Source organism: Ruegeria faecimaris, assembly GCF_900182615.1.
GTDB classification, from domain to species: domain Bacteria; phylum Pseudomonadota; class Alphaproteobacteria; order Rhodobacterales; family Rhodobacteraceae; genus Ruegeria; species Ruegeria faecimaris.
This window is the reverse complement of sequence record NZ_FXTE01000014.1, coordinates 1-56,407: the sequence shown is the minus strand read 5'-3', so window position 1 is coordinate 56,407 and position 56,407 is coordinate 1. Positions and strand designations below refer to the sequence as shown.

At 57.8% G+C, this 56,407-nt stretch carries 58 protein-coding genes (1 of these 58 cut by a window edge); 32 read left to right on the top strand and 26 right to left on the bottom strand.

The genetic code is table 11. The features are described from left to right. Positions 1–352, top strand: the final stretch of a protein-coding gene (locus tag FN806_RS17235; RefSeq protein WP_246097313.1) for a LysR family transcriptional regulator. 539 nt of this gene lie to the left of the window's left edge; 352 of the gene's 891 nt are visible here — the last part of the coding sequence; the start codon falls outside the window, past its left edge; the stop codon is at positions 350–352. A gap of 2 nt (positions 353–354) precedes the next feature. Here FN806_RS17235 and irrA read toward each other — a convergent pair whose 3' ends face one another. After that, entirely contained in the window at positions 355–771 is a 417-nt protein-coding gene (gene irrA / locus FN806_RS17230; protein WP_142639421.1) for an iron response transcriptional regulator IrrA, read from the bottom strand. Between the two features lie 187 nt (positions 772–958). On the opposite strand from irrA, the gene fabA reads away from it, so the two are divergent. Genes fabA through FN806_RS17210 form a run of 4 tightly spaced genes read left to right on the top strand, consistent with a single transcriptional unit; the run spans position 959 to position 3,771 of the window. Further along, positions 959–1,468 (top strand): bifunctional 3-hydroxydecanoyl-ACP dehydratase/trans-2-decenoyl-ACP isomerase, encoded by a 510-nt coding sequence (gene fabA, locus FN806_RS17225; protein ID WP_142639419.1) that lies wholly within the window; start codon positions 959–961, stop codon positions 1,466–1,468. A 31-nt stretch (positions 1,469–1,499) separates the two neighbouring features. Then, entirely contained in the window at positions 1,500–2,729 is a 1,230-nt protein-coding gene (gene fabB, locus FN806_RS17220; RefSeq protein WP_142639417.1) for a beta-ketoacyl-ACP synthase I, read from the top strand. Positions 2,730–2,734: 5 nt separating this feature from the next. Beyond that, positions 2,735–3,526 carry an enoyl-ACP reductase FabI gene (locus FN806_RS17215; RefSeq protein ID WP_142639415.1) on the top strand — a complete coding sequence of 264 codons (792 nt, stop codon included), beginning with the start codon at positions 2,735–2,737 and terminating at the stop codon, positions 3,524–3,526. A gap of 59 nt (positions 3,527–3,585) precedes the next feature. Continuing rightward, positions 3,586–3,771, top strand: coding sequence for a hypothetical protein (locus FN806_RS17210; RefSeq protein WP_142639413.1), 186 nt, complete (start codon positions 3,586–3,588; stop codon positions 3,769–3,771). A gap of 15 nt (positions 3,772–3,786) precedes the next feature. Here FN806_RS17210 and FN806_RS17205 read toward each other — a convergent pair whose 3' ends face one another. Beyond that, positions 3,787–4,215: an FKBP-type peptidyl-prolyl cis-trans isomerase gene (locus FN806_RS17205; RefSeq protein WP_142639411.1), complete on the bottom strand. Its 429-nt coding sequence runs from the start codon at positions 4,213–4,215 to the stop codon at positions 3,787–3,789. Between the two features lie 109 nt (positions 4,216–4,324). Between FN806_RS17205 and FN806_RS17200 the strand changes: the two genes are divergently transcribed. The 9 genes from FN806_RS17200 (at position 4,325) to FN806_RS17160 (ending at position 12,503) form a co-directional block, all read left to right on the top strand. Next, positions 4,325–5,011, top strand: coding sequence for a haloacid dehalogenase type II (locus FN806_RS17200; protein ID WP_142639409.1), 687 nt, complete (start codon positions 4,325–4,327; stop codon positions 5,009–5,011). After that, the gene (locus FN806_RS17195) at positions 5,011–5,838 is read left to right on the top strand and encodes an alpha/beta fold hydrolase (RefSeq protein WP_142639407.1); all 828 of its coding nucleotides are present in this window, start codon (positions 5,011–5,013) and stop codon (positions 5,836–5,838) included. The genes FN806_RS17200 and FN806_RS17195 overlap by 1 nt, the downstream gene beginning before the upstream one ends. Next, positions 5,835–6,809 carry a threonine ammonia-lyase gene (locus FN806_RS17190; RefSeq protein WP_142639405.1) on the top strand — a complete coding sequence of 325 codons (975 nt, stop codon included), beginning with the start codon at positions 5,835–5,837 and terminating at the stop codon, positions 6,807–6,809. The genes FN806_RS17195 and FN806_RS17190 overlap by 4 nt, the downstream gene beginning before the upstream one ends. Before the next feature lie 57 nt (positions 6,810–6,866). Beyond that, positions 6,867–7,655, top strand: a complete 789-nt coding sequence (gene pcaD, locus FN806_RS17185) for a 3-oxoadipate enol-lactonase (RefSeq protein WP_142639403.1) — start codon at positions 6,867–6,869, stop codon at positions 7,653–7,655. Between the two features lie 12 nt (positions 7,656–7,667). Continuing rightward, entirely contained in the window at positions 7,668–8,393 is a 726-nt protein-coding gene (locus tag FN806_RS17180; RefSeq protein WP_142639401.1) for an alpha/beta fold hydrolase, read from the top strand. Positions 8,394–8,466: 73 nt separating this feature from the next. Continuing rightward, on the top strand, positions 8,467–9,666 hold the full coding sequence (locus FN806_RS17175) for a TCR/Tet family MFS transporter (RefSeq protein WP_142639399.1): 1,200 nt from the start codon (positions 8,467–8,469) through the stop codon (positions 9,664–9,666). A gap of 82 nt (positions 9,667–9,748) precedes the next feature. Then, positions 9,749–10,843: a zinc-binding dehydrogenase gene (locus FN806_RS17170; protein ID WP_142639499.1), complete on the top strand. Its 1,095-nt coding sequence runs from the start codon at positions 9,749–9,751 to the stop codon at positions 10,841–10,843. Between the two features lie 24 nt (positions 10,844–10,867). Beyond that, complete coding sequence (locus tag FN806_RS17165; RefSeq protein ID WP_142639397.1) at positions 10,868–12,100, top strand: mandelate racemase/muconate lactonizing enzyme family protein; 1,233 nt, start codon at positions 10,868–10,870, stop codon at positions 12,098–12,100. Positions 12,101–12,209: 109 nt separating this feature from the next. After that, positions 12,210–12,503, top strand: coding sequence for an ArsR/SmtB family transcription factor (locus FN806_RS17160; RefSeq protein WP_142639497.1), 294 nt, complete (start codon positions 12,210–12,212; stop codon positions 12,501–12,503). On the opposite strand, the gene FN806_RS17155 is transcribed toward FN806_RS17160, so the two are convergent. Beyond that, positions 12,500–15,496, bottom strand: coding sequence for an ABC transporter transmembrane domain-containing protein (locus FN806_RS17155; RefSeq protein ID WP_185956734.1), 2,997 nt, complete (start codon positions 15,494–15,496; stop codon positions 12,500–12,502). The two genes, FN806_RS17160 and FN806_RS17155, sit on opposite strands and share 4 nt — an antisense overlap. 214 nt (positions 15,497–15,710) lie before the next feature. Here FN806_RS17155 and FN806_RS17150 point away from each other — a divergent pair, with 214 nt between their 5' ends. Next, positions 15,711–16,100 carry a DUF3307 domain-containing protein gene (locus FN806_RS17150; protein ID WP_416383939.1) on the top strand — a complete coding sequence of 130 codons (390 nt, stop codon included), beginning with the start codon at positions 15,711–15,713 and terminating at the stop codon, positions 16,098–16,100. 20 nt (positions 16,101–16,120) lie between these two features. Here the strand turns inward: FN806_RS17150 and FN806_RS17145 are convergent, their stop codons facing one another. From FN806_RS17145 to FN806_RS17115, 7 genes are all read right to left on the bottom strand, one after another. After that, positions 16,121–16,843, bottom strand: coding sequence for a hypothetical protein (locus tag FN806_RS17145; protein ID WP_142639393.1), 723 nt, complete (start codon positions 16,841–16,843; stop codon positions 16,121–16,123). A 55-nt stretch (positions 16,844–16,898) separates the two neighbouring features. After that, positions 16,899–18,203: an NAD(P)/FAD-dependent oxidoreductase gene (locus FN806_RS17140; RefSeq protein ID WP_142639391.1), complete on the bottom strand. Its 1,305-nt coding sequence runs from the start codon at positions 18,201–18,203 to the stop codon at positions 16,899–16,901. Then, the gene (locus FN806_RS17135; RefSeq protein ID WP_142639389.1) at positions 18,200–18,874 is read right to left on the bottom strand and encodes a TetR/AcrR family transcriptional regulator; all 675 of its coding nucleotides are present in this window, start codon (positions 18,872–18,874) and stop codon (positions 18,200–18,202) included. Before FN806_RS17135 ends, FN806_RS17140 begins: the two co-directional genes overlap by 4 nt. Beyond that, positions 18,875–20,419 carry a trimethylamine methyltransferase family protein gene (locus FN806_RS17130; protein WP_142639387.1) on the bottom strand — a complete coding sequence of 515 codons (1,545 nt, stop codon included), beginning with the start codon at positions 20,417–20,419 and terminating at the stop codon, positions 18,875–18,877. A 2-nt stretch (positions 20,420–20,421) separates the two neighbouring features. Further along, positions 20,422–22,824, bottom strand: a complete 2,403-nt coding sequence (locus FN806_RS17125) for a GcvT family protein (RefSeq protein WP_142639385.1) — start codon at positions 22,822–22,824, stop codon at positions 20,422–20,424. Positions 22,825–22,934: 110 nt separating this feature from the next. After that, positions 22,935–23,564 (bottom strand): glutathione S-transferase, encoded by a 630-nt coding sequence (locus FN806_RS17120; protein ID WP_142639383.1) that lies wholly within the window; start codon positions 23,562–23,564, stop codon positions 22,935–22,937. Positions 23,565–23,582: 18 nt separating this feature from the next. Further along, complete coding sequence (locus FN806_RS17115) at positions 23,583–24,113, bottom strand: class I SAM-dependent methyltransferase (RefSeq protein ID WP_142639381.1); 531 nt, start codon at positions 24,111–24,113, stop codon at positions 23,583–23,585. A gap of 200 nt (positions 24,114–24,313) precedes the next feature. Here FN806_RS17115 and FN806_RS17110 point away from each other — a divergent pair, with 200 nt between their 5' ends. From FN806_RS17110 to FN806_RS17090, 5 genes are read left to right on the top strand one after another with little or no spacing between them, the layout of a single operon-like run. Next, the gene (locus tag FN806_RS17110) at positions 24,314–26,086 is read left to right on the top strand and encodes an ABC transporter ATP-binding protein (protein ID WP_142639379.1); all 1,773 of its coding nucleotides are present in this window, start codon (positions 24,314–24,316) and stop codon (positions 26,084–26,086) included. After that, complete coding sequence (locus tag FN806_RS17105) at positions 26,079–27,989, top strand: ABC transporter substrate-binding protein (RefSeq protein ID WP_142639377.1); 1,911 nt, start codon at positions 26,079–26,081, stop codon at positions 27,987–27,989. The genes FN806_RS17110 and FN806_RS17105 overlap by 8 nt, the downstream gene beginning before the upstream one ends. A gap of 14 nt (positions 27,990–28,003) precedes the next feature. Then, the gene (locus tag FN806_RS17100) at positions 28,004–29,032 is read left to right on the top strand and encodes an ABC transporter permease (protein WP_142639375.1); all 1,029 of its coding nucleotides are present in this window, start codon (positions 28,004–28,006) and stop codon (positions 29,030–29,032) included. Then, positions 29,029–30,183: an ABC transporter permease gene (locus FN806_RS17095; RefSeq protein ID WP_142639373.1), complete on the top strand. Its 1,155-nt coding sequence runs from the start codon at positions 29,029–29,031 to the stop codon at positions 30,181–30,183. Before FN806_RS17100 ends, FN806_RS17095 begins: the two co-directional genes overlap by 4 nt. Next, a complete protein-coding gene (locus FN806_RS17090) occupies positions 30,180–31,523 on the top strand; it encodes a CoA transferase (RefSeq protein ID WP_142639372.1) in 1,344 nt (447 codons plus the stop codon). Before FN806_RS17095 ends, FN806_RS17090 begins: the two co-directional genes overlap by 4 nt. Before the next feature lie 97 nt (positions 31,524–31,620). On the opposite strand, the gene FN806_RS17085 is transcribed toward FN806_RS17090, so the two are convergent. Further along, positions 31,621–33,996, bottom strand: a complete 2,376-nt coding sequence (locus FN806_RS17085) for a mechanosensitive ion channel family protein (protein WP_142639369.1) — start codon at positions 33,994–33,996, stop codon at positions 31,621–31,623. A 368-nt stretch (positions 33,997–34,364) separates the two neighbouring features. Between FN806_RS17085 and FN806_RS17080 the strand changes: the two genes are divergently transcribed. The 7 genes from FN806_RS17080 to FN806_RS17050 are packed head-to-tail and all read left to right on the top strand — an operon-like array spanning position 34,365 to position 40,861. After that, positions 34,365–35,579, top strand: coding sequence for a glycosyltransferase family protein (locus FN806_RS17080; protein ID WP_185956733.1), 1,215 nt, complete (start codon positions 34,365–34,367; stop codon positions 35,577–35,579). Continuing rightward, entirely contained in the window at positions 35,576–36,823 is a 1,248-nt protein-coding gene (locus FN806_RS17075; protein WP_142639367.1) for a glycosyltransferase, read from the top strand. The genes FN806_RS17080 and FN806_RS17075 overlap by 4 nt, the downstream gene beginning before the upstream one ends. Next, positions 36,823–37,899: a glycosyltransferase family 4 protein gene (locus tag FN806_RS17070; RefSeq protein WP_142639365.1), complete on the top strand. Its 1,077-nt coding sequence runs from the start codon at positions 36,823–36,825 to the stop codon at positions 37,897–37,899. Before FN806_RS17075 ends, FN806_RS17070 begins: the two co-directional genes overlap by 1 nt. Beyond that, positions 37,896–38,480, top strand: a complete 585-nt coding sequence (locus FN806_RS17065; RefSeq protein ID WP_142639363.1) for a histidine phosphatase family protein — start codon at positions 37,896–37,898, stop codon at positions 38,478–38,480. Before FN806_RS17070 ends, FN806_RS17065 begins: the two co-directional genes overlap by 4 nt. Next, the gene (locus FN806_RS17060) at positions 38,477–39,625 is read left to right on the top strand and encodes a glycosyltransferase family protein (protein WP_142639361.1); all 1,149 of its coding nucleotides are present in this window, start codon (positions 38,477–38,479) and stop codon (positions 39,623–39,625) included. Before FN806_RS17065 ends, FN806_RS17060 begins: the two co-directional genes overlap by 4 nt. Continuing rightward, positions 39,615–40,388: a polysaccharide deacetylase family protein gene (locus FN806_RS17055; protein ID WP_142639359.1), complete on the top strand. Its 774-nt coding sequence runs from the start codon at positions 39,615–39,617 to the stop codon at positions 40,386–40,388. Before FN806_RS17060 ends, FN806_RS17055 begins: the two co-directional genes overlap by 11 nt. Then, positions 40,385–40,861: a class I SAM-dependent methyltransferase gene (locus FN806_RS17050; RefSeq protein ID WP_142639357.1), complete on the top strand. Its 477-nt coding sequence runs from the start codon at positions 40,385–40,387 to the stop codon at positions 40,859–40,861. The genes FN806_RS17055 and FN806_RS17050 overlap by 4 nt, the downstream gene beginning before the upstream one ends. On the opposite strand, the gene FN806_RS17045 is transcribed toward FN806_RS17050, so the two are convergent. Further along, positions 40,862–42,001 carry an alpha-D-ribose 1-methylphosphonate 5-triphosphate diphosphatase gene (locus FN806_RS17045; protein WP_142639355.1) on the bottom strand — a complete coding sequence of 380 codons (1,140 nt, stop codon included), beginning with the start codon at positions 41,999–42,001 and terminating at the stop codon, positions 40,862–40,864. It abuts the gene before it with no gap. A 52-nt stretch (positions 42,002–42,053) separates the two neighbouring features. On the opposite strand from FN806_RS17045, the gene FN806_RS17040 reads away from it, so the two are divergent. Continuing rightward, positions 42,054–42,737 (top strand): DUF1045 domain-containing protein, encoded by a 684-nt coding sequence (locus FN806_RS17040; protein ID WP_142639353.1) that lies wholly within the window; start codon positions 42,054–42,056, stop codon positions 42,735–42,737. On the opposite strand, the gene FN806_RS17035 is transcribed toward FN806_RS17040, so the two are convergent. From FN806_RS17035 to phnG, 8 genes are all read right to left on the bottom strand, one after another. After that, positions 42,719–43,267: a phosphonate metabolism protein/1,5-bisphosphokinase (PRPP-forming) PhnN gene (locus FN806_RS17035; RefSeq protein WP_142639351.1), complete on the bottom strand. Its 549-nt coding sequence runs from the start codon at positions 43,265–43,267 to the stop codon at positions 42,719–42,721. The genes FN806_RS17040 and FN806_RS17035 overlap by 19 nt on opposite strands. Continuing rightward, positions 43,264–43,947 carry a phosphonate C-P lyase system protein PhnL gene (phnL, locus tag FN806_RS17030; protein WP_142639349.1) on the bottom strand — a complete coding sequence of 228 codons (684 nt, stop codon included), beginning with the start codon at positions 43,945–43,947 and terminating at the stop codon, positions 43,264–43,266. The genes FN806_RS17035 and phnL overlap by 4 nt, the downstream gene beginning before the upstream one ends. An 11-nt stretch (positions 43,948–43,958) precedes the next feature. Continuing rightward, positions 43,959–44,729: a phosphonate C-P lyase system protein PhnK gene (gene phnK, locus FN806_RS17025; RefSeq protein ID WP_142639347.1), complete on the bottom strand. Its 771-nt coding sequence runs from the start codon at positions 44,727–44,729 to the stop codon at positions 43,959–43,961. A gap of 5 nt (positions 44,730–44,734) precedes the next feature. Next, the gene (locus FN806_RS17020; RefSeq protein WP_142639345.1) at positions 44,735–45,139 is read right to left on the bottom strand and encodes a VOC family protein; all 405 of its coding nucleotides are present in this window, start codon (positions 45,137–45,139) and stop codon (positions 44,735–44,737) included. Further along, positions 45,136–45,996: an alpha-D-ribose 1-methylphosphonate 5-phosphate C-P-lyase PhnJ gene (locus FN806_RS17015; RefSeq protein ID WP_142639343.1), complete on the bottom strand. Its 861-nt coding sequence runs from the start codon at positions 45,994–45,996 to the stop codon at positions 45,136–45,138. The genes FN806_RS17020 and FN806_RS17015 overlap by 4 nt, the downstream gene beginning before the upstream one ends. A 261-nt stretch (positions 45,997–46,257) precedes the next feature. Beyond that, a complete protein-coding gene (locus tag FN806_RS17010; RefSeq protein WP_142639341.1) occupies positions 46,258–47,349 on the bottom strand; it encodes a carbon-phosphorus lyase complex subunit in 1,092 nt (363 codons plus the stop codon). 3 nt (positions 47,350–47,352) lie between these two features. Then, the gene (gene phnH / locus FN806_RS17005) at positions 47,353–47,928 is read right to left on the bottom strand and encodes a phosphonate C-P lyase system protein PhnH (RefSeq protein ID WP_142639339.1); all 576 of its coding nucleotides are present in this window, start codon (positions 47,926–47,928) and stop codon (positions 47,353–47,355) included. Then, positions 47,928–48,386: a phosphonate C-P lyase system protein PhnG gene (phnG, locus tag FN806_RS17000; protein ID WP_142639337.1), complete on the bottom strand. Its 459-nt coding sequence runs from the start codon at positions 48,384–48,386 to the stop codon at positions 47,928–47,930. Before phnG ends, phnH begins: the two co-directional genes overlap by 1 nt. A gap of 102 nt (positions 48,387–48,488) precedes the next feature. Between phnG and phnF the strand changes: the two genes are divergently transcribed. Continuing rightward, a complete protein-coding gene (gene phnF, locus FN806_RS16995; protein WP_142639335.1) occupies positions 48,489–49,199 on the top strand; it encodes a phosphonate metabolism transcriptional regulator PhnF in 711 nt (236 codons plus the stop codon). A 158-nt stretch (positions 49,200–49,357) separates the two neighbouring features. Here phnF and FN806_RS16990 read toward each other — a convergent pair whose 3' ends face one another. The 5 genes from FN806_RS16990 to phnC form a co-directional block, all read right to left on the bottom strand. Continuing rightward, entirely contained in the window at positions 49,358–49,972 is a 615-nt protein-coding gene (locus FN806_RS16990; protein ID WP_142639333.1) for an LbetaH domain-containing protein, read from the bottom strand. Positions 49,973–49,995: 23 nt separating this feature from the next. After that, entirely contained in the window at positions 49,996–51,363 is a 1,368-nt protein-coding gene (phnE, locus tag FN806_RS16985; protein WP_142639330.1) for a phosphonate ABC transporter, permease protein PhnE, read from the bottom strand. Further along, on the bottom strand, positions 51,360–52,241 hold the full coding sequence (phnE, locus tag FN806_RS16980; protein ID WP_142639329.1) for a phosphonate ABC transporter, permease protein PhnE: 882 nt from the start codon (positions 52,239–52,241) through the stop codon (positions 51,360–51,362). The genes phnE (FN806_RS16985) and phnE (FN806_RS16980) overlap by 4 nt, the downstream gene beginning before the upstream one ends. 63 nt (positions 52,242–52,304) lie before the next feature. After that, entirely contained in the window at positions 52,305–53,207 is a 903-nt protein-coding gene (gene phnD / locus FN806_RS16975; protein WP_142639327.1) for a phosphonate ABC transporter substrate-binding protein, read from the bottom strand. Between the two features lie 68 nt (positions 53,208–53,275). After that, positions 53,276–54,097 (bottom strand): phosphonate ABC transporter ATP-binding protein, encoded by an 822-nt coding sequence (phnC, locus tag FN806_RS16970; protein ID WP_142639325.1) that lies wholly within the window; start codon positions 54,095–54,097, stop codon positions 53,276–53,278. Positions 54,098–54,260: 163 nt separating this feature from the next. Here phnC and rpe point away from each other — a divergent pair, with 163 nt between their 5' ends. Next, positions 54,261–54,947, top strand: coding sequence for a ribulose-phosphate 3-epimerase (gene rpe, locus FN806_RS16965; RefSeq protein ID WP_142639323.1), 687 nt, complete (start codon positions 54,261–54,263; stop codon positions 54,945–54,947). Between the two features lie 4 nt (positions 54,948–54,951). On the opposite strand, the gene FN806_RS16960 is transcribed toward rpe, so the two are convergent. Beyond that, on the bottom strand, positions 54,952–55,383 hold the full coding sequence (locus FN806_RS16960; protein WP_142639321.1) for a MarR family winged helix-turn-helix transcriptional regulator: 432 nt from the start codon (positions 55,381–55,383) through the stop codon (positions 54,952–54,954). Between the two features lie 79 nt (positions 55,384–55,462). Between FN806_RS16960 and FN806_RS16955 the strand changes: the two genes are divergently transcribed. Continuing rightward, a complete protein-coding gene (locus FN806_RS16955; protein WP_142639319.1) occupies positions 55,463–55,831 on the top strand; it encodes an antibiotic biosynthesis monooxygenase family protein in 369 nt (122 codons plus the stop codon). 21 nt (positions 55,832–55,852) lie between these two features. Beyond that, positions 55,853–56,302, top strand: coding sequence for a hypothetical protein (locus FN806_RS16950; protein WP_142639317.1), 450 nt, complete (start codon positions 55,853–55,855; stop codon positions 56,300–56,302). Positions 56,303–56,407: the final 105 nt, after the last annotated feature.

Below are 56,407 nucleotides of genomic sequence, written 5' to 3'. Positions count from 1 at the left end.
GGCGCAGGTATCATTGCAGGATGTAATGGCCTACCCCCTGATCCTATCGAACGAGGGACTATCTGCGCAGCATTTCCTGAGTCTCTTCCGTCAACTTGGGCAGAACCCCAATGTCGCACATCGGGCCGCGTCGCCCGAGATCCAACGCAGCCTCGCGGCGCATGGAGAAGGCGTTGCCATCAGCTATGCCAACATTCCTGCCAAGACCAGCTATGACGGGATGCCGTTGGTCAGCATACCTGTGTCAGATGAAATCGCAGCAGAACCCGTTGTTGTGGCACGGCATGGAACAGGCCCTATGGATCCGCATAGCGAAAAGGCACAGCACATCCTAACTGGACTGATGACGTAAGCTTACTTTTTACGCAGACGGATCACAACGTCGACTGACGCGATCTCAACCCCTTCAGGCGCGTCGGGCAGTCGCTGGATGACCAGCTGTTCGGACGGAGCATCGCTGAGCCGGCCCTCATCTTCCCAATAGAAATGCGGATGATCATGCGTGTTGGTGTCGAAATAGCTTTTCGATCCGTCAACGGTAATTTCTTGCAGAACCCCGGCATCGCAAAAGGCGCGCAACGTGTTGTAAACCGTCGCCAGAGAAACAGCATCTCCGTTCTGTTTGGCCGACTCAAACAGGCTTTCGGCGGTGACGTGGCGATGGCGGCCATCACCGACCAGCAGCTCTGCCAAAGCTACGCGCTGACGCGTCGGACGCAATCCGGCGTGAACCAACCAACCTGTGGCTATGCTCTGGCAATCTGCTGTCATCAGTCCAATACCAATTTGTTGCTGAGGTATATATAAGTGCTGTAGTCAGGTAATTTCAAATGAATTTCATTCGCAGAGAATAATGTAAACACAACATGATGTAGGCCACTGCTCTTGCAGGACCTTGCATACGGGTGCTAGACGAGACCAAATTAGATGGAAAGACCCCTGGCAGGAGAGGCGCAGAATGGCCCAATTCCCAAGCAGCTTTGACAAGGACGATCTGCTGAAATGCGCCCGCGGCGAACTATTCGGCCCCGGGAACGCACAGTTGCCCGCCCCGCCGATGTTGATGATGGATCGGATCACCGAGATTTCGGCCGATGGTGGCGCCCATGGCAAAGGTCATATTCTTGCTGAATTCGACATTACGCCCGACCTTTGGTTCTTTGATTGCCATTTCCCCGGCAACCCGATCATGCCCGGCTGCTTGGGCCTGGACGGTTTGTGGCAGCTGACCGGATTCAACCTGGGCTGGCGCGGCTGGCAAGGGCGCGGCATGGCCGTTGGAGTGGGCGAAGTCAAGCTGACAGGTATGGTACGCCCGGACCGCAAGATGCTGACCTATAAAATCGACTTCAAGAAAGCGATCCAGACCCGCCGCCTGACTATGGGTGTCGCAGATGGTATCGTCGAAGCCGACGGTGAGATGATTTACGATGTCAAGGACATGAAAGTAGTTTTGTCCGAAGCCTGAGCCTGACCGGCCCCAAATAAGGAGCACGCACATGCGTCGAGTAGTTGTCACCGGCTTGGGAGTTGTCTCTTCCATCGGGAACAATGCCGAAGAGGTTCTAACCTCACTCAAGGCCGGCAAGTCCGGCATCGTGGCCAATGACCAGATGGTCGAACATGGCTTTCGCAGCCAGATCGCCGGGTCGCTCAAAATCGACGTTAGCGAACATGTGGACAAGCGCACCCTGCGCTTTATGGGTCCCGGAGCGGCCTATGCGCATATCGCAATGAGCCAGGCGATTGCCGATTCAGGATTGACCGAAGACCAGGTTGCCAACCCACGTACCGGCCTTGTCGCCGGATCGGGCGGACCGTCGACCAGCGCCATGCTGACGGCGCATCAGACCGTTCTGAAAAACGGGGCAACCAAGCGAATCGGTCCGTTTGCAGTTCCTAAATGCATGTGCTCAACCATTTCGGCCAACCTTGCGACCGCCTTCAAGATCAAGGGCATCAATTACTCGATCACTTCGGCCTGTTCGACCTCGCTGCATTGCATCGGCAATGCCGCAGAGCAGATCATGATGGGCAAACAAGATGTAATGTTCGCGGGCGGCGGGGAAGAGCTGGACTGGACCTTGTCCTGTCTGTTCGATGCAATGGGTGCGATGTCGTCGAAATACAACGATGCGCCCGAAAAAGCTTCTCGTGCATTCGACCAAGACCGCGACGGGTTCGTGATATCCGGCGGAGGCGGTATTGTCGTGCTGGAAGATCTGGAACACGCATTGGCACGCGGCGCCAAAATCTATGCTGAAGTGACGGGTTTTGCAGCAACCTCCGACGGTCACGACATGGTAGCCCCATCTGGCGAAGGTGGCGAACGCGCCATGCGTCTGGCGCTGGACACCCTGCCCGAAGGACGCAAGGTCGACTACATCAATGCCCATGGCACCTCGACCCCGGTCGGAGATGTCGGCGAAGTCGAAGCTGTACGCCGTATTTTTGGCGAGGGTAGCGTGCCGCCGATTTCCTCGACCAAGTCGATGACAGGCCATGCACAAGGTGCGGCTGGCGCGCTGGAGGCTATTTTCTGCCTTTTGATGCTGGAACATGATTTTATAACGCCGTCGATCAACGTCGACACGCTTGCCGAGGGCATCCAGCCCGGAGAAATTGCAACTCAGCTAGTTGAAAATGCAGGTTTGGACAGCGTCATGACCAACAGCTTCGGCTTTGGTGGGACGAACGGGTCCATGGTTCTTTCAAAGTATAACGGGTGAATGGAATGTCAGATCTAATGAAAGGCAAACGCGGCCTCGTTATGGGCGTGGCGAATGACCGTTCGATTGCATGGGGCATCGCAAAAGCCATGCACGAAGCGGGCGCCGAATTGGCATTCACCTATCAGGGCGAGGCATTCGGAAAGCGGCTGGAACCGCTGGCGCAGAGCCTTGGCAGCGATTTCATGGTCGATGCGGACGTCACCGATGACGAGTCGTTGGATCGCGCTTTTGACGAGCTTGCCCAGCGCTGGCCCACCATAGATTTTGTGGTCCACGCCGTCGCCTATTCCGACAAGTCCGAACTAACCGGACGGTTCCTGGACACCAGCCGGGCTAATTTCAAGAATTCGATGGATATTTCGGCCTATTCGCTGATCGAAGTGGCCCGCCGCGCCTATCCGATGATGAAAGAAAACGGCGGCACGATCCTGACGCTGACCTATCAGGGGTCTAACCGGGTTGTGCCCAACTACAACGTAATGGGTGTGGCCAAAGCTGCGCTGGAATCAGCGACCCGTTATCTGGCCAACGATCTTGGACCTGACGGAATCCGGGTGAACGCAATCTCTCCGGGTCCGATGAAAACTCTGGCCGGTGCGGCCATCGGTGGGGCCCGCAAGACCTTCAAGTTCTGCGACCAGAACGCACCGATGCGCAGCAATGCCACGCTTGAGGCTGTCGGCGGCACCGCGGTTTATCTGGCTTCGGATGCGGGGGCCTGCACCTCGGGCGAAGTTATTCGTGTTGATGGTGGCTTCCACGTTCTGGGAATGCCTCAACCGGACCATATGTGACCATTTCTTTCCCTGTCAGTGCCAAGATTTGACCATCTTTCGCAGGCAGGGATAGTTGCATGAACAAAGCAGAGCAAATCATCGCCAGCAGCAAGCGGGTTTCCCGCCGAAAACCGGGTTTTCTGGGGTTTAGGGGCCGCGTCGCCTTGATGACCCTAACAATGCTGCTGATGCTGTTTGTATTCTTCACTCAGCCGCATGTACGCGAGATCTTTGCATCATGGACCAGCCTGTTTTCAGGCTGATCCAGATCACGAAACTCAATTCACCGAAACCACTTCGATTTCGAAAATCAGGTCCCTTCCGGCCAGAGGATGGTTCGCGTCCAGCGTGACGGTCACCTCATCAGCCTCGACAACAGTTACCGGCAATGCGTGCCCTTCGGGCGTTTGCATCTGTAACTGGGTGCCGGGTTCAAGCGGGATGTCGTCCGGAATACCTTCGCGTGGAATGCTCTGGCGCATTTCGGGATTGATCGGCCCATAAGCATCAACGCAGGCGATCTCGACACGTTTTTTGTCCCCGGCCACCAGACCAGGCATAGCACTGTCCAATCCGGGAATGATCTGCCCGGACCCCACCTCGAATTCCAGCGGATCGCGCCCTTGTGAACTGTCAAAGACATTCCCGTCCTGCAACGTACCGGTATAGTGGATGCGAACTGTGTCGCCCTGTTTTATCGCTGTCATTTTGGCCTCCGGCCGATAAAAAATTGAGCGGTCAAACCTAGGCAATGAAGCAACATTGTAAACCCTTAGCACTTTTGCAAACCTGCACCGAATGAACGGAGGGGAATTGATGCCGATCACAACCTGCATTTTTGATGCATACGGCACGTTGTTCGATGTGGCCGCAGCCGCAAGGCAAGCTGCATCAGAACCCGGCTTTGAGGCGTTACAGCAGAAATGGCCGGATCTGGCCAATCACTGGCGCCTGAAACAGTTGCAATACACCTGGCTGCGTGCGGTGGCCGATGCACATGCAGATTTCTGGGACATCACCCAAGACGGTCTGGATTGGGCACTAGAGGCAACGGGGCTGGACCAGCACCCTGCCCTACGCCAGCGCCTGCTTGATCTCTACTGGGAATTGCAGGCCTATCCCGAGGTTCCCGAAATGCTGGCCACCCTGAAGGCCGGCGGGATGCAGACTGCGATCTTGTCGAACGGATCACCGCCGATGCTGGATGGTGCGGTTCAATCAGCAGGTATAAGCGGCGTTCTGGATGATATTCTGTCGGTCGAAAGCGTCGGCGTCTTCAAACCGCATGCCAAGGTTTATGATCTGGTCGCCCAGAGGTTCGGCTGCCAGCGCGACGAAGTCTTGTTCGTCAGCTCAAATGGCTGGGACGCGGCGGGGGCCAGTGGCTATGGTTTCGTCACCGCCTGGGTCAACCGTGCGAACGAACCAATGGATCGATTGCCATGGCAGCCAACGCATGTACTGTCCGACCTGACATCCATTCCGGAACTTGCAGGACTCTGATGCCCTTTTTTTCGACCAACGACGGCAAACGCCTCTATTTCGAAGACACCGGGAGCGGCAGGCCGGTCCTGTGTCTGGCAGGCCTTACCCGAAACAGCCGGGATTTCTCATTTCTTGCCCCGCACATGACCGATTGGCGGATGATCGCGATGGATTATCGCGGGCGCGGGCAATCCGAGCATGACTCGGATCACGGGAACTATAGCCTGTTACGCGAATCTCAAGACGTGATCGATCTGCTGGATCATCTTGACCTGGATCAAGTGACCGTGATTGGGACCTCACGTGGAGGCCTGATCGCGATGACCTTGGCCACCACCCACCCAAAGCGGCTGGCGGCTGTTGTGCTCAATGATGTTGGTCCAGTCTTTAACCCATCGGGCATCGCCAAAATAATGGAATATGTCGGCAAGCAACCGGTCTCGAAAACCTATGACGAGGCCGCGCAGGCGCTTCAGCACATGATGGGCCCGCAGTTTCCAGGGATTTCACTGAAAAGATGGCGGCAGATGGCTGAATTTCAAAATCAGGAAACGACAGAAGGTTTGACCCTGCGCTATGACCCGGCCCTGCGCACAGCGCTGCTGGAACAGGCCGCAGCCGGGGCAATCCCGGATATGTGGATTTTCTTCGAGGCCCTGCAAGACATCCCAACGGGTGTCATTCGCGGTGAAAATTCCGATCTTCTGAGCGCGCAGACATTGGCCGAGATGCAGAACCGGCACCCGGGGTTGATCTCGGCTACCGTGCCCGATCGCGGACACGTGCCGTTTCTGGACGAACCTCAATCATTGGGCGTTATTCGCAAAGTACTGGACGCGGCATGAGCACACTTGAAATGATCGAAGCCGCAGCCCTGCGTCTGCAAGGGCACGTCAGAGAAACACCAATCCTGACCTCTCCGTTTTTGGATGAAATCGCGGGTCGCCGCGTGTTGGTAAAACCGGAATGCCTGCAGCACACCGGCAGTTTCAAGTTTCGCGGGGCGTGGTCGGCCATTTCGGGCCTCAGTGAAGCAGACCGAAAGAAAGGTGTGATCGCCTATTCCTCGGGCAATCATGCTCAGGGCGTGGCTTATGCCGCCGCACGGCATGGTATTTCGGCTGTTATCATCATGCCCTCGGATGCCCCAAAGCTCAAAATCGACAACACGCGCGCTCTGGGGGCCGAGGTGGTTCTGTACGACCGCTCCAATGAAAGCCGCGAAGAAATCGGGGAGGCCGTGGCGGCCAAGCGTGGCCTGACCCTGATCCGCCCCTATGATGAACCGCTTGTGATAGCCGGGCAAGGCACAACCGGGTTGGAAATCGCGCGCCAGGCGGCTGTGCTGGGCGTCGAACAGGCTGATGTGCTGGTCTGTTGCGGCGGCGGGGGGTTGACCTCGGGTATTGCGCTTGCGCTCGAGGGGCACGCACCCGGTCTGCGCGCCCGCCCCTGCGAGCCCGAAGGGTTTGACGACGTCAAACACTCGTTGGCGCTGGGACGAATACAGAACAACGCGGCCACATCTGGCAATATCTGCGACGCCATTCTGACCCCGCAACCCGGCGATATCACCTTCCCGATCCTGCAACGGCTGTGCGGTCCCGGCCTGTCTGTGACCGAAGAAGAGGCGATGCGCGCCATGGCTTTGGCCTTTCTGCGCCTGAAGATAGTGCTTGAACCGGGTGGTGCGGTTTCCCTGGCCGCAGCGCTGTTTCGCAGGTCCGAAATTCAAGGAGACGCCGTTATCATTGTCGCATCGGGTGGCAATGCGGACCCGGACGTTTTTGCCAAAGCTATGGAGTTCCTGACCTGACAACCGCCGTCGGTTCCGGCAGCGTGTCAGTTCAGCATGCAAAGACAAAGGATTTTTATGCAGATAGCTGACCTTGGGGATGTACAGCTTCATTACCGGATCGACGGCGACCCACAAGGCGCGCCGATCGTGTTCGCGAACTCGCTGGGCACCGATCTGCGCCTGTGGGATGCGATGCTGCCATACCTGCCTGAGGGGCTGCGAGTCATTCGATACGACAAACGCGGGCATGGCCTGTCCTCGGCGCCTCAGGCGCCCTATTCGATGGGGGCGCTGATCCGCGATGCCGAAGGCCTTCTGGATCACCTAAAGGTCCGAGATTGCGTTTTTGTCGGTCTGTCCATCGGCGGGATGGTCGCGCAGGGTCTGGCCGTCAAACGCCTGGATTTGATTCGCGGGCTGGTTCTGTCAAATACAGCGGCCAAAATAGCCACCCCGGCGATTTGGGCGGACCGTATAGAAGCCGTCCGGATCGGCGGCATCGAAATGTTAGCCGACTCAACTATGGAGCGCTGGTTCTCGCGGGCTTTCCACGCGTCGCCCCAGCACCTGCTATGGCGCAACATGATGGTGCGGCAACCTGTTGAAGGTTATCTGGGATGTTGCGCCGCCATTTCCGGAACCGATTTTTACACGCCGACAAGTGGCCTGCGTTTGCCGACTTTGGGCATTGCGGGCAGCGAGGATGGCTCTACCCCGCCGGATCTAGTAAAAGAAACCATTGATCTTATTCCCGGTGCCCGTTTCGAATTGATACGCAAAGCGGGCCATCTGCCCTGCGTCGAACAACCCATTGAATACGCGGCCCTACTAAAAGACTTTTTGACTGGCATCGGTCATATCTGAAGGAGCATTGCTTTGGCGGATTTTCTGTTGGTCCATGGCTCATGCCATGGTGCCTGGTGTTGGAGAGATTTGATCCCAGCACTTGAAACACGCGGCCATTCGGTCCGCGCAATTGATATGCCCAGCCACGGATCTGACCCGACGTCGATCGACCAGGTGACCCTGGACAGTTGCCGGAACGCCGTTCTGGCTGCGAGCAGATCGGATACGATCATCGTCGGCCATTCTTGGGGGGGATACCCCATTAGTGCCGCCGCCGAATTGAGACCGGATGCGATGCGCGGACTTATTTTCCTGTCCGCCTACGTCCCCGAGAACGGATTGTCGATGGTCGAGATGCGCCGGAAATCACCGCGGCAAACAATAGTTGATGCCGTCGAAAAATCGACTGACGGGCTGTCCTATACGGTCAAACCCGATAGCGTGAAGGCCTTGTTTTACCACGACTGCCCGGAAGAGGTCCTGCTCTATGCGCTGGCTCGGCTTTGCCCGCAGGCCATTGCACCTCAGGAGACACGGCTTACCCTGACAGCACATTTTCAGGATATGCCCAAAGCATATATCCGAACACTCGACGACCATACCATCCCGCCTGAATACCAGCACATCATGAGCCTCAGCATGCCCGAGGGAATGCGCCATTCCATCCAAAGCTCTCATTCGCCATTCTTTTCGCACCCTGAAAAACTGGCCGATCTATTGGACGACATCGCGCAGGGCTTTGATACTCTTGACTGATCTGCGAAATCTTGCGGCTTTCCTCTGAACCTGACCCCCGATAGGGTGCCCGAAACTTTCTTTGTCGGTTCCCATGCGCTTACCTTTCCTGTTTGTTCTTGCCACTGTCATGATTGATGCAATGGGGATTGGCCTTGTGCTGCCCATTATGCCCGAGCTCATTATTGATGTTCAGGGTGGTACGCTGGCCAGCGCGGCGATCTGGGGCGGCGTCCTAAGCACCGCTTTTGCAGCGATGCAATTTATCTTTGGACCGATCCTGGGCAACCTGTCTGACGCTTTCGGGCGCAGGGGTGTATTGTTGGTATCGCTGTTTGTTATGTCGCTGGACTATGTGGTCATGGCGCTTGCTGGCAGTATTTGGCTATTACTTGCCGGTCGGATCGTCGGCGGGATCACAGCCGCAACTCATTCCACCGCCGCGGCGTTCATGGCGGATGTGTCGAAACCCCACGAAAAAGCTGCGAACTTCGGTCTGTTAGGGGCGGCATTCGGGGTTGGCTTTGTCCTGGGTCCGGTCATCGGCGGATTGCTGAGCGAATATGGAACCCGTGCGCCCTTCTGGGCTGCCGCAGCGCTTTCGGCCATAACATTCGGCGTCGGTTTGATGGTGATGCCTGAAACGGTGACCGATAAGAACCGGCGCCCGTTCAGCCTGCGCCGCGCTAACCCCGTGAATTCATTGCGTGCCATCGCGGCGCTGCCGGGAATCCGTCCGATGTTGTGGGTCTATTTCCTCTATTCAGTCTCAATCTACGTCTATCCGGCCATTTGGGCCTATTTCACCGCCGAGCGTTTTGGATGGTCACCCCAGATGATTGGTGTGTCGCTGGGTCTTTATGGAATTGGAATGGCCGCGGTTCAGGGCGGATTGATACGCCCCGCCACACGTTTTCTCGGCGAACGCGTAACAATCCTTCTCGGGATGGTGTTCGAGATTGTCAGCTTTCTGCTTCTGGCTTTTCTGACTAATGGAATAATCGCGCTGATGCTGATCCCGATCACGGCTATCGGCGCAGTCGCAACCCCGGCAATCCAGGCTCTGGCCTCGCGCGCAACACCAGATTCGCAACAAGGAGAGCTTCAGGGCGTGCTAACTTCACTGCACGCGCTTTCCATGGTGATTTCCCCTCTGGTCATGAGCAGCGTATTTGCCTGGTTCGCAAAGCCCGGCTCCGCCATCTATTTTCCCGGCGCGCCGTTTCTTCTGGCCATGTGCCTTATGATTGTCGGCCTTATCCTCTTTTACAGATCTCGCCCCATTTCTGCATAACAACGACATGACGATGACGGTTTCGGCCTTGCAGGTCATTCCGAACCGCGCCACCGTGATTAAAACCGAATACGAGGACATCATGCAATCCATCAAGGCGGCCGTATGTCGGGCATTCGACAAACCCCTGGTCATAGAAGACGTGCTGATCGCCCCGCCCGCCGCCGGCGAAGTCGAGGTCACCCTGGATGCGGTTGCGATCTGCCATTCCGACATTTCTTTCGCCAGCGGCGCCTGGGGTGGATTCCTGCCCGCTGTTTATGGCCATGAGGCCGCGGGTGTGATCACCGCAACGGGCGGCATGACCGAAGGGTTCGAGGTTGGCGATTCCGTCGTGGTGACGCTGATCCGTGCATGCGGTTCCTGCCCCTCCTGCGCGGGTGGCAAGCCAACCTTATGTGAAACACCCCACGACACTGTAAAAGGTCCGTTGCGCACCGCTGACGGGGGCCCGCTGGAGCAAGCAATGGCGTGCGGGGCTTTTGCCGAAAAAGTCGTGGTCAGCCACCGGCAGATCGTGAGAATTCCCGAGGCCCTGCCAAAGGATGTGGCCAGTCTGCTGTCTTGCGGGGTAATCACCGGTGTGGGCGCTGCCGTGAATGCCGCCGGTCTGCGCCCGGGTCAGGATGTCGTCGTGATCGGGGCCGGAGGCGTTGGCCTGAACGCCATACAAGGCGCACGGATTGCGGGTGCCCGGCGTATCGTTGCGGTCGACATAACCGAGGACAAACTGGCCATTGCAAAGGAATTTGGTGCAACCCACGGCGTTCTGGCCACTTTGGACGCACCATGGAAGGCAGCTTACCGCGCACTTGGCGGTCGAGGGGCCGATGCCGTGCTGATCACAGTCGGTGCAATCCCGGCCTATGACCAGGCCGTTCGCTATCTTGGCCGAGGCGGTAAGGCCATCATGATCGGGATGCCCCATTCCGGCGACATGGCAAGCTATGAACCTGTTGTCCTGGCCGCACTTGGTCAGGGGCTGATCGGGTCAAAGATGGGGGATGTGGTGATCCAACGTGATATTCCCTGGATGATCGACCTGTATGAACAGGGGCGGCTGAGGCTGGATGAACTGATCTCGGGCCGCTGGTCCTTGTCGCAAATCAACGAGGCGATTGCGGATACCAAAACCGGATCGGCCAAACGAAACGTCATCATGTTTGACAGGGCCTAAGCAGCCCCGGCTGGAGTATATCCTATGAAACTGCAGGATCTCGATATCATTGTCACGGCCCCCCCTGCTCCGGGTTGGGGTGGCCGGTACTGGATACTGGTAAAGGTTACCACCGACACAGGCGTCACCGGTTGGGGCGAATGCTATGCTTCATCCATTGGACCTGAAGCTATGTGTCACGTAATCCGGGATGTCTTTGAACGGCATATGCTCGGCGAGAACCCCGAGAACATCGAGCTTATGTTCCGCCGCGTCTATTCCAGCGGTTTTACCCAGCGCCCCGACCTGACCGTAATGGGTGCGTTTTCAGGGCTAGAAATCGCGTGTTGGGACATTCTGGGTAAAGATCGCGACCGTCCGGTTTATGCGCTTTTGGGTGGGCTGGTTAATCAACGCATCCGGGCCTACACCTACCTTTACCCCCTGCCCCGGCATGACCTGGCCGACTTTTGGACTTCGCCCGACCAGGCCGCGGAATGTGCAGCTGAAATGGTGAGCCGCGGCTTCACGGCAGTAAAATTTGATCCCGCTGGTCCCTACACGATCCGTGGCGGGCATATGCCTGCTATGTCCGACATCTCGATGTCAGTTGCCTTTTGCAAAGCGATCCGTGAAGCGGTCGGCGACAAGGCCGACCTGTTGTTTGGCACCCACGGTCAGTTCAACACCGCAGGCGCAATCCGGCTGGGTCAGGCGCTGGAACCCTATTCACCGCTTTGGTTCGAAGAACCTACCCCACCTGACATGATCGAAGACATGGCCCGCGTCGCTCGCAACGTGCGAATACCCGTGGCAACCGGGGAACGCATGACCACCAAAGCCGAATTCGGTGCAGTTTTGCGCGCAGGTGCAGCAGAAATCCTGCAACCCGCCCTTGGGCGTGCAGGTGGGATATGGGAGATGAAGAAAGTCGCAGCCATGGCCGAGATATTCAACGCCCAAATGGCTCCGCATCTCTATGCTGGTCCAGTTGAATGGGCCGCCAACATCCATCTGGCAGCCTCAATCCCAAATCTGCTGTTGCTGGAAACCATTGATACGCCGTATCACGACGCTTTGATCAAAGGTTCACTGCGCGTTGAAAATGGCTTTGTCGTGGCACCTAATGCGCCAGGGTTGGGGATCGAAGTGGACGAAGATCTGGCCCGCTCACACCCCTATACCGGCGATGGGTTGCACCTTCAGATGCAGGAAGAACCTTGCGACTATGCCAACGGCAACGCCTTTCAGGGCGGTGCCCCTGCTGCAAAGGGGTGACAAGTACTGAAATTCTGAGTCATATTGCGCCAAAGCCAAGTTTGGAACCAATACGCACGTGACAGTTCAAGACCACGAAACACTGAATTCGGACGAAACTCCGCCCGGCATGCAGGAAAGTGCAGCACGTGCCGCCGCGTACCTTAAGACGCTGGCGCATGAAGGCCGCCTGATGATTTTGTGCCATCTGGGTGATGGCGAGAAATCGGTTGGTGAGCTGGAAAAACTGCTGCAAATCCGGCAGGCCGCAGTCAGTCAGATGTTGGCACGCCTACGAGAAGAACAGCTGGTGTCGACACGGCGCGATGGCAAAACCATCTACTATTCCCTGCAGGACGGAAATACAGCGAAAGTCATCCAGCTGCTATACGACCTGTTCTGCAAACCTGAAGCCAACCCCTAGTTCGAAACATAGCCGGCGATCACCTGCATCAGCTTGAAAGCGGTTGCGGCATCGTTTTCGACCACGGCCAGGAATTCTTCCTCACCGATACGCAGACAAGACAGGTCGGTTTCCGCAATCATGCTCAGGGCGCGGGGTTCCTTTCGGATCAACCCCAACTCTCCGACCAATGCGCCGGAGCCAACCGTTGCGATCAGTTGATCGGGACCTTCTGGTTGCGGCAAATACAGGCCTGCCTCGCCTTCCAAAACGACATAGGCCCCATCGGTGGGCTGGTCGTCTTTCAGGAACACCACCTCTCCCGGTTGAGCCTGGAACCAGCGCGCACCAAATGCCAGAAGGCGCAGCTGCCTGCGGTCAAGACCGGAAAACAGCGGCGTCTGTTCCAGCGCACGAAGCTTGCGCGCCAAATCGGCTGATGCTGCGCTATCTTCTTCCACGTCGGCGGGTCCTTCGTCTGAAACCACACGACCTTGCCTTATTTCTATGAACATGTCGAATACGTCAGGGTTTTCGTACTGATCGTTCAGATAAATCACCGTCGCATTTGGCAACAGGGCGCGCAGGTTCTTATAGACCGCAATCTGAGTTTCCATGTCATAGCTTGCCAAGGCATTATCCAGGATCAGAATGTCGGGTTTCTTGATCGTAGCCCGCGTAAAGGCCAAAGGTTCGGCGAAAACCGCAGGCAGGTTCTGCCCGCCCAGCGAGACCGGTACATCGTAAATCAGCTCGACCACCAAAGGTCGGGCTCCGTTTTCAGAAAGGACATCAACGATCAGCTTACGGACCTCATCTGATCGCGCGCCGCCGATCTGGCTGACCTTACCAAATAGAGCGTTCTCCATCACGGTCAGACCGGGGGCAAACTCGGTTTCCTTCAGCGGCACGAAGACATCATTCAGATGTTGCAGCAGCTTTTCGGAGTGGCTTTGCCGCAATTCAAGTATGCGGTTTTTCAATTCATCCGTAAACGCGGGGCCAATCTGTTCTGCCGAGATGACAAACGGAACCGCCAGAAGGTTGGCCAGTTGCCCATCATCCAGACCGCTGACACCTTCGTTTCGGGTGCGCTCTACCAGTTCGACTGCAGCTTCGTAGACTTCGGCCTGCAGGCCAAGCTTGCGGAACAACGGGTGGTCCGTGCCGTCCAACCCAAATATCTGGCGCAACATATCAATGACATCGCGCGTCAGGCTGACCAGGGTTTCGTCCAAGCCCAGCTCGCGCAGCTGCCCCAAAAACACGCCCTGACGGGTCAGTATTTCCTGAGTGACCGGAACGCAGGGTGTCGCGAAAAGCAGGTTTTCCGCGACCGGCAAGGCGGCATTATATGCATTGCGGTCAAAGATCAGAGCCTGCTGTTGCAGCCCAGCCTTGACCACCGCCTCCTGAACTTTGGGCCGTAGTTCAACCAGTTTTCTGACCAACTCGGGGTGCTCGTTGGCTTCGAATGTCTGTTCAGCACCGCGCTGAAACAGGGCAGCGCCCGAACCTAGACCGTCGATCAGTTGTAACCACCAGTCGCGCAGGTCTTCCACGGTGTTCAAACCAGCCAGCGACGGGTCCAGCCAATCAACTCTAAACGGGTCGGTACTGTTGCCCGCTCGTCTTGTTTCAGCAAAGCCGGGGTCGTCTGATTCTGTCGACAGAGGACGAAGACGCATCGGCATCATCACATTGTCGCCCAAAGTTCCCTGGAACATAACCGGTCGCGATGAGGCAAAACCGATCCGCGCAGCAATGACTCCCTGATGCAGCTTTGACAAATCTTCCTGCCCGACCGTTACCCTGCCGGAACTGGGCAGGATCTCTCGGGTCAGCAATTCCGAAATCGCGCGCCGGTCTTCTTCGCTGGGCGCAGCGATTCCGATGGTTTTACCGCCTGGGAATGTCAGATCGAGGTCGTCCAGAACCAGATTCCCGTCCATGTCACGAACAGACGCATGTTTCAGAACAATATCCCCGTCCAGCCTGGGATGTTTGTCGGGCTCGCCTTCGAACAGGCTTTCGTCCTGCATTCCAGAGGGTGCAAAGCGTTCGATCACAACATCCCAGCGCAGGGACATATCCTGTGTCTGGTTGTAATATGTGAGCAACTCTTTCCAAGGCGAACTGAGGTCCTTGTAAGCCGCCAAAGCCGCAACCAACGCCCCCAACGAGACCGAGCCCTGCAAGACCAGAATGCCGCCAACCAGATAGAACAGGAATGGGGTAAGCTGCGAAATGAAGTTGTTGATGAACTTCATAAAGAACTTTTTCTGGTAGATATCGAAGCGGATTTCAAACAACCGGCCCAGCTGATCCGAGATCATGGCCCGGCGATACCGCCAGCCGCCATTTGCCCGCAGCGTTGACGCACCTGCTGCGTTTTCACCAATCTGTGCAGCCAGCACGCGCACTTCCTGGATGCGGCTTTTGTTCAACAGATTGATCTGGCGCTGCAGCTTTGGGATCAACCAGGCCTGTAACGGGATCAGGGAAACGGCAGCAAGCCCGAACCAAAAGCTCTGTAGGAACAGGAAGGACAGTATCGTGATCATCTGTCCCGCCTGCAATACCGGCTGGCTGATCGCATCGCCCATCAGCCCACCCATCGGCTCGCTTTCAGCGGTGATCATCGACACCATTTCGCCTTGGCTGACCCGTTCGAAATAGGGTTGCGGAAATCTCAAGGCGCGGCTGATCATCTGATACCGGAATCGGCGCAGCATCCGTTCGCTCAGGACGCCTTTCATGGTGTTGATGCGCATTTTCATCAAACCATGCGCCAGAACGGCGAGCAGAAACCCAATGCATAATATGATCAGAAAATTCGTTTGCGACAGGCTGTAGCCCAGCACATCAACAACAGGGGTCGCAGCCCCGATCGCGTCATTGATGATGCGCTTGGGCAGTTCCAGCGTCAGGTATAGCAGCGGAAACAAAGACGTGGTTACGGCCAGCAAAATCAGCTGGTCGCGCTTTGAATATTTCCAGATAAAACGGAAAATCGTGCGTTCTATGGAACCTGCCCCTGCTGCGGATCACTGACCCGGTCTTTACGAAATTCTCGTAAATTCAACAGTCTGAATTTACCGCAATCAAGCCTGCAGACGCAAATAGTTTCCGAATTGAACAGATATTTGCCGAATGTGAACAAGTTCATTTGCGCAACCTCACATTAGCCCCTACTGTTTGCTTCAGGACGATATCGGGAGGATTCATTTGCCTGCCACTCTAGGCACTGTGTTATTGATGCTCTGCTTATTGCAGATCAAACATATGTTTGCAGATTTTTACCTCCAGACGCCTAAGATGCTGTCCGGCCGAGGCGAATATTTTCACTGGGGACGCGCCCAACATGCCGCTGTGCATGTTATTGGGTCGGTGTTGGTTTTCTTGGTATTCGGCACCCCGCTGCCGTTTATCGTAATCATTGCCGGGCTAGAGTGGATCGTTCATTTCAATATCGACTTTGCCAAAGCCAGCTATTCCGACAAAAAACAGCTTATGCCAACCCAGGCAGCCTTTTGGCGGGCAGCCGGGCTGGATCAGTGCATGCATAATCTGACCTATGTGGCAATGGTCTGGGCCTGGGCGACATTCGCGGCCTGAACCAGAATTACCACAGCAATTCAGAGCTGAGTGGCCGATGGATAGAGCGATAGCCACCGCTGGTCTATGGCATCGATTTTCTGCGGGTCGAACTCGGTCTCAACTTCCCAGTACCGGCCAGACTCCACGAAATATCCAAGATCCGACTCCGACCGTATGATCTCAGCCATCCCCGATGTAGAAGGCATCTCGACCGAAGACAAATCTTCGCTGTCGACCGAGGGGTAAACCAGTCGGCTTGGCCCTTCGAACAATCGCACTGTGCGACAGCCCTGCGCCGCAGCAAACAATCCTAGTCGCGCCGACTTCGCCTCAAGCAGTCGCAAGGTCACATCGGATCGCAACGGATCTGCGGCTCCGTTGCCGTAGAAATGCGTCCGACCCTGTCCGGAATAGATCATATCGCAACCGCAATAAGCCAGAACCGAGGGCTGTAATGCAGACAAAGCCCAGTATCCGGCGGTAAAGGCCATCGTTCCCCCGGCATAGACAAACCCACCGAAACCATTCTGTATCGGAACGTATTCATTTGCAGTGACTATACGCTGGATGTCACTGACAGATGTGGGCATGTTCTTGGTCGGGAAATCCTCGGGGTGGATCAGAAAATCCCAGTCTGCGCGGACCCGCCAGGCATTGTTGATAGCGACGATATGCGTGAACGGCGTACGCGCCCAGTCCCGCGCACGCAGCGCGGTGGGGGCGCTGCCGAGGATCAGAACCTTGTTCTTCGATTTGGTCATTATGCGTCCGGGCTCAACTCGATCCCGTGAATGCTAGTGCATCAGGACGCGTCGGCTAGCCCAAAACGGAAAAACTGCTTTCTTTGTTGATCGGGCGCTTGCGGGAATAGAAACCGACATCGATTGTGCGTCCAATATAGGGCAGTTCAAATTGTAGCGGCGCACTGTCATGATCCGCGCCGTCTTCGCAATACCCGATCAGCGCCGTCATCATCTTGCCTGCAATCGGCGCGTTCTTGTACTGATTTCCACTGGATCCGCAGGCCATATAAAAACCGGGAAGGCTGGATTTGTCATAGATCGGAATCCAATCCGTAGACGCATCATACAGGTCCACCACACCGCGGGTCTTGGAAGGAATGCCAAGACTGGGCACTCTCTGGGCATAGCGCATCGCTTGCGTCGTCCACTGGTCGGTAAAGTCACGATTATAGGTTACGTCATCTTCGCACCATTGATGTGGGTCGCATTCGGGGTCTTCCGAGCCCACCAGGATGTGGTTGCCATGCTCTGGCCGGCAATAGCAGGCGATATCGCTGTCCGACACGATTGTCCCGTCATTTTCAAAGTCAAACCCCTCGGGCGCAGGGACGTGAACGACCTCTTGGCGCAAGGGGCGGGTCTGAATGGTCATGTCATCCAGAACATCTGCCATCCCGTTGATGATGGCCGAACCCGGCCCGGCTACGTTAACCACAACTTTCGCATGAATGTCTTCTCCCGATGCCAACCTGACACCAGAAACTCGCCCGTCATCAGTCAAAATCTCGACCACTTCGGCCCCGGTCCGCACTTCGGCCCCGTGCTGTTTGGCGGCATCCATCAGGTTCTGTGCGGATAGGGCCGGATCGGTGACATACCCGGCTTGAGGCCAGTAAACGCCGCCTTGCATCTTGCGTCCGTTGGGCTGCCCAAACTCGGGGTCATCCATGTGACGAGCGGGGGCAAAACTGTCCTGCGAATAGACCGGCAGCCGGTCGGTGACCTGTTCGGGGGACCATTCCTCGAACGGGCAATTCAGCGCGGAGCTGTTCCTCATGTGTTTTTCCAGCAGCCCGTTCGCCTCGGTCTTCATGACCAGACAGCCGGTTTCGCGGAATTGGGCCAGATCGGCGCCTTGCGGCAGGCCAAGATACTCGGCCCAGTCGCGCCAATAATGATAGCCTTCCCAGGCGAATGCCGTGCCGTCAAAGGTGGAATAATGCATCCGAATGATCGCGCAGGATCCGGCGGTTGAGCCATGGCCAACCTGAGCGTTTCGGTCAAGAGATACGGTTTTCCACCCGACCTTGGCCATTTCAAATGCGATGGCCGCCCCGATCACACCGGTTCCGATGATGATTGCATCTGGTTGACTCATGATGGCTCTCCTTTCCAGTGATGGCGCGAATAGGCGCTGAATTCTTCTACTTCCTCTGGCCTCGGCTCGACCCCGGTGAAGACATATAGATAATGCGGCACCATTGATATCCGTGTGGACATCGGTTCATTCAGCTGCGCCAGATCGTATCCTATCTGCATGTAATACAGCACGCGCCCACGGGTTTCCGCCTCGACCTCGGAATAGCCAAAGCGGGCAAACATGGCGTGCAGCGCTAGCAACCGTCGGGCGTCAGACTGGTCCAGCGCGCGCCGCACCTTGCCCGATTTGCGCGCCCAGTCGCGCACCGCGAAATCCAGCGCGGTGTCAAACAGGTCGGTATTGACGACACAGCGATGCACATTGCACACCGCACCGGTTATCGTCTTTGCCGGAGCTTCGGCCTGCGCGACCAATGCCGCGGTATTGGTGGCCTGCCACCGTGCCAGAAGAGCATCCAGCAGTTCCTGGCGCGATTTGAAGTACCAATAGAAGGACGACCGAGACACGGCCATCCGTTCCGCCAGATTCATCACCTTGATCTGATCGACCCCGTCCGAGATTAGCACATCCAACGCCACGTTCAGCCAGTCGTCGCGCGTGACCTTGACATTTCCGATCAGCGGTTCAGCTTCCGGGTCGTCCCGGTGCAGGATGGGTTTCGTATTCATTTAACTCTCCGGCGGCGCGCCGCCCTCTTCGGTACGTTTGGCAATAAAGTCCTTCAGCGCGCCAATCTGGTCGCTGTTTTGCTCAGGTGGCTGAAAATTGGCCAAAATCTCCTTCCATACACCGGTCGCACGACTGTTTGCGTCCAACGATCCACGCTCGGCCCAGGTGCCGAAATTGGCATAATCATGGACATGCGGCTCATAGAATTCGGTATTATAGCGGTCCATCGTCTGGCTGGATGCAAAGAAATGTCCGCTGGGCTCGACCTCGCTTAGCGCGGTGTCGAACCCAATTTCAGCCTCGCCAGCCTGCGCCCCGGTGCAGAGCTCGGCCACCATGTTCAGCACTTCGGCGTCGCAGACCAGTTTTTCAAAGGACACGGTCAATCCGCCCTCTAGCCATCCCGCCGAGTGAATGATCACCGTCGCCCCGGCCATCAGGCACCCCCACAGGCCAAACTGGTTTTCATTTGCCGCCTGCACATCATTGATGTTTGAAGCCGACCCCGCAGCCGAGCGCCACGGCAGGCCCAGATGCCGCGCCAACTGCCCGGCCGCCAGTGAGGCCTGAAAATGCGAGGGCGTTCCAAAGGCCGGAGCACCGGATTTCATATCCACATTGCTGGTGAAAGTGCCATAGCACACAGGCGCACCGGGACGTGCCAATTGCGTCAGGGTCAGTGCGGCCAACGCCTCGGCATGGGACAGGGTGATGGCCCCCGCCACCGTGATCGGTGCCATCGCCCCCATCAGCGTGAAGGGCGTGATGATTGACATCTGCCCGTGCCGAGCAAAGTCGATCAGCCCCTGCGCCATCGGAATGTCCAGCGTGCGCGGGCTGTTCGTGTTGATGATCGTATAGCTGTGCGGGTGGGTCCTAAATTCGTCATCCGACAGGCCCCGCGCGGTCGTCAGCATCTCAAAGCAATCCATCACCTGCGGTGTCCCGCGCGAGAAGAAGAATGGGAACTTGTCTGTCAGCTCCATCTGCGCCTGCGTGGTGAAATAGTGCCGCAGAGGGGTTGGGACATCCTGCGGTTCGACCTGCGGCGAGATCATTTGAAAGACGTCGAAATGATGGGTGAGTTTCAGGAACTCCAGATAATCCTGCCCCGTCGCCGGGCGACGCCCGCGCACCAGATCGGTGGCATTGGGGGCCCCTGCCCCCGGTTGAAACACAAGGCTACCCAGTTCCAATGTGAAATCCCTCTGCCGAGCACCGGCCCGGCAGGCAATGGATTTCGGCGCCGAGGCCACCGCAGCCTCGACCATATCGCGACCGATATAGACCATCTCGCTATCGGCATCTACGCGCGCGCCGGCTTTGGCAAAGATATTCCGCGCCTCGGGCAGCAGAACTTTCACACCCAGCTCTTGCAAGATGCGCAGCGCGGTTTCGTGCATGTCGGCGATCTGGTCTGCGGGAAAGACCTCCATCAGTGGAAAAGGATTTTTCAGCTGGCGATAGTTGATATCCCGACCGGGCGGCGGCGCGGCATCCACGCCGCGCCGTCTGCGCCTGCGTCCCTGATCGCTGGCCGACACGCTCAACCCCGCATCGCTTTGCCCTGTGGATCATAGGGCGACGGCGCGATGACCCGCGCAGGTCGTTCGACCCCAACCACATGGACAGACAGTTCAGTGCCTGGTGCGGCCTTGTCACGATTGACCAGCGCCATCGCCAGGGACTTGCCGGTGTAGTGGCCATAGCCGCCCGAGGTGACAAAACCCACGTGCTCTGCCCCTGACCAGACAGGTTCGTATCCGCTGGCATCTGCGTCCAGAGCATCGACCTCAAGCGTCACCTGAACCTGCGCAGGACCATTGCCATCGCGTTCGGCCAAGGCGGCCTCTTTACCGACGAAATCCTTGTCCCAATCGATCCAGCGATCCATACCCGTCATGCCCGGCGTGTAAAGCTGAGTGAATTCAGCCGACCAGATGCCAAAGCTTTTCTCAAGCCGCGTGGACAGCATCGCGTTGAACCCACATTCACGAATGCCCTCATCAGCCCCGGCCTCAAGCAACATCCGACGCAGCTTGATGTGATCGCCATAGCGGCAGTTGATCTCATAGCCTTTTTCACCTGTGACTGACATGCGCGCAACGCGAGCCCTGACAAGACCGATATCAAAATCACTACAGCCCATGAATCTCAGGCCGGAGATGTCTTGCTCGGCCAGTTTTTCGATTACCTCCTGCGATTTTGGCCCGACCAGACCGAACCCGCAATACTCCTCGCCCAGATCGCGAACCTCGACTCCGTCGATCATATGATCGTCGAACCAGCGCATATGCCAGGCGCGCAGGTAATAGCTGCCCATGATCCACCAGGTGCCATCGCCCCAATTCAGAACGGTCAGATCCCCTTTTAGCCGCCCATTCTCACCCAGCATTGGTGCCAACTTGGCCCGTCCCGGCGCGGGCAGTTTCGAAGCCATCACGCGATCCAGCCACAGCTCGGCATTTGGCCCGGTGACCTCGAACCGGGAAAAGCCAGAGATGTCCATCAGGCCGACGCCCTCGCGGATCACCTTGCATTCCTTGGCCACGATGTCATGCGCGTTTGATCGCTTGAGGGTCGGCGTTTCTTCGAACCCTTTCGGCGCGAAGTACAGCGGCACCTCAAGGTCCCAGCTGACACCCCATTTGCATCCCGCTCCAGTCATCGCGTCATGAGCTGGCGCCATCTTCAGCGGACGGCCGGCAGGCAGCTGTTCGTTCGGATAAGTCATCACGAAACGGCGGGAATAGAATTGCCCGGTGGTTTCACGAATATAGCGTTTGTTCTGGGCAAAATCGCCATAGCGGGCAATGTCCATCGGCCATGCATCGGCCTCGGGCTCGCCATGGATCATCCACTCAGCCAGCGTTTTGCCAACGCCGCCGCCCTGCAGGAACCCGGCCATGACAGCGCAGGCGGTCCAATACCCGCGTTTGCCTGGAACCGGCCCGACCAGCGGGTTACCATCAGGCGAGAATGTAAACGCCCCGTTGACCCAGGTTTTGATACCGACATTCTGGATCGACGGATAGCGTTCAAAGCCCAGCGTCAGTTCATTCTCAATCCGGTCAAGCTGCTCCTGAAACAGTTCCTCGCCATAATTCCACGGAGCGCCGTCCATGGCCCAATGTTCATGGTCGACCTCATAGATACCGACCAGAACGCCCTTTTGGTCTTGCCGCATATAGGTGAACCCCTCGAGGTCCACGGTCATTGGCATCTCAAAATCCGCCGCCGCCACTTCGGGCACTGTATCCGTGATCAGATAGTGATGTTTCAGCGGCGACACTGGCAGCTCAACCCCCGCCATGCGCCCGACCTGCTTGGCCCAAAGCCCCGCGGCATTAACCACGTGCTCACAAGTTATTGTGCCCCTGTCCGTCACGACCTGCCAGCCATCATCGGTTTGGATCAATTCCTCGACCTTGGTCTCCTCGTAATACTCGGCACCGCGTTTCTTGGCGGCGGTTGCATAGGCCTGAACCGTACCGGTCGTGTCGATATAGCCCTCTCGATCGGCCCACATCGCGCCCAGAACGCCGTCAGTCGACATGATGGGACAGCGCTTTTGCGCCTCTTGTGGAGTCAGCAATTCGCAGTCTTCGATACCGATAGACTGGAAGATACGATAGTTGGCCTGCAGCCACTCCCACCGCTCGGGCGTTCCAGCCAAAGTCAGACCACCGGTCATGTGCAGGCCGATATTCTGCCCGGATTCCTTTTCGATCTCGCTGAGAAGGTCGATTGTATAGGCCTGCAGCGATGCCATGTTCGGATCCGCGTTCAGCGCGTGAATACCGCCCGCCGCGTGCCAGGACGATCCCGACGCCAACCGCCGCCGTTCCAGCATGACCACATCTGACCAGCCGAATTTGGCCAAGTGATACAGAACCGAGGCGCCCACAACGCCGCCACCGATGACCACAACGCGATACTGAGATTTCATTATGCTCTCCCCTGCATGACTCGAGGGAGACGCTAGTGATACTGTTCACACCTGTCTAGACATTTCTGTACAGTGCAAGTGAGCAAGTTCAGACACTCAATTTCAACGCATTAAAGCTGTGCGCTTGGACGCGATGCGATCTTGTCGAACCAAGACAGCGTCGCGGTATTTTCCTGTGGAATCCGCATCTTGATCACGCGGGCAAAGTCAACGAACACAAAGGTCGAGATATCGGCCAGCGTGAACTCAGCCCCCGCAACAAACGCGCTATCCTTCAGCCGCGTTTCAAGCAAATCGAAAAACCGGCCCACCCGAGCCGTGCCGCGCTGAGCCAGCTCGGGAATCTGGGCATAGTTCGCAGGGCCTGGAATCGCCCGATCCTTGAACGCGGGATGGGTGTTGCGCAGAGCCTCGGCAATAGGCACTCCACCCTGCTGCTCGACAATGCTGTTCCACATCAGGACCAGCCCCTTTTCATCTGGCGTACGTCCCATCAAAGGTGGTTCGGGAAAGCGCGCCTCAAGATAGGCGGCAATGCCCAGGTTTTCGGTCAGCGTTGCACCCTCATCCGTCACCAGAACAGGGATCGTCGCATTGGGGTTTACCGCAAGGAAAGCGCCATCCAACTGTTCCGCCTTTGCTATCGAGATATTGCGCGTTTCAATCTCCAGCCCTTTTTCTGCGATGAACATGCGCGCGCGGCGCGGGTTTGGAGCGGTCGTGCAATCATAGAAAAGCATTTGGTATCCTTCTCGCGCTTAGCGGCGGTAGATAAAGCAACGTCCGTCCACCGCATGTTCAGGCAGCGGGATTTCGGTCAGGTTTTCGAAATACATCCGGTCGCTGGACACCATCAGCCCACCTTCTGCCAACAACGGTTCTATCAGGGGGGAAACCAACCGCGCGAAAGCATCGTTCTTGTCCCTGTTATGGCCGCCAAGATCCGCATGGATCAAACTGGCCGTCGCCCCAAACCGTTCCAGCGCCGCAGGCAGAGTCTCACGCACATCCCCCAGAATCACCAGATCCTCGGGCGGGGTAGAGTCCGGATGGGAGGCCACGGCGCGCTCGAACACATAGACCGGACGGTTTTGAATGTACTGAACCATGTGATGATAAGTACGACCATTCCCTAATCCCAGCTCGAACACCGGACCGGACATGGTGCTTGTCTGTGCAATGGCATGGTCCAGGCAGGCACGCTGCGACACCATACGGTCGATGAACAGGTCAAGACGGCTTTGGGGATCGGGCACTGGGAAATCTCTCCTTGATATTTGACGACACATAACCTGTGACCGACATCGCATGTGATGACAAATCCTCAAGGCATTGTGTAGGCAAATCGGCCTCAGTTTCACGTTTTCGCGACATTTCACCCTAAGAACGGGTTTGACTATACAGGCACAACCGCGCGAAACTGCGACAAAAAACACAGGGAGTTGATCAAGCCTATGCCGAGCTACGGCCTAACGGGTGGAATACCCGCATGACTGCGTTGTTGTCTGTCCGGGACCTCAGCATCGGATTTGGTGCCGGAGAGTCTGTGGTTCAAGGCGTCAACTTCGACGTCGAAGCGGGACAGACACTTGCGCTTGTGGGTGAATCAGGGTCGGGGAAAACGATCTCATGCCGGGCTGCGTTGCGCATTCTTCCCCGAGCAGCCCAAATTCGAAGCGGCACGATTACTCTGAATGATTCTAAAGGCATGGAGGAACTGACCCAGATCAGCGAACGTCAGATGCGCGGCATTCGTGGCAATCGGATCTCGATGATCTTTCAAGAGCCGATGCGCTCGCTCTCTCCCCTGCACAAAATTGGCAATCAGGTCAGCGAAGTTCTTTGGCTGCATCGCAATGCCTCCGAGGCACAGGCCCGCAAAACGGTTCTGGAACAGTTCGAACGCGTGGGTTTTCCAGACCCTCAGCGCGCCTATGATTCTTACCCGTTCGAGCTGTCCGGCGGGATGCGCCAACGCGCCATGATCGCTATGGCCATGGTTTCCAAACCGGAATTACTGATCGCGGACGAGCCGACGACAGCATTGGACGTTACGACACAGGCCCAGGTGCTGGGGCTGATCAAAGAGCTTCAGCGTGAAACGGGAATGGCACTGATCCTTGTGACCCATGATTTGGGGGTCGTCGCCAATATGGCCGAACAGGTCGTGGTCATGCACAAAGGCCGCGTGATGGAGGCTGGAGCTGCGGCACCGATCCTGACCAGCCCTGCTCACCCCTATACCCAACAGTTGTTCAACGCCGCGCCCGAGATTCCGGATCAGGACGCGGTTGGCATCCCGATGCCCGACGAAGATCTGATCCTTCAGATGAAGGCCGTGTCGAAAACCTATACGATGCGATCCAGCAAGGGCTGGCAGGGCGAACGCCTGATCTATGCCTGCCGCGGAGTCGATCTGAACCTCGCGCGGGGCAAGACGCTGGCGATCGTCGGCGAAAGCGGCTCGGGCAAAACTACGGCCGCCCGCATCGCACTAGGGGCTGAGCCGCCTGATCCGGGCGGAGAGGTTCTGTTTCGATCCTCCCCCGATGAAGAAGCAATCACCGTTCACAAGATGACCCGGACCCAGCGCACCGCGTTTCAGCGCAAGGCGCAGATGGTGTTTCAGGATCCCTACAGCTCTCTCAGCCCTCGCATGCGCATTCAGGATGCGATGACCGAACCGTTGGAGATTCACCGTATCGGATCGACCGCCGAGCAGCGCGAAAAAGCGGCCGAGATGCTGACACGTGTTGGCCTGAACGCCGATATGCTGAAACGCTATCCCCATGCTTTTTCCGGCGGCCAAAGACAGCGCCTGTCGATTGCCCGCGCAATGATGCTCGACCCTCAGCTTATTGTCTGTGACGAACCCACTTCGGCTCTGGACGTGTCGGTTCAGGAACAAATCCTGACATTGCTGGAACATTTGCAGGACAGCCTGAATTTGTCGTATTTCTTCATCTCGCACGACCTTGCGGTTGTTGCACGCATTGCCGACGAAGTTGCTGTGATGCGTCGTGGGCTTGTCGTGGAACAGGCCCCGCCCGAGACACTGTTTTACAACCCTCGTCACCCTTACACCAAGGCACTGATTGCAGCGCAACCAGAGCCCGACATCAACCGCCCCATCGACCTGAATTTGGTTGCTTTGGGTGCTGGTTCACCTGACAGTTGGGATGACGCCTTCCGATTTACCGACTCCGTGGTACCTTCATTGGTAGAGATGGAGCCCGGCCATAAGGTACGATGCCATGTTTAAGACCACTCGCCCGCTGTTACTGGCCGTTGCGCTGGCCGCAACATGGGCCCTGCCCGCCACGGCAGACATGCCCGAGTTGCAAGAAAGTACTTTCTGGGAAACCGAAGTGAATGCGGGGAACCTTCCCCCCATACAGGACCGAATTCCCGCCGAACCCCTGATTGTGGATCTTGCTGCAAAAGGCAGGGAATTCGGCAAACAGGGCGGCACTTTGCGCACAATGATTACTCGGTCCAAAGACATCCGGCAGATGGTCGTTTACGGATACGCCCGCCTTGTTGGGTTCGACCAGACCTATCAGGTCGTTCCAGACCTGCTTGAATCCTTCCAGAACGACGACAACCGCAAATACACCCTCAACCTGCGTGAAGGTCACAAATGGTCGAATGGCTCTCCGTTCACTTCCGAGGACTTCCGATACTGGTGGGAGGATGTGGCAAATAATGAACTGCTCAGCCCGTCGGGACCACCGGATTTTCTGATCGTCGAAGGCAAGACTCCGACCGTGACCTTCCCCGATGAAACGACCGTTGTGTTTGAATGGGAAGATCCCAACCCCGGCTTCCTGCAGGCTCTGGCACAAGCGCGCCCGCCTTTCATCTACCGCCCTTCCGAGTTCCTGAAACAGTACCACGAGAAATACGCTGACGCAGAAAAGCTTGCCTTTCAGGTTGAAGATGCCCGCGTCAAAAGCTGGGCAGCTTTACACAACAAACTCGACAACCTTTACAAGTTTGACAACCACGAGTTGCCAACCTTGCAGCCCTGGTTGAATGCAAGTTCGGGCAAAAAGATCCGTCACAACTTTGTTCGCAATCCCTATTTTCATCGCATCGATAGCCATGGGGTGCAGCTTCCCTATATCGACGTGGTCGAGATGGAGATCGTGGCCGGGGGTCTGGTTGCTGCAAAAACCAATGCTGGCGAATCCGATCTACAGGGGCGCGGACTGGCGTTCCGCGACGCTTCGATCTTGAAAAAAGGCGAGGCCGGTGGAGACTACAAAACCTTGCTGTGGAAAACCGGGGTTGCCTCACAGATCGCGATTTACCCCAATCTGAACTACGAAGACGAAGCATGGCGTGCCGTTTTGCGTGACGCGCGTGTTCGCCGTGCGCTGTCTCTGGCAATCGACCGCAAAACGATAAATCAGGCGCTGTATTTCAAACTGGCCCATCCCGCCGCGATGTCGGTCTTGCCTGCTTCGCCCTTCTTCAACGAAGAAAACGCAAAGGCATGGGCACAGTACGACATCGAATTGGCGAATGCGCTGCTGGACGAGGCCGGCCTGACCGAACGTGACAAGAACGGCACGCGGCTGTTGCCGGATGGCCGCCCGATGGAACTGGTCATCGAAACTGCAGGTGAGCGGCAAGAGGTCGAAAACGCCTTGCAAATCGTCACGGACACATGGCGCGACATTGGCGTCGATCTTATCATGCGCCCATTGGACAGGGACATTCTGCGCAACCGGGTGTTTGCCGGCAGCACAATGGCGTCCGTCTGGTTCGGCTGGGATGACGGCATCCCGCAACACCACACCTCACCAGCTTATCTTGCCCCTACCGATCAGGTGTTTTTGGCCTGGCCAAAATGGGGGCAGTACTATCAGACCGGAGGCGATGTTGGCGAGAAACCCGATATGCCTGAGGCCGAGCGCCTGATGGAACTGGCCCATAACTGGGAGGTCGCCTCGACTGATGAGGAACGCAAGGCCGCATGGGATGAGATGCTGAAAATCCACGCTGACCAACTTTATGCCATTGGCATTCTGAACGGTGCGCCTCAGCCTATCGTCGTATCGAACCGCCTGCGCAACGTCCCCGAGCAGGCCATGTGGGCCTGGGAACCCGGCGCACATTTCGGCATTCACCGGCCGGACGAATTCTTTTTCGCCGACTGATCAGGAGCAGCCACATGGTCATGCTGCGCTATGCAGTCTATCGCTTTTTCACGATGCTGCTGACCCTTCTTGTGGTGTCGGTTCTGGTATTCGTGATTATCAACCTGCCCCCGGGCGACTATCTCAGCAATCAGATCGCTGAACTGCAGGCGTCCGGACAATCGGCGGGTGTGGCCAAGGCAGAATTCCTGCGCGCGGAATATGCGCTGGATCGCCCCATGTGGGAACAATATATGATCTGGATCGGTTTCTGGCCTGGCCCGCATGGGTTCGATGGGCTGGTGCAAGGCAACTACGGCTGGTCCTTTGAATTTGACCGCCCTGTCGCAGAAATCGTGGGCGACACGCTGTGGCTGACCGTCGTGGTCAATCTGGCCGCCATCCTGTTCGTATATGCGGTGGCCTTGCCACTGGGTGTCCTTGCAGCCGCGAAGTCGCGGACCTGGATCGACTATACCTCGGCCTTTGTGGGCTATTTGGGTCTGGCAACGCCGAACTTTCTACTGGCACTAATCCTGTTTTACTATGGGCACCGCTATTTCAACCTACCAATCGGAGGCCTGATGGACCCGTCCTTTGAAGGGCTGCCAATGAGTTGGGAAAAGCTGAAATCCATCCTCGTCCATTTGATCGTACCGACCTTTGTGATCGGCACATCTGGCGCTTCGGCGATGATGCAGCGATTACGGGCGAATATGCTGGATGAGCTGGGCAAACCCTATGTGGAAACCGCCATTGCCAAAGGCATGGCCCCGTCACGGATGCTGACCAAATATCCGCTGCGTGTGGCCTTCAACCCCTTTGTCGCGGATATCGGAAACCTGCTGCCTTCGATGGTCTCCGGCTCTGTTCTGGTATCGGTTGTTCTGGGCCTTCAGACAATCGGCCCGACATTGCTGACCGCGCTGAAAACCCAGGACCAGTTCCTGTCCGCCTTCATCCTAATGTTTGTGGCTTTGCTGACACTGATCGGTACGATGATCTCTGACATTCTGCTGGTCATGCTGGACCCGCGCATCCGATATGAGGGGCGTGAAGCATGACCCAACATCCTGATGGTCGCTATGTCGACGACGCCCCATTCGATCCCGATGCCGCCCTGCAACAGCTTGAGCGCGCCGATTTGGATGCTCCGAACTGGATTCTGGTCTGGCGCAAATTCCGAACCCACAAGCTGGGCCTGATTTCCGGCGTCTTCCTATTGCTGTGCTATCTCATGCTGCCCTTTGCGGGTTTCATCGCGCCTTATGGCCCGAATGAACGTAATGACGAGCATCTCTATGCCCCGCCGCAAAGCATCAACTGGTTCCATGAGGGCGAATTCATCGGGCCTTATGTCTATTCGATGGTGGCCGAGGCGGATCTGGAGACCTTCCAGTGGAAGTTTGTCGCCGACACCGACACCCCGCGGCCAATCAAGTTTTTCTGCGAAGGGGCCGAGTACAAGCTGGCGGGTCTGATCAAGTCCGACACCCATCTGTTCTGCGCACCTGAAGACGCGACTTTGTTCCTTTGGGGGTCGGATCGTCTGGGCCGTGATGTATTCAGCCGTATCCTCTTTGGCGCCCAGCTGTCATTGACGGTGGGTCTGATCGGGATTTCAGTGTCCTTCTTTCTTGGTATCCTGTTCGGCTCGATTGCGGGATATTTTGGCGGCAGAATCGACTGGGTGATTAACCGTATAATCGAAATTCTGCGCTCACTACCTGAATTGCCCCTTTGGCTCGCGCTATCAGCGGCGGTCCCCTCGAATTGGAGCCCGGTCGCGGTATTCTTCATCATCTCGATTATCCTGGGGATTCTCGACTGGCCTGGCCTTGCGCGATCCGTTCGTGCCAAATTCCTATCGTTGCGCGAAGAAGAATATGTACGTGCAGCCGAAATGATGGGAGCAAGCTCGGGCCGGGTGATCCGCAAGCACCTGCTACCCAACTTCATGTCGCACCTGATCGCATCGGCAACCCTGTCGATCCCGGCAATGATCCTGGGCGAAACGGCGCTCAGCTTCCTTGGGCTTGGGCTGCGCGCCCCGGCCGTCAGCTGGGGTGTGATGCTGAACGATGCGCAGAACCTTGCCTCGATCGAGATCTACCCCTGGACGGCCATCCCGATGCTGCCGATCATTGTCATCGTGCTGGCATTCAACTTTCTGGGTGACGGGCTTCGTGACAGCCTGGATCCGTATCAGCAATGACACTGCTATCCGTACTGCCATCACCCGAAGGGTATCGGACAACCGGCACCGGAGCCCGACCCAGCGTGTATGCAGTCTCCGAATTGGCGACCGCCAGCTTTGCGGCTGTTGGCCAGGAACTGGCACACCTGATGGGCGCGCTGAACCTGACACAAAACCCGCCCGAGATTTTGGTCGATCACCGGTTGGCGTCTCTCTGGTACGGATATTCTTTCAAACCCGATGGCTGGGAAATGCCCAACCTCTGGGACAGCATCGCCGGTGACTACCTTGCTAATGACGGTTGGATCAGGTTGCACACGAACCTGCCTCTGCACCGTGCGGCCGCCCTGAAAGTCCTGAAGGTCAAAGGAGATCGGGACGCAGTTACAAAGGCTGTTGCAACCTTGTCGGCGGCCAGTCTTGAAAACGCTATCGTGGCCGAGGGCGGTGTCGCTGCCGCCATGCGCAGCCGTGGGGAATGGCAGGATCATCCACAGGGGCGCGCGGTTTCACGGGACCCGCTGATCGGGTGGCACAAACCCCGACAGATTAAGCTTCGCGACCGGCCACAGGCAACGGCCAAGCGCCCGCTGGCAGGTCTGCGCGTGCTTGATCTGACCCGCGTTCTGGCCGGTCCGGTTTCAACTAGAACTCTGGCCGGGTTCGGGGCAGAGGTCCTGCGCATTGATCCTCCGGGTTGGGATGAACCCGGTGTGATCCCGGACATTTCCCTGGGCAAGCGCTGCGCCTATCTTGACCTGAAATCGCCGGAAGGTGCCGAGACACTTCACGCGTTGCTGACCCAGGCGGATGTCTTCATTCACGGCTATCGCCCTGGCGCATTGGACGCGCTGGGCCTCACCCAAGCCAAACGGGACGAGATTGCCCCGAACAGAGTAGAAGTCACACTGAATGCCTATGGCTGGCAAGGTCCTTGGTCTTCGCGGCGCGGATTTGACAGCCTCGTACAGATGAGCAGCGGGATTGCCGATGCAGGTCGGGTATGGGCCGGTGCAGACAAGCCGACACCCCTGCCGGTGCAGGCGCTGGACCACGCGACTGGATATCTGATGGCTGCCGCCGTCCTGTCAGCATTGTCCGAAGCCGCGAAGGGTGCGCCGATCATGCAGGCCCGATTGTCGCTGGCACGCACGGCTGACCTGCTGACCATTCTAGGCAAGTTCGACACCAAGACAGAAATTGGCGCTTCGGTTCCTGCTGATTTCACGACCAAGACCGAAACCTCTGGATGGGGACCGGGCCACAGGTTGAAGCCCGCGCTCTCGGTTGGTCCGGCCCAGATGTCGTGGGACCTGCCCGCAAGCAAGCTGGGCACGTCGAGCGCCACCTGGTCATAGCCCTACGCCTACACCCTCGCCGGCAGCCGCGCGGTCCGGCCCAACGCTTTGGAAGGGGTCTCGTCAGAGACGCAGCCCAAAGAGGCGGGAGCGGTCCCTAGCGGTCGTCGCCTCCAGGACCGATATCGTCCAGATAATCCTCGTCGATGGCCGCATGCACTGCACCGGTCACCGCTTCGCGTTCCTGCGGTGTCAGGTTTTCGGCCTCTTTTCCGTCAGCAAGCCTGACGGTCACCTCACGATGCGCAAACTTGATCCCTTCGCGGGCAAACAATTCGCGGATATCCTGATAGACCTTCTTACGCACCAGCCACTGATCGCCCGGCTTGGTCATGAACTTGACCCGAATAATCATCGCCGAATCCTGCATTTCGATCACGCCCTGCGATTTCAACGGCTGGATAAAGTTATCCCCAATCACCGGATCGCTCAAAAGCTCTTGGCCCAAATTCTTGATGAGTTTCCGTACTTTTTCGACATCGGTGTCATAGGTCACCCGCAGGGGCAGCTTCATGATCACCCAATCACGCGAATAGTTGGTAAGAACCTTGATCTCGCCAAAGGGGATCGTATTCAGTGCGCCCAGATGGTGCCGCAACTGGAACGACCGGACCGAGATTTTCTCGACCGTCCCCTTCACATCGCCAATGTCGATATATTCGCCTTTGCGGAAGGCATCATCCATCAGGAAGAACGCGCCCGAGAAGATATCCCGGACAAGCGTTTGCGACCCGAACCCAACGGCCAGACCCACGACACCGGCACCGGCGAACAGCGGGCTGACATTGATACCCAATTCCATCAGGACAATCAGAACGATGGTCACAACAACAACCGCCAGAATTGCGCCACGGAACAATGGAAGCAGTGTCGCAAGACGGCTTTGCCCGCCTTCCCCGCCCTCGTCGCCCAGTTCAACCTCTCCACCGGCTACGTCTTCTTCCTCAGCAATCTTGGTATCAATCCAGACACGGAAGAAATGGAACAAGATGTAGCCCATGAACAGGATAACCATCACGTCCAGAGCCCGTTCAATAGGCAGGTCTTCGCTCCAGCTTGCGTCCGGATTCCAGATTACGACCAGAGCATATAACCCGACGACAAATGCCAGGATACCGGCCACACGTCGCGCCAGATCCTCATAGGTGACGATCGAGTGCTTTCTCTTTTCCGCTTGTGGGGTTTGAGGAACCTCATCCTCTTCAACACCGGCACCAGTCTCTGCGTTCAGCTCTTCAATCTGGCGATTGCGGACGAAGTAGCGTTCAAGCAGATAGTTCATCGCGCCATAGGCAATTACCACAGACATGAAGATGGCATAGCTGCTGGCAACAATCGGAATGGAATTCTCGTTCTCAAGCACCAGATCAACAGCCAGTTTGAACCAGCTGAACACGATATAAACTGCCAAGACCGGAGCCCAGGCAATCGATATCAGGCGCAAAATCCAGGATACCTGTTCCTTTGACCGCCCGCCTCGGATCGCGTTCGAGATGGCGCGCGCGTTGAACAGAATCATCAGAACATTGCCCAAGGCGCCAAACATGGTCAGGCCGCCATAGACCATCGCATAGACATTGTAGTTCAGACCAAAATCCGCAACCCAGGTAGAAAACAATACCACCGAGATATCATATGTCGCGATTGCCGAGGCCCAGACGTAAAGGCGTTTTGCCTCCCGGTCGGAAAAGGGCGGCAGCCGGTACTGACTGAGGTAAGGAGACAACACCATACGCCAAAGATCGGAAACTGTGCGTGCAAGAAAGAATGCCGTAAATATGGCGGTGGTCGTGAACTGAATCGAAAGATCTTCAGCCTCGCCAAAGATCAGATAGCCCACGATCAGGGCCATCAGCATCGCGAAGATCGTGGCCCCAACACCCATGAAAAAGCGAAAGACCAGAAAGGGCATTTTTTCGCGATAGCCCTGCGGATCTTCTTTTGACCGCGCCACCACCAGCCTTTTTGCAAGACGCTTGCCGTAGATTTCTATCGACAGCCAGCGCCCCAGAAGAAGGAAGAGTATATTCCAGCCCAACACTTCGACATAGGTCTGTATTCGGCCGTCCGGGCTGGTCTCTCGCAAAACATATTGCACTTCGAAGATCGAATACGGCAAAGCCTGCAGGCGCGACTCCATCGACTCGCGGAACTTCGAGAACCGCTCTTGCGCCTTCATCAACTGTGACCCTTCGGACATCGGGTCATGGGCGATATCGTCGTGCGTCGAGGCGGTATTGCCACCAGATGAGACAAGCTGACCGGCGCTGTCGATGACGATGACGCTTGCACCCGCTTCGGTGGCTGATCGGATCGCGTCAGCCAGATCGCTTTCCTTGTCTGCTTCGGATGTCGTGCCAGACCCCGAACCATACCCGGGTATAAGCGAAGTCTGCGCCGTCGCTTCCGACCCCAGAGATAGCATAGCCACCCAGACGAACAGGGCCATTGCAGCCAATAGGTTAAATCTCATGAATTCTCGCTTCCGGGTCGCATGTTGTCGCAGGTTACAGAAGCTTTCCGAACACTTCAATTTGTGCGCCGCTGCGGTCCCGATAAAGTGCACAGGCGTGTTCCGGGTGCAATGAGTTGGAATCGGATGTTTTCATCCGCTTCAAAACTGAATATGACGGGCTGGGCATACACTTTCGGGCAAGCAGCTAAGGTCTTTGCGCAAAAACGAAAAGGCACCTTGCGGCTTACCAGGGGAATGGCTGACGTTTTACGCAGTCCCTTCCAGTCGGCGGGTCACAAGGCCCTTTGGCAAGACGGGTGAAAGACGATAAGCTAACAGGTGCCGATGCGCGGACCGACACCAAGACACTTAAGACAGGCGAAGGCATGAGCCTAGGAAGACAAAACGATACTACTGGCCGCGCGCCACGGATCCTGTTCTACAGCCATGACACGTTCGGGCTGGGGCATCTGCGCAGGTCTCGTGCACTGGCCGCCGCAATTACGCAGGCGGATCCAACGGCATCATCCCTGATCCTGACCGGATCGCCCGTCGCTGGCCGGTTCACATTTCCGCGCAGGGTCGACCACGTGCGTCTGCCTGGCGTGACCAAACGGGCGGACGGGTCATACGCGTCTCAGACAATCGGGATGGGGATCGACGAGGTGACCGAGTTGCGATCGGGGTTGATTCAGACCGCCGTTCAGCAGTTTGACCCGGACATTCTGATCGTAGACAAAGAACCCACCGGGTTCCGCGGCGAGCTATTGCCAACACTCGAAAACCTGTTGCTCTCGCAGCGCACCAAACTGGTGCTGGGTTTGCGTGATGTTCTGGATGAACCCGAAGTTCTGGCCGCAGAGTGGGAACGGAAAGAGGCAACTGCAGCGACCGAAAGATTCTATCATGAAATCTGGGTTTACGGGCTGCGTTCGATCTATGATCCGACCAAGGGGCTGCCTCTGAATCACGCGGCCCAGTCGCGCATTCACTGGACTGGCTACTTGCGTCGTGATCTGGGGCCAATCGGTACCCCACCGGAACAGCCCTATATCTTGATTACCCCAGGTGGTGGTGGGGACGGCAAGGCGATGGTGAACCTGGTTCTTTCGGCTTACGAAAAGGACCCCGACCTGTCACCACGCGCGGTATTGGTCTATGGCCCGTTCCTGTCTGGTGATCTGCGGGACGAATTCGAAACACGTGTGGCCGCCTTGAACGGGCGTGTGACCGCCGTCGGCTTTGAATCCCAGATCGAAACGCTGTTCCACGGCGCGGCTGGCGTCGTCTGTATGGGTGGGTATAATACGTTCTGCGAGGTCCTGTCCTTTGACAAACGCGCCGTCATTGTTCCACGGACCAGTCCGCGTATGGAACAGTGGATCCGTGCCTCACGCGCCGAGGATCTAGGACTGATCCGGATGTTGGACGAGTTCCGTGACGGGCTAACAACCGATTCCATGGTCCGTGCCATTCGCGATCTACCACATCAGCCATTGCCGTCTCAGGCCATTGAACAGGGCCTGCTGGACGGGTTGGACTATGTCACCGGGCGCATTGAGGTATTGCTGAATCAGGAACAGGAACGGGCAACCGGATGACCGCAGGCGCGCCCAATCTGGCGGTGTTGGTCAAAGGGTGGCCGCGCCTGTCCGAAACGTTCATCGCGCAGGAACTTGTTGCTCTGCAAGAGGCCGGCCATCAGTTCGACATCTGGTCCCTGCGTCATCCAACCGATATGAAACGGCATCCGCTGCACGACAGGTTTCGTGGCCAGGTTCGGTACTTGCCGGAATATCTGTATCAAGAACCTCAGCGCATATGGGCTGCCAGCGAACAAGCGCAGCGTCTGCCGGGATACGGCGCGGCCTATAAGGTCTGGCGCGCTGATTTGCGCCGCGATCCCACGCACAACCGCATCCGTCGGTTCGGTCAGGCCTGCGTTCTGGCTGCGGAATTGCCCGCCAGCACACAGGTTCTCTATGCGCATTTCATGCATACGCCCTCGTCGGTCGCGCGCTATGCCGCGATCATGCGCGGCCTTCCGTGGAGCTTTTCAGCCCATGCAAAAGATATCTGGACGTCACCGGACTGGGAAAAATCGGAAAAGTTGCACTCCGACACTTACGGAGCAGCTTTTGGTGCAACCTGCACCGCGATCGGCGCCCAGCATCTGCGCAGCCTCGCCGACGATCCGGCACGGGTTGAACTGATCTATCACGGGCTGGACCTGGGCCGCTTTCCAGCCCCGCCGGAACGCGGCTTACGCCCCGCTGACAGCCCTTTTCATATGCTGTCCGTTGGGAGGTTGGTCGAAAAGAAAGGCTTCGATCGCCTGATTGATGCACTCGCCATGCTGCCGGACGATCTTGACTGGCACTGGACGCATATCGGCGGAGGAAGCCTGAGTGATACTTTGCAGAACCGGGCCGCATCGGCCGGGTTGTCCGGGCGCATCACCTGGAAAGGGGCCTGTGACCAACCTGAGGTCATCGCCGCGATGCGCACAGCAGACCTGTTTGTTCTGCCCAGCCGGATTGCCACAGATGGGGACCGGGATGGCTTGCCCAATGTGTTGATGGAAGCCGCCTCGCAATATCTGCCGATCCTGTCGACCCCCGTTTCTGCGATTCCTGAGTTTATCGAGACAGGCACGCATGGCGTCCTGACGGATGACGATCCGGTCGCGCTGGCAAATGCGATTGCACAGCTGGCGGCCAACCCCGCGCAGGCTGCTGGTATGGCGGGCGCTGCCTATGATCGCCTGATCGCCGACTTCCGCATGGACCCGGGCATAGCGCTTTTGTCTGCCAGGTTAAGCGCGCTGGGCGCGCATAAGAGCTGATGCCGCGCATCGCCTTCTATGCCCCGATGAAATCCCCCAACAGCCCGGTGCCGTCGGGGGACCGGGAAATGGCACGAAATCTTCTTCTTGCAATCCAAGCCCGAGGGGATGCGGTGGATCTGGCCTCGGACCTGCGCGTATTCGACAAGCACGGCGACAAAGAGGTCCAGGCCAAGCTGCGCCATGAGGCTGATGCCGAGGTGCTGCGCCTGACCTGCGACCTGCCTGCTGACACTGCACTATGGGTGACCTATCACAATTATTACAAGGCCCCTGATCTGATTGGGCCCCGTGTAAGTACGGCGCGAAACATACCCTATGTTCAGCTTGAAAGCACCCGTGCCTACAGCCGCCTTCAGGGGCCATGGTTAGGGTTTGCCCAAGCGGCCCATCAGGCCTGCGACGCGGCCCGGGTGATCTTTTATCACACCGCCAATGACCTCATCACGCTGGAACGCGAGCAGTTTGGAAATCAGGCGCTTGTCGAGCTTCCGCCGTTTCTTCCCGCCTCCTCACTGCCGCAGGCCTCTAGCTGCGATGGCCCGATGCTGGCCGTGGGCATGATGCGACACGGCGACAAGCTGGCCTCTTACCGGGTGCTTGAACAGGCACTGCGCCACCTGCAGGGCGATTGGTCCCTGTCTATTGCGGGCGATGGTCCCGCCCGCGCCGAAATCGAAGCGCTGATGGCCAAGTTTGGCACGAAAGTCCGGTTTCTGGGGCAGCTTGATCGCGACGCGCTGCGCAAGGCTTATGCTACCGCATCCCTGATGGTCTGGCCCGGAGTGAATGAGGCCTATGGCATGATCTATCTAGAGGCTCAGGCACATGGTATCCCCGTGGTCGCGCAAGACAGGCCGGGCGTCCGGGATGTGCTTATGCCGTCCGACTATCCTTCGGTTGCTGAAGGGGCCAAGGGGCTGGCCGCAAGGCTGCGCACTCTTCTGGACAATCCGGCACTGCGGTCTTCTCAAGGCAGCCAATCGGCCGCATATATAGCCGCGCGCCACCTGATGCCCGATGCAACTGATCGGTTCTGGACGGCTGTTGATCCTTTGCTGGAGGCATCCACATGAGCAAGCTCGCCCTATTGCGCCACGGGCATACGGCGTGGAACCGCGCCGGGCGCATTCAGGGGCGCAGCGATATTCCATTAGATGAACAGGCACTGACAGAACTGGCATGCTATTCCCTGCCCTCCCCTTGGGATCAGGCTATGGTCTGGTCCAGTCCCTTGGCGCGTGCGGCCCAGACGGCACAACTGGTTTCAGGGCGCGAACCGTTGAAGTCCGAGGCCCTCATGGAAATGAACTGGGGCGCTTGGGAGGGGCAGCACGGCACCGATCTCATTGCCGATCCCGCAAGCGGTTATCGCCATATCGAGGATTGGGGTTGGGATTTCCTACCCCCCGGAGGTGAAAGCCCCGCCGAAATCTGGCAGCGGCTGGAACCTTGGCTTGCCAGTCTTGGTGAAAATACCGTAGCCGTTTGCCATATCGGTATCATGCGGGTCATTCTGGCCCGCGCCTGGGGATGGGATTTTGACGGCCCCGCCCCCTTTAAGATCAAGCGCAACCGCCTCTATATCGTGGACATGGAGTCCATGCGCCCCGAAACTGACCCTATCCGTTTGATCCGGCAGGAGACCCGCATATGAGGGTGATGATCGTTGTGACCCATCTGCTGGGCACCGGACATCTGAGCCGCGCGCTTACATTGGGCCGGGCCTTTGCCGCAGAGGGTCACAAGGTATTGCTGGTCTCAGGTGGAATGCCCGCGCCGCAGCTGGACCATACCGGGATCGACTTGCTAGGGCTGCCGCCACTGCGCTCGGACGGCACCAATTTTACGCGGTTGCTGACGCAAACGGATGAGGTCGCAGATGCTGCCTATTTCGACGCTCGCAAGGTTGCCCTGACAGAGGCGCTGCGGAGCTTTGCTCCGGATGTATTGATAACCGAGCTTTACCCCTTTGGCCGCAGATCCCTGGCGGATGAGTTTGACGCCCTGTTGGATGCTGCCCACGCACAGCACCCGCGCCCGGTTATTTTGGGATCTGTCAGGGACATACTGGCGCCCCCATCCAAACCTGCCAAAGCCCAGCGCACCGTGGAAATCATTCTTGACCTCTTTGACGGTGTCCTTGTCCATTCAGACCAGAACATGATCCCGCTGGATGTAAGCTGGCCAGTCTCGGAACGTCTGGCGCATCGCCTGTTCTATACCGGGTTCGTGGCCCCTACGGCACCGACCCCGCATCCCGAAGGGATTGGTAAAGGTGAGATTCTGGTAAGCGCTGGCGGTGGGTCGGTGGGCGAACCTATCTTTCAGGCGGCCATCGAGGCCGCACCAAAGATGCCCAACAGGCGCTGGCGCCTGTTGGTAGGCGGGCTGGACTCCGCAGCACGCATAGAACGCCTGACAGCAGGTGTTGGCGACGCCCCTGTCACGCTGGAACCGGTGCGTCCGGACTTTCGACAGATGCTGCCCTTGGCCGCCGCGTCGGTCAGCATGTGCGGCTACAACACTGCGTTGGACATCCTGCAGTCTGGCGTACCCTCGGTTTTCATACCCTTCGACGACGGAAGCGAAGTCGAGCAGACCTTGCGCGGCCAAAGCCTGTCGAAGCTGAGCGCAATAGACGTATTGCCAAGCGACCAGTTGACCGGTGAAACCCTCGCGAAGGCTGTCGAGGCCGTCCTGGCGGCCCCCGCACGGCCAATCGCCGGTCAGGGTTTTGACGGGGCTGCAAAATCTGTCGAGATTGTACAATCACTTTTGGATCACGCCCATGACCGGTGATTGGCACCCCCTGATGACCGAGCTTGATCTGTGGCGGCGGGACGGGCTGTCTCTGCCGCTGTGGTGGAGGGATGATGACGCGGTCTGTGTCACGCCACAGTTGGAACGTTTGGAGGCGCTGTCCGCATCACTGGAACTGCCGGTTCATCTGGCGATTATTCCGCGTGACGCAGATGAAGATCTGGTTACCCATGTCGAAGGCTCGCCCGCATTGATACCGGTGGTCCATGGCTGGGCCCATCAAAACCACGCTCCGACAAACGAGAAGAAATCAGAGTTTCGACTGCATCGCCCCTTTCAGGACATCCGCAACGATGCACGGGCCGGGCTGACCCGGTTACAGAGCCTGTTCCCAGACAAGCTGTGCCCTATGTTTGTGCCACCCTGGAACCGGATCGCGTCAGAGATGGTTCAGGAATTGCCGGGCCTGGGATATCGCATCCTGTCCACCGCCACCCCCCGAAAGGCAAAGATGGCGGCACCTGGCCTTATGCAGGTCAACACGCATCTGGACCCGATCGACTGGCGCGGGTCACGGGGGTTGGCCCCTCGGGACAAGCTGATCGCTCAGGCCACAGATCTGCTGCGGGACAGGCGCGAAGGGCCTGCGGACAATACCGAGCCGTTTGGGATCCTGACGCATCACCTGGTGCATGACGAGGAAATCTGGTCCTTTACGCAGGACCTTCTGACGCGGTTTCTGAATGGTCCGGCGACCGTCTGGACCGCCCCAAAAAACGATAAATCACGGAGACCCGAATGAGCCGATTGGATTCAATGCTGCGCCGCCTGACGGCCCAACGCGACGGGCTGAACTGGGCGGTTGATCAGATTACAGATACGAGCGGCGATATACTGGACATGGGTTTGGGGAATGGCCGCACCTATGATCACCTACGTGAAATTCTACCAGACCGGCGCATCTGGGTCATGGACAGGGTTTTACAGTGCCACCCGTCGAGCACCCCTCCGGCCGAGGATTTTCTGCAGGGCGAAGCGGTTCCTATGTTAAAGAAACTAGCAGCCGGTGGCCCAAAAATAGCATTGGCACATTACGATTTCGGGCGCGGTATCAAGCAGGATGACGTGGCAGAGGCGGCAATGCTCAGCCCGTTGATCGCTCAGGTCATGCTGCCCGGTGGGCTGCTGATATCCGGCCAACCACTGGTTGGGTTTCAACAGATCACCGGACCGGAGACCATCGCACCCGACCGATACCTTTTTTACAGGGCCTGATCAGGCCACACGTCGCCCTCGCGACCACACTCCGTTCAGGGCAGGCGCGCCTTCACGCATCCGGAACCGTATGACGTCGGCGCGTGCGCCTGCGCGCAGCTCGCCACGGTCTTCCAGCCCGACCACCTGCGCCGGGGACATCGTTACGGTCCGCAGTCCACGGGCCATGTTGCCCCACATCTCGCCCAGCCGTGCCGCCGACAGCAACAACGCGGCCGGCACATAGTCCGAAGACAGAATATCCAGATGTCCCAGCTCGGCCAGTTCTTTGGCGGCCACATTCCCCGAATGTGACCCGCCCCGGATTACATTTGGCGCCCCCATCATCACCTTGATCCCGTGATCGTGGCAAGCCCGCGCCGCTTCGACGGTAGTGGGGAATTCGGCCAGCCGGATACCGTGGCCCGCTGACACATGTACTTGTTCCTGGGTGGTGTCGTCATGGCTGGCCAGCATGGCCCCAAAACGTTTGGCCGCCTTTACGGTTTCCACCTCGTGCTTTTCGCCGTTCCTGTCCCGCATCGCCTTGAGGTCCGCGACATGCTGCTGGAATTCCTTGCCCTCCAACCCCAGCTTTCCTTTCAGATAGCTTTCGAGCTTTGAGATATCGCGGAATTGACGCTGACCGGGCGTGTGGTCCATCAGTGACACCAGCCCGACACGGTCCTCGAGGCCGAATTCATCCAGTTCTTCGACCAGCGTTTCTGAACACAACTCGGCCCGCAAATGCAGGAAATGGCTGATTTTTAAGGCGTCTTGCTCTCGTAACTGCCACAGCTCGCGGGACAGGCCACGTGCGTATTTGTTGTATCGCGGACCAGTCGGGATCGACCCGACGCGCATCGCATCGAACACGGTTGTGATGCCCGTGCTGGCCAGTTCGGCGTCATGGGCAAGAATTGCCGCCGCATGGGGCCAGTCGACCTTGGGGCGGGGCTGGATATGACGTTCCAGATTGTCTGTGTGCAGCTCGACCAGACCGGGGCTGACATAGTCACCCTCACAATCGATTGCACCGCTTGGAACCGCCGCGCCTGTATCGATCTCGGTGATGCTGTCGCCCTGAACCCGGACGCTGCCGTTAATGGTTTCGTCGGGCAGGATCAGCGTGGCATTGGCAAGGATCAATTCTTCTGTCATCTGAACTTCACACAGTTTGAGGTATTGGAAGGCCACGCAATAGGAGGCCAATGTGACATTCACGCGATACGCGATCTATTTTGCGCCACCCGCCACGGCGGAGTGGACGCAATTCGCAACCCGTTGGCTGGGCTGGGACATGGAGGCTGGCACCGAGGTCGCCCATCCTGGGCTGGATGGTGTGGATGTTGCAGCGGTTACGGAGGTACCGCGAAAATACGGGCTGCACGCGACCATGAAACCCCCGTTCCGCCTGCGCGAGGGGCAATCCGTCACAGCGTTGCAAGAGGCCTGCGCCACCCTTGCTGCCAGCCAATGCGCAATCATGATGGAAGGTCTTGAGATTGCCCGCCTTGGCCGGTTTCTTGCCCTGCGACCACTGGGCGACACAGCCGCGCTGAACGCGTTGGCCGCCGCCTGTGTTCAAGAGCTTGATATGTTCCGGTCCCCACCGTCGGCGGCTGAACTTGAACATCGCCGCGCCTCCAGACTGACACCGGATCAGGACGCCAACCTGGTCAAATGGGGATACCCTTATGTGCTGAACGCGTTTCGGTTTCACATCACCCTGAGCGGCAGGTTGGGCAAGCCCGTGCTTGCTTCGGTCCAGCGCACCCTGGAAAACCATCTGGGGCCGCTTTTGCCAAAACCCTTTCGAATTGCGGATCTGGCCCTGATGGGCGAGGCCGAGGATGGACGGTTTCACCTGATCCATCGCTATGCGCTTTCCAACTGAAGGCGGGACAAAATTTTGGCCACCGTATCCTGCAGAGCACCAGAATTGTCGACCTCGATCACCCGGACCAGCCCCTTAGGCAAAGGGGTCTTGGCCTGGCCCAACCGACGCGCCTGTTCGCTGTCACTTTCGCGCCCGCGCAATGACAAGCGTTGCTCTAGAACGCTCGCGTCTGCAGTCAACGAGATAACAATCAGGTCGCCAAAGATCTCTTGCGCCTGCAACAACACAGCACGCGACAGGTTGACCAGAACTGCCTCCGCCACCTGACGTTGCTGCGCGATCTCTTTCGGCACACCATAGAGCAACCCATGTGCATGCCAGCTGAGCGCGAATGCGCCCTCACCTTCCATCTGTCGAAACGCGTCATCTGTGACCCGTCTGAAATCTTCCCCCGCTTCGCCTTCGGGGCGGGTGACGACACGGCGCAGCCGCTGGATACCTTTTGCGCGGGCTTCCAACGCCTCAATCACACTGTCTTTGCCGACACCTGACGGACCGACAACCGCTATGACCGGGGCAAGCGTCATGCCGCAATTCCCGGCGTGAATTGCGAAACGTTGATCTCGCGATCGCAAACCTGCTTCCGCCCGTCAACATCATGGAAGATGCCGATAATCGCCGTTCCGCGCTCTTTCGCCTCAAGGATCAGGGACAGGACGGTTTCGCGATTCAGCGCATCCAAACTGGCTGTGGGTTCATCCAGCAGCATGGCCGGGTATTCATGGGCAAAGCCGCGCGCGATGTTCACGCGCTGCTGTTCGCCGCCCGAAAAAGTCGTCGGACTAAGGGGCCAGAGCCGTTCAGGAATATTCAGACGCTCGAGCAGACCCGCAGCCTTGTCCAGTGCCTTCTGTTTATCGCAACCAACGGCAAGAAGCGGCTCGGCCACGACCTCAAGCGTCGGCACTCTGGGCACAACACGCAGGAACTGGCTGACATAGCCCAGCGTTTCGCGCCGCAGGGTCAAGATCTCGCGCGGTTCAGCCTTGGCAACGTCTAAACCACCGACCAGAACCTGGCCCGAGGCAGCCAGATAGTTGCCATAGATCACCCGCATCAAGGTGGATTTACCTGCCCCCGACGCGCCGGTCAGCGCCACACACTCACCCGGTTCAACCCTGAGCGTAGCGCCCTGCATGACCGGGATCACCGCGCTCCCCTGATTGTGCAGGGTAAAGCTTTTGCTGACATTGTTCAGTTCAATCATTGTCCCGGCCCTCATACCTGCAACACGCTGGACACCAGCAGTTGCGTATAGGCATGCTGCGGATCGTCCAGAACCTGATCAGTCAATCCGGCCTCGACCACATGACCGCTTTTCATCACCATCAGCCGATCCGCCAGCAGACGGACAACGGCAAGATCATGGGTGACAATGATGGCGCTCAGCCCCATTTCCCGAACCAACCCGCGCAACAGGTCCAACAGGCGAGCCTGTACCGAGACGTCCAGACCACCAGTCGGTTCATCCATGAAGACCAGCCTGGGGCCGGTCACCAGATTCCGCGCGATCTGCAGGCGCTGCTGCATGCCACCGGAAAACGCGGTCGGACGATCATCAACCCGCTCCGCTTCGATCTCAACCCGGCCCAGCCAGTCGATCGCCTTGTCGCGGATATCGCCATAGTGGCGGCCACCTACGGCCATCAGTCGTTCGCCGATATTTCCGCCTGCACTGACAGACATACGCAAGCCATCGCGCGCATGTTGGTGCACGAATGCCCAATCGGTGCGGCTCAGCATCCGGCGTTCAGGTTCCGACATGGTCACGGTATCCACCGGACCGTCTGCACGAGTGTCAAAGATCACCCGCCCCGCATCCGGCACCAGATGACCCGCCAGACAGTTCAGCAGGGTTGACTTGCCCGAACCACTCTCACCCACGATCCCCATCACCTCGCCGGGATAGAGATCAAAACTCACATCGGTACAGCCGATACGGGCCCCGTAGGATTTTCTGATATCCTGTACACTCAGCAGCGGTGTCATTTCATTCACCTTGGGTCATATGAAAACTCGATCCGATTGCCGCCCGGCTCTAGGATCATGAAATGGAGTTTCGGACCTGAACCCGAGGGTTCAGGTGCAAACTCGACAACGACGGCAGGCCAGTCTTTGACCGCATCGAAAACCGCAGTCAGCGCTTCTTCATCGGGAACCTTCAAGGCAACATGATGCAACCCGACGTTCTTGTGCCGGTCAAACCCCTGTAACCCCGTGCCTTTTTGCTGCCAAAGCGTCAGCTTCGCCGCGCCATTGGTCACATAAACCGCCGGATAATCCGGATTGCTGCCGAAGACCTCCCAACCCAGCGCATCGACAAAGAACGTCCGCGTGGCGTCGAGGTCCGAAACCGTAAGGCCAAGGTGGTCAATTCCAAGCACATCTTCTCGTTTCATGCGGCATCCTCTCTGGCCAAACGGCCCACATGGCCCGCCTCGCGGCGCGACCGGCAATAATCAGTGTCCGAGCAAACAAACATGCGAGTGCCTGCATCATCCATGATGACTTCATCCAGATAGCTGTCCTCGGCCCCGCACAGATCACAGGGATGGTCGGCCTTGGTGGCCTCGAACGGGTAGTCCTGGAAATCGAGGCTGACGACCTTGGTATGCGGTGGCACCGCGTAGATACGTTGCTCGCGGCCCGCGCCAAACAGCTGGATCGCGTCCATCTCAAGCTTTGGGTTGTCGAATTTCGGGATGGGGGACGGGTCCATCACATAACGGTCCGAGACCATCACAGGATAAGCATAAGCGGTTGAGATCGCACCATGCTGGCTGATGTCTTCGTACAGTTTCACGTGCATCAACCCGTATTCTTCGAGGCTGTGCATCTTGCGTGTCTCGGTCTCGCGCGGTTCCAGAAACCGCAGCGGTTCCGGGATCGGCACTTGATAGACAAGAATCTGATCCGCGCGCAGCTTCGCCTCGGGGATGCGGTGGCGGGTCTGGATGACCGTCGCCTTCTCGGTTTCCTCGGTGGTGGCGACGCCCGCCGTATTCTCGAAAAACTTACGGATAGACACGGCATTGGTCGTATCATCCGCGCCCTGATCAATCACCTTGAACGTATCGTCCGGGGTCAAAGTTGCGGCAGATACCTGCACGCCTCCGGTACCCCAGCCATAAGGCATCGGCATCTCTCGGCTGGCAAATGGCACCTGATATCCGGGAATAGCCAACCCCTTGAGGATCGCCCGACGGATCATCCGCTTGGTTTGTTCGTCCAGATATGCGAAGTTATATTCAGTCATTTGATGTAACTATTTTGTTTCTGGTGTTTTTATGGACGTACTTGGTATTTGTTCGCTCTTTTTGGCGATTATGCTCTATTTTATCTGGCGCAATTTTCGCGCAAAGTGGCGCCTCGGGGCTATGGCCCGCGACCTTTCGTGCGAATGGGAATCGCTTGAAATCGTGAATTCGCGCGAAGCATTCGGCAGGAAATCGCCCAATCAGGGCAACGACTGGTTTTTGAACCGTAGGACGAGCCTGTAGGGCAAAGCGTACAGAGCTCATTCCGCAGCCTCCCTCGATGCAGTCCGTTCCTCGGCCTCGCGGCGCAGCTTGCGCACCAGTTCCAGTTCGGATTGAAAATCCACGTAATGCGGCAGCTTGATATGTTCGAGGAAACCGGTTGCCTGAATATTGTCTGAGTGGCTCAGGACAAATTCCTCGTCCTGTGCAGGTGCGCCCAGATTGTCCTCGCCCAGCTCCTCCCACCGCAGCGCTCGGTCGACCAGAGCCATGGCGATGGATTTACGTTCAGACTGGCCAAAGACGAGCCCATAGCCGCGTGTAAACTGTGGCGGCTCAGTCTTTGAGCCTTGGAACTGGTTCACCGTCTCACATTCGGTCAACTCGACTTCGCCGATCTCGATGGCAAAGCCCAGTTCGGGAATGTCCATTTCGACCGCGACCTTGCCGATCCGCAGCTCGCCAACAAAGGCGTGGTTGCGGGCATAGCCGCGCTGAGTCGAATAGGCCATGCCCAGCACAAACCCCTCATCCCCGCGCGCCAGCGATTGCAACCGCAGCGGACGGTCCGCCGGAAACTCCAGCGGTTCGCGGGTCAGGTCGCCGGGCGTAGCATCGCTGACCGGCTCGTCCTGAATAATATCCTCACCCTTGAGAAATTCGGTGATATGCGGGGTCGGCTCGTGTCGCGCCGTACCTTCGGGCGCGGGTAGAGTTTCGCCATCCGCAGCCAGTTTGAAATCTAGCAGGCGGTGGGTGTAGTCGAATGTCGGGCCCAGCACCTGCCCGCCCGGCGCATCCTTGAACGTCGCCGATATCCGACGGTCACAGGCCATATTGCCCGTTTCAACCGGTTCGGAATAACCGAAACGCGGCAACGTCGTGCGATAGGCGCGGATCAGAAAGATCGCTTCGATCAGATCGCCACGCGCCTGTTTGATCGCCAGTGCGGCAAGGTCCGGATCATACAGCGATCCTTCTGCCATCACCCGGTTCACCGCCAGGCTCAGCTGCTCCCGGATCTGGACCAGGCTAAGCTCGGCCACATCCGGGGCGCCTCGGCGCTCTTCGGCCAACCAGGCATGGGCATTCTCAATCGCCTTTTCGCCTCCTTTGACGGCAACATACATCGCTTAACCCTCCGCGCTGATCTGGGTACTGCGCGGCAGGGCCGCGACCTTGTCACCGCAGGTAAAGAAGAAGTCACATCCCAAAGGGAAAAGAGCCGCATTACGTTGCAACGCAGGGATATCGGGTAGGTTCAAGCCTGCGCACTGCTTGATACCGGGACCGTGCAAAATGGCACCGGACTGATCCAGGCTGTCACGCTCAACAATCAGAGTGGTTGACCGATCCGGATACTCGGCAGTTCCGATACGATAGCGATCCAGCCCACCAATTTCGCCCCAAGTGCCGACGGCGAAATCTGCCTCGGCAGCAGGAACCAGCGGCGCGCCGGTGTGGAAGGTCAGCCATTCGCGCAGAGCGTCGGTGTCGAGCTCACCCGCCAGATGTACCTTGGTTTCCGGGTCGCATAAAGTCAGCAACAAGGTGCCCGCTGCTACCGACAAAGGCGCTGGGGGCACGGCCCCTGACAGGCTGCGGATTTCGCCTGGGCGTGCCATCACCGTCATCGCCTCGCGAAAAGCATGTGCGGAATCAACCGGTATGTTCTGGAACCCGCCCGAGAATTGAGTTTGCGCAGTCATCAATCTTCTCCCCGAACCAGCGTGAAGAATTCTACTTTGGTTGCCGCCGCCTTTGCCGCCCGCGCGATTTTGACCGCCTGCATTTTCTGTTCCAGCGGACCGAGCAGGTTTTCCTGCACATGGTCTGCTGCCGCAGTCTGCATCATCGCATCAATCACAGCTGCAGCTTCGGCCTTGGGCTTTGACCGGCCCTGAACATAGCCATGTCCAACCGTGCCATCCTGCAAGACCACCGAGCAGCGCGTGACCGTCATTTCACCCAGGTTGAACGGCGCCCCGGTGGCGCCGGTACGTCCGCGCACCATCACGCCGCCCACTTCGGGGCTGCGCAGCCATTCAAAGCCGGGACGGTCCGTGAGGCCCTCCCACAGCGCCAACGTGGCGTCATCTGGCGCGCGGGCCAGCAGGCCCATCCAGGTCTTACGCGCCTCGGTCGCGGAATCTCTCTGTTGTGTCATCAAAGCCTCTTGGCGGGGTTGTCTACTTATCCTATACAACTATACAAATCATAGACCGCCGCCCGGCGACTCGCAATCGCAACTGTATGAATTTTTGGTGACATGAACAAAACGCCGATCTGGAAAAGCATAGCCCTAAGCCTGACGTCGGACATTGCCGAAGGGCGATATCAAACCGGTGACCGGCTGCCGACCGAAGCGCAACTGGCCGCAACGCATGGCGTTAACCGCCACACGGTTCGTCGGGCGCTGTCTGACATGGCCGACCAGGGGCTGGTCCATTCTAGGCGCGGGGCCGGTGTATTCGTCGCCACCCGACCAACCGAGTATCCGATTGGTAAGCGGGTGCGATACCACAAGAGCATCTCGGCCAGCGGCAAGATGCCCGGCAAGAAGATCCTCGCCCTGACCACACGGGCCGCGGATGAAGCCGAGGCCGATGCATTGGGGCTTGAAACCGGCGACACGGTGCATGTCTATGACGGTCTGTCTCTGGCCGACGGGCAACCCATCGGCCTGTTTCAAAGCGTTTTTCCGGCCAAGCGATTTCCTGATATTCTGCAGATTCTGACCGAAACCCAATCCGTCACCAAAGCCCTGCAAAGATGCGATGTGCCGGATTACACGCGCATCTCAACCCGCCTGACCGCGCGCGCGGCCACGGCAACTCAAGCTCTGCACCTGCACCTGTCCGAGGGCGCACCAGTCTTGTTTTCGATCGGCATCAATGCAGACCCCGAGGGCAATCCTGTCGAGTACGGAAGAACAACCTTTGCCGGGGAACGAGTTACGCTGACCCTGAACGAGGATTGATCCCGTAAGCCTCCCGCCCGTCTTCAACCTCCTATCGGAGGTTTCATCCCATTGGGCGTAGCGCCGCGCAAAGCGCGGCGCCCGGCCCAAGGCCCCAAAGGGGGATCGGCGAAACCGATGCTTCTGCGGGCGCGGAGCACCTGGGGTCACAGGGCCAGCTATTCGTATTTCTCCAAAAACGCCTCGGCCTCTAGTTTGCGAAAATCCGGCAATGCGTCACGCAAGCGGCTGTTGTCCCAGTCCCACCAGGCCAACTGCTCCATCCGATCCGCAACCGCTTGTGGGAACCTGGGGCGGAGTGGTTGGGCCGCCACCCCAGCAACGATCATGTAGGGCGGTACGTCTTTGGTCACCAGCGCCCCGGATGCGATGACCGCACCATTACCGATTGTCACCTCGGGCTTGATGATCGCTCCGTGACCGATCCATGTGTCATGCCCGATATATGCGATCCGGCTTGCGCGATGGGCAAACCACTCGGCATCATCCTCGGCATCGTCCCAATAGTCAGCCGACCGATAGCTAAAATGATGCAGCGAGGCCTTTTGCAACGGGTGATCCGTGGCGCCGATCCGGGTAAAGCTGGCAATGTTCGAAAACTTGCCGATCTGGGCGTTGGCGATGTCGCAGGTCCGGTCGCAATAGGAATAGTCGCCCCAGACCGCGTTGGCGATCCGACTGCCGGTGCCAATCTCGACAAATGCACCAAAGCTGCTGTTGGTAATCTGGCAATCGGGATGGATGAACGGTTCATCCGTGCGCAATCGTGCCATGAATCTGACCTTTCAAGCTGCGCTCACGGCAGAATAAAATCTTTGGTTTTCGCGTTGCTCGGCCTGCTCTTCTTGCCGCTGTCGCCCTGGATCAGACGACGCCGTAACCAGCCCGAGAACCAATCCATCAACATCACCATGAGAATGATCAGAACGATGTAATAGGCGACCTCTTCCCAATCTTTCTGAGTGATGATCGCCTGCGTCAGCAACAGACCAATGCCGCCGCCAGTAATCGCGCCAATTATGGTCGCGCTGCGGGTGTTGGATTCGAGAAAGTACAAAAGCTGGCTCAACAGCACGGGAGTGATCTGTGGGATCACGCCAAAGCGATAGCGCTGCGGCGCATTCGCACCGGTCGACTGCACGCCCTCGATCTGCTTCTCATCCACATTCTCCAGCGCTTCTGAGAATATCTTGCCGAATGTCCCGGTATCGGTCACCAGAATTGCCAGCGCTCCGGTCAACGGCCCTGGGCCGAAGGCCCGTGCCAGAACAACGGTCCAGATCAAGGCGTCCACACCGCGTACAAAGTCGAACACCCGCCGTGTGGCAAAGCGCACCGACCGCAAGGGGTTAAAGTTCCGCGTCGCCAGGAACGCCAGTGGCAAGGCGATAAACCCTGCCCCCATGGTGCCCAGAAACGCCATCAGGATCGTCTCGAAGATGGCCCAGGCCACATCCTGATGCCGCCAGATCTTGTTGGTCCAGAAATCGTTGAAAATGGCACCGGCCTCACCGGCGGTGGCGCGGCTGACCAACTCGGGGAAAGATTTGCCATAATACGGGCTGTCGAGGGTGAACCAGAACAGCTCCCATCCTGGAAAATAGCGGAACACTTCGGACCGGTTGCGGGTCACGGTCAGACGCCCCGCATCGGTGGTGATCGCCAGCCGGTTTTTCGAGACGTTGATCCAGTCTGGAACCTCGCCCGCCGGTAGCTCGGCCTGCACCCCAGAGGCGCGGGTGGGTGTGGCGCGCACGACGCCATAGCCGGGGATATCATATTCGATTGTCTCAGGGCCGAAACGCACCACGTGACCATCCTCCAGGTCAATGATCGTGGTTTCGCCCAGCGCCACCCAATCGGGTGCGGTTCCGTCGGGATAGGTGCCTTTGCGGTCCCCTTCGACCGCAACGGACACCTCTCCATTGCGATTGTCTCGCGTGACATGGGTTTTGTAACTGTAGGTGTCGGCAACAAGCGTCTTGCCGTTTTCCCAGTTTGCGCGCCCTGCCAAGCCCGGCACGTCAAAGGCAAAGAACACGTAGATCAGGTAAACAGCGACAAGGCCGGGCAACCCGAAATTCACGATCCGTTTGCGGTTGAACAGACGACCGGCCTCGGCCTTGAGGTCATCTGTCGACAGATCAGTGGCAAAGGTCGTCATGCCGAAGCTCCTTTTTCAGACCCGTGGGTCAGGCGATCCCGCAGATAGCCGGACAGCTGATCCACGACCATGATTGTGACAAAAAGCAGAAGGAAGATGGCCGCGGCCTCGTCGTAGCGCCCCTGCCCCCATGACATCGCGTTGCGCAGCTCATAGCCCAGCCCGCCAGCACCGACGAAGCCAAGGATGGCCGAGGCACGGATGTTGATCTCGAACCGCAGCAAGGCATAGCTGACATAGTTCGGTCCTACCTGTGGGATCACGCCCAAATACATCCGTTGCGACCAGTTCGCGCCCACCGAATGCAGCCCCTCAATCGGCTTCAGCGAAGCGTTCTCGTTCACTTCCGAGAACAGCTTGCCCAATGCACCGGCGGTATGGATGGCAATCGCAATCATTGCCGGAACCGGACCGCCGCCGAGAATAAAGATCAAAACCAGCGCGATAACGATTTCAGGGATGGCCCTGCAGATATCGGAAATCCGACGAAACAATGGGATCAGAGATGGCCACTGCGCCATGCCCCGTGTCGACATCAGGGCAAGAAATGTCCCCGCAATCGTACCGATCAGGGTTGATGCTGCCGCGATATTGATCGTTTCGATCAAGGCCGGAAAGAACCGGATCAGATTTTCCGGCATCGCGCCGATCTTTTCCCACGCTTCCGAGAGGACCTCTGCCGGATAGTCGAAAATCCTGTGCCAGCCCTCGACAAAACTGCCTGCGTTTCGATCATCGGCGGTGCGGAACCCTGCGGCCATCAGGGCCACAAACAGGATCAGGAGAATGCCACCATAGGCCCGTTTGCGCCGGGTCATTGCTGAGTATTCGTCGCGGATTTGGTCGACGCTGTGGGACCCTGCGGTCAGGTCTGTCATGGAATGCTCCTGAGAAAACGGGGTCCGGTATAACACCGGACCCCGATCATGTGAGTTGCGGGCTTAGTTGGATTTCAGCTTGCGGGCTTCAATGATGACCTCGTAGGCCTCATGCGTGATGGGATCAAAGCTCTTGGCTTCGCCTGCTGCCACGCCGTAGAAACACTCGCGGTCTTTTTCATCCAGCGTGTTCCACAGTTCAGTGACCTGAACTTTGACATCTTCGGGCAAGGCCTTGCGCAGAACGACCGGGCCTTCCGGGATCGGCGCCGATTTCCAGATCTCGACCAGATCGTTCATGTCGACCAGACCGGCATCAACAGCGCGGCGCAGCGCGCCCGACTGATAGCCATCTTCCCAATCACCCAGGCCGTCGGCCCAGGTCACGCCACCGTCAACGTCACCGTTGTTTACCGCAACGATAGTCTGTTCGTGACCGCCGGTGAACTTGACCTCACCGAAGTAATCGCCCGAGTCCATGGTGGCGCCGGTGGCCTGTGGAATCTCGATCGAAGGGATCAGGTATCCTGAGGTCGAGTTCGGATCACCAAAACCAAAGGCCTTACCCTTCATGTCTTCCAGCGAGGCGATGCCGCTGTCTTTGCGGGCAAAGCCTACCGAGTAATAGCCATAACCACCGTCGGTGTTGACCTTGACCAGAACCGGCTCAACCGCTTCGGGATCGCTCAGATAGGTTTTGGCGTAACCCGACGCACCCAACCAAGCGACGTCAATCGTGCCACCCAGCAGGCCCTGAATCACACCGTTATAATCGGCAGGGGCGAACAGCTTGGTCGGAACGCCCAGCAACTCTTCGGTGTATTCGCGCAGGCATTCGTTTTTGCTCATTCGGTCTTGGGCGTTTTCGCCGCCCAGAATACCAATGCGGAATTCGCTGATTTCCTGCGCCATAGCGGGCGCGGCCATGGCAGTGGTCGCAACAAGGGCAGCAATTAGGTTTTTCATCTGTCTCTCTCCAGGTTGATGTCCCCGACCTCTCATCGGGTCGGGCGATGAAAGGTGGTTGGGGTGGCTCAGATGGTGGCTTCGGCTTCCATCAGGGCCTTCTGGGTGGCGTCGAGCGTTTCGATCTCGGTCGAGGTTGCCTCTTCCGAGAAACTCGCATCGGCCCCATAGATCTCGCGGGCGACGCCGGTGGTCAGTTGTTCGGGCAACCCGTCAAAGACGATGCGGCCGTCGCGCATGCCGACAACGCGGTCGCAATAGCGGCGCGCGGTGTCCAGCGTGTGCAGGTTGGCGATGACCGTGCGGCCGTCCTCTTCGTGGATACGGCGCAGGGCCTGCATCACCACCTGGGCATTCATCGGGTCCAGCGATGCGATCGGCTCATCCGCTAGAATGATTTTGGGGTCCTGCATCAAAGCCCGCGCGATGGCGACACGCTGCTGCTGTCCACCCGACAGCGCCTCGGCCCGTTTCGGCGCATGTTCGGCGATGCCCAGACGATCCAGAATGTCGATGGCGCGGTGGATGTCCTCCATCGGGAACAGGTTGAACATGGTGGCCAGTGTCGATTGGCGGTTCAGTGTGCCATGCAGCACGTTCGACACCACATCCATGCGCGGCACCAGATTGAACTGCTGAAAGATCATGGCGCATTCGGCCTGCCACGCCCGCTTCTCTCGCCCCTTCAACTGGGTGACATCGCGGCCTTCGAACAGGATCTTGCCTTCGCTGGAATCGGTCAGGCGATTGACCATCCGCAAAAGGGTGGATTTCCCGGCGCCGGATCGCCCGATGATGCCGATCATGCACGGCTTGTCTACATCCAAAGTCGCCGCATCCACGGCTATGTTTTCGCCGAAGCGTTTGGTCAGTTTGTCGATACGCAGCACAGGCCACCCCCAATTCGTCTTGGCGGTCAGCTACAGCCACTGTTCAACGGCTGTGTGTCAGTAAGGTGAAAGTTTTGTTACGGCGCGATTGTCGCGGGGGCTATCCATCATCTGACCTCAACGCTATACGCATCCTCAACTGTTCAGATGACACGAGGCCACCATGAGCTTTGACCGCACTATCAAGATCGCCCCGTCGATCCTGTCCGCCGATTTCGCCAATTTCGGTGCCGAGATTCAGGCCATCGAGGCGCAGGGCGCCGACTGGGTGCATATCGACGTGATGGATGGCCATTTTGTCCCGAACTTGACCTTTGGCCCGCCCGCCGTCAAAGCCTTCCGCCCGCATGTCAAAACGGTGATGGACGTGCATCTGATGATCGCGCCGGTCGATCCCTACATTCAGGCCTATGCGGATGCCGGAGCCGATGTCCTGACCGCCCATATCGAGGCAGGGCCGCATTCGCACCGCACCTTGCAGGCCATCCGCGCTGCAGGAATGAAGGCCGGTATCGCGCTGAACCCGGGCACTCCGGCCGAAGCGGTGGAGCACCTGTTGGATCTGACCGATCTCATCTGCGTTATGACCGTAAACCCCGGCTTTGGCGGCCAGAAGTTCATCGACATGACCAGCAAAATCCGCCGCCTGCGCCAGATGATTGGCGACCGTCCCGTCCATATTGAGATTGATGGCGGCGTTGATCCAAACACCGCCCCGCTGGTCGCGGCCGCAGGCGCCGACGTTCTGGTTGCAGGCTCAGCTGTGTTCAAAGGTGGATCGGTAGATCAGCCCGGGGTCTATGGCGACAACATCCGCGCCGTGCGGGCCGCTGCGAATTCCGCGCTGTAACTCATTATTCCTGGCGCATGCCCGAAATCACCCTGTGCATGAGGTCCAGAAACTGACGTTGTTCCTCGGCGCTCAGCCCCGCAAGCGCCTGCGCGTTTACGGTCTGGGCGGCCTCATATGCCTCCGCGCGTATCCCTGACGCCTTTTCGGTCAACCAGATCAGCTGAGCTCTGGCATCGGTTGGGTTTTTGGTTCTCTTGACCAAACTGTCCCGCTCCATCCGGTTGAGCGTGTTGGCCAACGTCGCCTGCTCGACGTCGATTTTGCCAAGCAGCTCTTTTTGCGACACGCCGTCCTTTTGCCAAAGCTCTAGCAAAATGGGGAATTGCCCAACGACGATCCCCAAAGGAGAGATACGCTGCTGCAGGTCCCGGGCAAACAAGCGTGCCATGTGATTGACCAGATATCCGGCAGAGTCTTCTTTCGTGAAATCCATGTCGGATAAATACACTTGCATAGCATGCTATGCAATATTATATAGCTTGCTATGTTATTTTCTGAAAGAGGATCAAAGAATGGCACGCATCGTAGAACTGGACGAAATCGCAACCCTGGCTGACCAGATGGAAACCGAGGAAGGCCCCGTCGTTCTGATCAACCTGTTCACGGTTGACGCCAAGGACGAAGACGCCCTGCTGACCGCCTGGTCCCACGACGCGGATTTCATGAAATCGCAACCGGGATACATCTCGACGCAACTGCACAAAGGCATCGCCAACAGCGCGACCTTCGTGAACTATGCTGTCTGGCAAGATGTGAAGAGTTTCCGTCAGGCCTTTACCAATCCTGAATTCCAAAGCCGTATCGCCGACTACCCGGACAGCGCAGTGACGCGACCACATCTTCTGCGCAAGCTGACGGTCGACAACCACTGTGTTGCCTAAGGCAAAAAGTGGAGGCGACCCATGATCAGAACAATCCACCCCATCGCTGGAGTTATCGGATTTCTAACAATCCTGACATTCTGGACATCTACTTTGTACAGCGAGATCTTCGCTTCCCACGCGACCGTGGCATCAGTAAAAACCATGATCGTCTATGGCCTGTTCTTGCTGGTCCCGGCCATGGTAATTGTCGGCGCTACAGGAATGTCGATGGGAAGCCGGCGCAAAGATGCTTCGGCATTGGCCAAAAAGAAAAGAATGCCGATCATCGCAGCCAACGGCCTGCTTATTCTGGTACCCGCAGCACTCTACCTGAAAGCAAAGGCCGGAGCCGGGGCCTTCGACACCAGCTTCTACCTTGTTCAGGTCATCGAATTGGTCGCTGGTGCCACCAATCTGACATTGATGGGTATGAGTATCCGTGACGGCCGGGCAATGACCGCGCGCAGGCGCAGTCAGTCCCAGAAATAAAGATGCATTCCAAACAGAAAAAGCCCGCCCCGTTTGGGGCGGGCTTTTTTTGTTTCGACGGTTAGGTCTGAGACTATTCGACGAACGATCTCATCACCGCCTCCG

Bases quoted from the DNA above. Each gene is read 5' to 3' on its own strand.
- FN806_RS17160 (WP_142639497.1), top strand. From the start codon at position 12,210: ATGCAGGAAAGTGCAGCACGTGCCGCCGCGTACCTTAAGACGCTGGCG.
- FN806_RS17045 (WP_142639355.1), bottom strand. From the start codon at position 42,001: ATGACAGAAGAATTGATCCTTGCCAATGCCACGCTGATCCTGCCCGAC.
- fabB (WP_142639417.1), top strand. From the start codon at position 1,500: ATGCGTCGAGTAGTTGTCACCGGCTTGGGAGTTGTCTCTTCCATCGGG.
- phnH (WP_142639339.1), bottom strand. From the start codon at position 47,928: ATGACTGCGCAAACTCAATTCTCGGGCGGGTTCCAGAACATACCGGTT.
- FN806_RS17050 (WP_142639357.1), top strand. From the start codon at position 40,385: ATGAGCCGATTGGATTCAATGCTGCGCCGCCTGACGGCCCAACGCGAC.
- FN806_RS17090 (WP_142639372.1), top strand. From the start codon at position 30,180: ATGACACTGCTATCCGTACTGCCATCACCCGAAGGGTATCGGACAACC.
- FN806_RS17175 (WP_142639399.1), top strand. From the start codon at position 8,467: ATGCGCTTACCTTTCCTGTTTGTTCTTGCCACTGTCATGATTGATGCA.
- FN806_RS17125 (WP_142639385.1), bottom strand. From the start codon at position 22,824: ATGAAATCTCAGTATCGCGTTGTGGTCATCGGTGGCGGCGTTGTGGGC.
- FN806_RS17110 (WP_142639379.1), top strand. From the start codon at position 24,314: ATGACTGCGTTGTTGTCTGTCCGGGACCTCAGCATCGGATTTGGTGCC.
- phnG (WP_142639337.1), bottom strand. From the start codon at position 48,386: ATGACACAACAGAGAGATTCCGCGACCGAGGCGCGTAAGACCTGGATG.
- FN806_RS17210 (WP_142639413.1), top strand. From the start codon at position 3,586: ATGAACAAAGCAGAGCAAATCATCGCCAGCAGCAAGCGGGTTTCCCGC.
- FN806_RS17165 (WP_142639397.1), top strand. From the start codon at position 10,868: ATGAAACTGCAGGATCTCGATATCATTGTCACGGCCCCCCCTGCTCCG.
- phnE (WP_142639330.1), bottom strand. From the start codon at position 51,363: ATGACGACCTTTGCCACTGATCTGTCGACAGATGACCTCAAGGCCGAG.
- FN806_RS17170 (WP_142639499.1), top strand. From the start codon at position 9,749: ATGCAATCCATCAAGGCGGCCGTATGTCGGGCATTCGACAAACCCCTG.
- FN806_RS16950 (WP_142639317.1), top strand. From the start codon at position 55,853: ATGATCAGAACAATCCACCCCATCGCTGGAGTTATCGGATTTCTAACA.
- FN806_RS17055 (WP_142639359.1), top strand. From the start codon at position 39,615: ATGACCGGTGATTGGCACCCCCTGATGACCGAGCTTGATCTGTGGCGG.
- FN806_RS17080 (WP_185956733.1), top strand. From the start codon at position 34,365: ATGAGCCTAGGAAGACAAAACGATACTACTGGCCGCGCGCCACGGATC.
- FN806_RS17075 (WP_142639367.1), top strand. From the start codon at position 35,576: ATGACCGCAGGCGCGCCCAATCTGGCGGTGTTGGTCAAAGGGTGGCCG.
- FN806_RS17140 (WP_142639391.1), bottom strand. From the start codon at position 18,203: ATGAGTCAACCAGATGCAATCATCATCGGAACCGGTGTGATCGGGGCG.
- phnL (WP_142639349.1), bottom strand. From the start codon at position 43,947: ATGATTGAACTGAACAATGTCAGCAAAAGCTTTACCCTGCACAATCAG.
- FN806_RS17195 (WP_142639407.1), top strand. From the start codon at position 5,011: ATGCCCTTTTTTTCGACCAACGACGGCAAACGCCTCTATTTCGAAGAC.
- FN806_RS17085 (WP_142639369.1), bottom strand. From the start codon at position 33,996: ATGAGATTTAACCTATTGGCTGCAATGGCCCTGTTCGTCTGGGTGGCT.
- FN806_RS17105 (WP_142639377.1), top strand. From the start codon at position 26,079: ATGTTTAAGACCACTCGCCCGCTGTTACTGGCCGTTGCGCTGGCCGCA.
- FN806_RS17115 (WP_142639381.1), bottom strand. From the start codon at position 24,113: ATGTGTCGTCAAATATCAAGGAGAGATTTCCCAGTGCCCGATCCCCAA.
- phnK (WP_142639347.1), bottom strand. From the start codon at position 44,729: ATGACACCGCTGCTGAGTGTACAGGATATCAGAAAATCCTACGGGGCC.
- pcaD (WP_142639403.1), top strand. From the start codon at position 6,867: ATGCAGATAGCTGACCTTGGGGATGTACAGCTTCATTACCGGATCGAC.
- FN806_RS17065 (WP_142639363.1), top strand. From the start codon at position 37,896: ATGAGCAAGCTCGCCCTATTGCGCCACGGGCATACGGCGTGGAACCGC.
- rpe (WP_142639323.1), top strand. From the start codon at position 54,261: ATGAGCTTTGACCGCACTATCAAGATCGCCCCGTCGATCCTGTCCGCC.
- FN806_RS17120 (WP_142639383.1), bottom strand. From the start codon at position 23,564: ATGCTTTTCTATGATTGCACGACCGCTCCAAACCCGCGCCGCGCGCGC.
- FN806_RS17060 (WP_142639361.1), top strand. From the start codon at position 38,477: ATGAGGGTGATGATCGTTGTGACCCATCTGCTGGGCACCGGACATCTG.
- FN806_RS17070 (WP_142639365.1), top strand. From the start codon at position 36,823: ATGCCGCGCATCGCCTTCTATGCCCCGATGAAATCCCCCAACAGCCCG.
- fabA (WP_142639419.1), top strand. From the start codon at position 959: ATGGCCCAATTCCCAAGCAGCTTTGACAAGGACGATCTGCTGAAATGC.
- FN806_RS17020 (WP_142639345.1), bottom strand. From the start codon at position 45,139: ATGAAACGAGAAGATGTGCTTGGAATTGACCACCTTGGCCTTACGGTT.
- phnD (WP_142639327.1), bottom strand. From the start codon at position 53,207: ATGAAAAACCTAATTGCTGCCCTTGTTGCGACCACTGCCATGGCCGCG.
- phnF (WP_142639335.1), top strand. From the start codon at position 48,489: ATGAACAAAACGCCGATCTGGAAAAGCATAGCCCTAAGCCTGACGTCG.
- FN806_RS17200 (WP_142639409.1), top strand. From the start codon at position 4,325: ATGCCGATCACAACCTGCATTTTTGATGCATACGGCACGTTGTTCGAT.
- FN806_RS16960 (WP_142639321.1), bottom strand. From the start codon at position 55,383: ATGGATTTCACGAAAGAAGACTCTGCCGGATATCTGGTCAATCACATG.
- FN806_RS16955 (WP_142639319.1), top strand. From the start codon at position 55,463: ATGGCACGCATCGTAGAACTGGACGAAATCGCAACCCTGGCTGACCAG.
- FN806_RS17095 (WP_142639373.1), top strand. From the start codon at position 29,029: ATGACCCAACATCCTGATGGTCGCTATGTCGACGACGCCCCATTCGAT.
- FN806_RS17015 (WP_142639343.1), bottom strand. From the start codon at position 45,996: ATGACTGAATATAACTTCGCATATCTGGACGAACAAACCAAGCGGATG.
- FN806_RS17145 (WP_142639393.1), bottom strand. From the start codon at position 16,843: ATGACCAAATCGAAGAACAAGGTTCTGATCCTCGGCAGCGCCCCCACC.
- FN806_RS16990 (WP_142639333.1), bottom strand. From the start codon at position 49,972: ATGGCACGATTGCGCACGGATGAACCGTTCATCCATCCCGATTGCCAG.
- FN806_RS17100 (WP_142639375.1), top strand. From the start codon at position 28,004: ATGGTCATGCTGCGCTATGCAGTCTATCGCTTTTTCACGATGCTGCTG.
- FN806_RS17215 (WP_142639415.1), top strand. From the start codon at position 2,735: ATGTCAGATCTAATGAAAGGCAAACGCGGCCTCGTTATGGGCGTGGCG.
- FN806_RS17035 (WP_142639351.1), bottom strand. From the start codon at position 43,267: ATGACGCTTGCCCCGGTCATAGCGGTTGTCGGTCCGTCAGGTGTCGGC.
- phnE (WP_142639329.1), bottom strand. From the start codon at position 52,241: ATGACAGACCTGACCGCAGGGTCCCACAGCGTCGACCAAATCCGCGAC.
- FN806_RS17135 (WP_142639389.1), bottom strand. From the start codon at position 18,874: ATGAATACGAAACCCATCCTGCACCGGGACGACCCGGAAGCTGAACCG.
- FN806_RS17205 (WP_142639411.1), bottom strand. From the start codon at position 4,215: ATGACAGCGATAAAACAGGGCGACACAGTTCGCATCCACTATACCGGT.
- irrA (WP_142639421.1), bottom strand. From the start codon at position 771: ATGACAGCAGATTGCCAGAGCATAGCCACAGGTTGGTTGGTTCACGCC.
- FN806_RS17010 (WP_142639341.1), bottom strand. From the start codon at position 47,349: ATGTATGTTGCCGTCAAAGGAGGCGAAAAGGCGATTGAGAATGCCCAT.
- FN806_RS17190 (WP_142639405.1), top strand. From the start codon at position 5,835: ATGAGCACACTTGAAATGATCGAAGCCGCAGCCCTGCGTCTGCAAGGG.